A 57671-nucleotide genomic window follows, 5' to 3' on the forward strand; every position below is an offset into this window, starting at 1 on the left:
TTCACCGAGAAAAAGCCCAGCTTGAAGCAAACTTATGTCGATACCGGACAATTGTTGCTATTTTAGCAACCCTTATGTCGAACTCACGTTATTTAGATTCTACATTCATAATTCCCAACCCGGTGATTTTTCGATGCTCTTTCATATGGTTATCCTGACCTCACATTACATTAGAACCGGAATCGAGATGTCAGGGTTTGCGTGCCAGCGCATAGATACCGGTGCCCCACTCGTTTTCCCGAGCCAGATCCAGCCGCATAAGGATGAGCGCGATCGGCAGAACCGGCAGGTAATAGAGCGCAAGCAGCGGCAAGGCCAGCAGGCTTATCTTGTTAAGCAGAATCATCGGATATTTGATAATCAGCATCCATGCAAAGTGGCCGGGAGGCCCATAGGTGTAGCTGACATCCACCGGCTCCAGTCCTGCTCGTTTAATTTTGGCGACGATATCCTCTTTTGAATAGCCTGCACGGGCGTGTTCTCCCACAAAGGTATCTTCTTCACCGGCGTCACTCTCCGAGTAGTGGGAAGGGGAATGCATCAGAAAATAGCCGCCGGACTGAAGGGCTTTTGCCAGGTTTCGAATTGCTTTTTCATCCTCCTCGATATGCTCGAGTACATCAATACAGATCGTAAAATCAAATTCATCCCGGTAGCTGATCTCCAGCAGATCCTGCTTTTTAAATTGAATTTTTTGCCGGGCGATATCCTCCCCGAAGTAGTTACGGCAATCCGCCAGGTAGTCTTCCTTAACATCAATGCCCTCTACCCGGATATTACTGAACTCCTTTAACAGGAACCGATCGTACTGGCCAAACCCGGTGCCGGCATCCAGCATGTGCCATTCCGACTGCTCGTCCAGCGGCCGGGCACGCCTTCTGATGACGCGACGAATATACCAGCTTCGCAGAAAGAAAAGGTCCAGCAACTTGTAGAAAAGGGTCCGAAGAATCGGGAAACGGCGGATAACAGCCGCAAAGCGATCTTTAACCGGGTCATAGGCGATCTTGCTCATAGATATAAAATGAGGTGCTGTTAAATCTTGTCTTTGATATTGGGTTTTTTGGGCTCACCCTTGTTTCGGTTTATCAGTTCGCCCAGGAAGCCAATGGAAAAGAACTGCGCTCCCAACACCATCAGCATCACTCCCAAAAGCAACATCGGTCGACCCGACAGGTGCGTCCCGAAGAACAGCTTCATCACTGCCAGGTACGCATTGATAAGCCCGCCTACCACCAGGAAGAAAAAGCCGAGCGTACCAAAAAAATGCATCGGCCGCTGCAGGTAGCTGTTGATGAACACCAGCGTCAACAGGTCCAGGAACCCGTGCATGAAGCGGGAGATCCCGAATTTGGTCTCGCCGTACTTGCGCGGATGATGCTGCACGACCTTCTCCCCAATGCGGTTATACCCTTCCCACCTGGCAAGTAGCGGGATGTACCGGTGTAGTTCGCCATAGAGGTAGATATTTTCGATCACTTCGCGCTTGTAGGCTTTCAGTCCACAGTTAAAATCGTGCAGATCGATGCCCGTTACCCACGAGGTGACTTTATTAAAAAATTTGGACGGGATGGTCTTGGAAAGGGGATCGTGGCGCTCCTTCTTCCATCCACTGACCAGGTCATATCCCCCGGCAAGCATCTCGATCATGGCGGGGATCTCTGCGGGATCGTCCTGCAGGTCAGCGTCCATCGTTACGATATAGCGCCCCTCCGCACGCTCAAATCCACTTTGCAGGGCTGAACTTTTGCCGTAGTTCCGCTGAAACCGGATGCCGTGGGTTTGTTCGTGTTGAGCACTCAACCGTTGAATCTCCTGCCAGGAACCGTCGGAGGAGCCATCATCCACAAAAATAATTTCGTGTCGGTAGGTACCGCTAAGTTCTGTTGTAATCCGCTCGTGCAGCTCGGCCAGCGATTCGTCCTCGTTGTAGACCGGAACAACTACGCTAATTTCGAGCTTTGTGTTGTTGGAATCTTGTTCAGCCAAAATGCTTGAATATTAGCCTGTAAAAAGTTAGATATAACCTAGTTATTAATTTACAAGCGGTAAAGATACATTTTTGGGTCCTATGAAAAAACTATATTACTCCATCGGGGAAGTCAGTGAAATAACATCGGTGGATCAGCATGTACTGCGCTATTGGGAGACGGTATTCAACGACCTGAGTCCCCAGAAGAACAAAGCGGGCAACAGGATCTACAAAGAGGATGATATCGACCTGGTAATCAAGATCAAGGAGCTGGTCCAGGAAAAAAAATACAGCACGGAAGGGGCGCAGCAAGTGCTGGAGCAGGAAAAAAACGGGAACCAGGAGGAGGTGGAACTGCCCGTTGAAGTGAAGCGGGACCTCAAGGAGATACGCCTGTTTCTGAAGAAAATTCTCAAGGACCTGTAGCGGGCGATTGATGAAATGCTGTTTTCGATCGTTAGCACACGCCTGTTTCGTGCAAGCTCTCACCCGTTCACCAATTCCTAATTCCAAATTCTTACGCCACTATCATGGAGATCGATTTATCACAGGTTACGACAGGACCGTTCACCCTGTACACCATAGAAACCGGCCGCTTTCGGCTTGACGGGGGGGCCATGTTCGGCGTGGTTCCCAAAACTCTTTGGGCCCGACAGGTCGAGGCAGATGACAAAAACCGCATCCCCATGGCGATGCGAAGTCTCCTGGTTCACTCCGAACAGACCGGAAAGCTCTATTTGATCGACAACGGCATCGGCACCAAGTTTGATGAAAAATATGAAGCGATCTACCAGGTAGACCACCAGCACAGCAATCTGTTGGGCTCCCTCTCCCACCACGGGTTTGCCCCCCGTGACATTACCGATATTATCTTCACGCACCTCCACTTCGACCATTGCGGGGGAACAACCTTCTATGATGAGCAGGGAGTCCTGCAGCACACCTTCCCCCGTGCGCGGTATCACGTTACAACGTCACACTGGGAGACCGCCAGGCATCCCAATGCCCGGGAAAAGGCCTCTTTTTTTGACGACAATATCAAGCCGATTCAGGAGTCGGGGCGACTGACACTGGTTGAGGACGGGCACATCTACGAGGAAGGACTTTCCTCGCTGGTCGTAAACGGCCACACGCTGGGCCAACAGCTGCCGGTCATTAAGGCGAACCAGCAGACCGTTGTCTTTGCAGCGGACCTCCTGCCGACGGCCTCGCACGTTCCGCTCCCGTGGATTATGGGATACGACATGCGCCCGCTTCGCACCCTCGAAGAGAAGGAGGATATCCTGAACAGGGCCGCAGCAGAAGGGTGGTTCTTCTTTATGGAGCATGACAGCCGCAATGAAGTGATTCAGGTTGATAAAAAGAATGAAAAGTTTACTGCCCGCACCGGGCTCACTCTGGATGACCTGGCAGACTGAATAACGTTGTGGCTTTGAAGTGCTCAACAGTATGAAAAAGACCAGAGTCATGTCAACCATAACCATTCGGGGTTACGGGATACTGTAACACAGATGACACTGATACTGCAGATTAACCACAGGATAGTTGATTCAACAGCACCATAAAATAATCTAGCCGTGTAGATCAGCCTGCTCGGTGGTATCCGCGTTCTGCCGGTAGCGGCCGAACTCCAGGGCATGACACGACACCGGAGCCACGTGCACCAAACAAAATATCGGTACCAGAAGATGCCCCAGTTTCCGGAAGTTGTCCATCCCCAGACTTTTCCTTTTTTCCAATGCCGTCGCAAATAGAAAGAAATGAATAGCAGGGATCTCTCGTTGTTACATTCATGGAGGAGTTTTACCGGACGATTGTTTGCCCGATACGGGGTATGTACGTTTATTCAACATCCCAGCTACGGGGTGTCGGTCGGCGACTTCAACCAAAAACGGGCACTGAGCATCGTCAAAATCGTGGTTTTGCAAAGCTCTCTCCCTATACGCAGATAAATAGTTGTTTTTTATGCAAACAGATGATAACCTTTTGGACTGTGACAAAATGAAGGGGCATAATACAGGCTGATATGAAGGAACCAATTGACCAGAAAGCAGACCGGCTTGTTCGGCGCATTGAGCGACGATATCACCGCTTGCGCCGGCAGGGAATCGCAGGACGGCTTCTGCTGCCGTTGTCCATCTTTTTCGCGGGCATCGCACTCTTTACCTGGGTGGAGCAGCAGCTCTATTTTTCGTCCACCATCAAGATGGCCGTCGGCGGTGGATTGCTTGCAACCGGCGGCGCGATCCTCTGGTGGCAACTAAAAAAAGCCTCATCCCCTTCCCTATATGAGTTTTATGCCAGGTTGTCCGACGACATTGATACCCCTGCGCTCAAACATGCGCTCGACCTTTCACTGAAGAGCCGCGACCGCCACCTGAAGCTGTACCGTTCCGCTCTCAAAAAGAACCTGGAATCGATCTCCTGGAATGAAATTCACGACAGGGTTGACCGGAAGTTGAAACAGCTGCCGACAACCCGCTTTTTTCACCGGGCGGTCGGGGCAGTGACATTTTCGCTGCTGCTGCTGATTCTTTCTGCATTTGTCAATACCGAGGCCTTTCTCCGCACGGCACGGTTCTGGAATGATTTTCAGAAACCCAATCCCTATACTTTTACCGTAACGCCCGGAGATACAACCATAGAGCAGGGAGGCACCTTTCAGCCCGCCGTCACCTTTGAGGGCCCCGTCCCCGAGGAGCTGCTGCTCGGTATCAAAACCGATGTCGAGAACAAGTTTCGGTACCGTCCCCTGCAGGAAACAGCGGAAGGCACTTACACCGCTGAATCGATCCGGTTGAATGCCGACGCCTCCTATTTTGTAAAAATGGCCGAGTTCAGCAGCGGCCAGTATGAGGTGGATGTACAGCTCCGCCCCCGATTTGAGTCGCTCTCCGTCGAGATTTTTCCACCCGGTTACACGAAACTGGATTCAACGACCTATACCTATCCCTTCTCGCAGGTTAAAGCCTACCAGGGTTCCGAAATTAGGATACGGGGCATAGCCAACAAGCCGCTCCGGAAGCTCCAAATGATCGCCTCGGTTAGTGAGGATACGCTGCAGCCCGACCAGTCCGTTGCTGAATCATACCTGTTCCGGCGGTCGGTCAGCTCCACTGATACGCTTCAGTTTACCATGAGCGACTCTTCCGGGCTGAGCAACAACAACGACTTTGCATTTGCTGTTGAGGCGGCCCGGGATGAGCCTCCATTCGTTGAGCTGGCTGAACCGGCTGAAAATGTGCAGATGAGTGCTCCCGCCCCGCTGGGTATCATATACCGCATCAGCGATGATTTCGGGATATCTTCCACCACCCTGCACTACGAGATTCAGCGTGCGTTTACCCAGCAGCCGGAAACCGGTTCCACGGGGCTGGATACCGCACCTATGAACAGCGATCTTGCCTATGAGTGGGATGTCCCGGAGCTGAACCCCAAACCGCGCGATGTCATTACGTTCTGGATAGAGGTGACCGACAACGACAACTATAACGGGTCTAAAAGCTCGCGATCCCGCAAGCTTACCATCACTCTTCCCTCCCTCGTTGAAAATATCGAGGATATCGACCGGCAGGAGTCCGATGTACAGCAGAACCTGGAGGATGTATCCCGGTCGTTCGAGGAAATGCAGGAAGAATACCAGCGCTTCAAACAGAACCTGAAACAAAATCCCGAAACCAACTATGAGCAAAAACAGATGCTCCAGGAGGTTCAGGACAAGCAGGAAGAGATCGACAAAAAGGTTGAAGAGCTGAACAGGAAGTTCGAGGAGATTCGCAACGAGATCAACAAAAATGATCTTGTATCTGAGGAGACCCGCCGGGCATACCAGGAGCTGCAGAACCTGATGGAGGAGATTGACGATCCCGAACTCCGGAAGGCGCTGGAGGAGCTGCAGCAGTCGCTGGGCCAGATGGACCAGCAGGAGTTGCGGAAGGCGCTGGAAAATTACGAATTCAACGAGGAGGTATACAAGGAGCGTATCAACCGGACGATTGAGCTTTTCAAGACCCTGAAGATGAACAGCGACCTTGAAAAGATGGCAAAAGCACTCGAAAACCTGGCACAAAAGGAGGAGGAAGTTGCCAACAGCGAATCCTCCCCTTCCGAAAAAGCGGACCAGCAGGAAGCGATTCAGGATGACACGGAGAACATTTCGGAACAGATAGAGAATCTGGATCAAAATGCGCCCGAAAAATCGCAACAACGGATCAACGAGTTGCAGCAGCAGAGCCGGCAGGAGCTTGACGACCTTAAAAAGCAGCTGCAGGAAAATATTGACCAGCTCAGGGAGCAAAGCCGGCAAAATGACCAGCAAAATCAACAAAAACAGCAGCAGGAACAGCGCCGGCAACAGCAGCAGATCCAACAGCAGTTTCAGCAGCTCTCTCAAAAAATGAGAGAGGCCAAGCAGCAACTCAACCAGCAGCGGATGCAGGTCAATATGGAAGCGCTCCAAAATATATTGTACAATCTCGTGAACCTTTCCGAGGAACAGGAAACCCTTACCCAGAACACCGAACGCCTTGCCAACCGCAGCCAGGCGTTTGTCGAAAAGGCCCGCACCCAGCAGAATATAAGCCAGCAATTTACTCAAGTATCTGATTCATTGTTTGCCGTTTCTGCACAGATTCCGGGATTCTCGAACCAGATCATCACCAAAAAGAAAGAGGTGCAACAGAGCTTGCAGCGATCGGTGGAACAGCTTTCGGAACGAAACAAGTCGCAGTCTACCTACGCCGAGCGACAGGCATTTGGCGGTATTAATGAGCTCTCCTCAATGGTCGCCTCCCTGATGGACCAGCTGCAAAACCAGCAGCAGAACGGTATGGGCGGGGGAATGAGTATGCAACAGTTCATGCAGCAGCTGCAGAATATGTCCGGCAGCCAGCAACAGCTGAACCAGCAGATCCAGAACCTGATTAACGACATCCAGGGCGACCGCCTCACGCGCGACCAGATCGACCGGCTTAACCAGCTTGCGAAGCAGCAGAATCGCATCCGCAAGCAACTGCAGGAACTGCAGCAAAGTGGGGAACTGGAGGCCGGTGACAAAATGCTCAGCGAACTGCAGCGGATGGCCGATGAAATGGAAAACACGATCAATGACCTCCGCGGTGGACAGGCAGACAGTGAACTGGTCAAACGGCAGGAGAATATCCTGTCCCGCATGCTCAACGCCGAAAAGGCGATGCAGGAGCGAGGCAAAAAGGATGAACGCGAAGGGACAGAGGCTGAAGACCCGCCGCGATCGGTGCCACCGGACATGACCCTGGAGGAGCTTCAAAAGAAAATGCGCAACCTGCTGAACGATCCCAGCCAGACCCGATTTTCAGAAGATTACCAACGTCTGATAGAGCAGTATTTCGAGCTCCTGAAACAGCTCGAGGATGAGGGTGTTTCGAGTTGATATTATCTCCCGCTGTTCTTCCTTTTCCGGATATCCCTCAGCCCAGGTTTCTCACGAGCATTCTGGGGATCCTTTAATAATGGCATGATTGCTCTTTTTCCCGGAAAAGCGATGTTCTTTTTTACATAAACAAAAACGAACCCAAAGATTACCGGTCATTGCATTGGTTAAAGGTTGCAGGTTAAAAGTTGAAGGTTGTAGGTTTTAGGTCTGTCAGCCTGTAACCTGCAACTTTTAACCTGCAACCTTTCAACCTGTAACTTTTAACTAACCCCGCCTCTGCTTCGCTTTACAACACATGCTTAATCCACCAGCACAATCTGTATATCCATCAGGTTGTTGCCGGTGGGACCAGTTTTGAGGAGTGTTCCCATCGCTTCATGAAAATGGTAGGCGTCATTATTTTTCAGGTGCTCATATGGGTCTATCCCTTTCTCCTGAGCCTCTGCAACCGTTGATCCCGTCACGACAGCACCAGCCGCATCCGTGGGACCGTCAATACCGTCGGTTCCGGCACTCAGCCATGTAATATTTTCATAACCCGCAATCTCCAGGGCGCCTCTCAGGGCCAGTTCCTGGTTGCGTCCTCCTTTCCCATCACCTGTTACCTCGACGGTGCTCTCCCCATAAAAGATAAAGGCGACCGGCAGCGGGGCTGGCACCTGCTGCTCCTTTACCGAAATAACCTTGTCAGCGATATCGCGGGCCACTTTAGCCACATCTTTGTTATAGGCCTGTGGTGCCACCCAGCAGTCATATCCCGCCTCCTCCATCAGTTCACACGCCTTTTGTGCCAGTTTCTGTGCCGAACCCACGATAATGGAGATATGGTTGTCCACCGGATCTTCTCCCGGCTTTACTGTTTCAGGAACAATGCCCTCTATCCCCTCCTCAATATGTTTTCGGGCCGCCCCGGGCAGCTTCTCCCAGAGCTTGTACTCCAGCAGAATATGGTACGCATCCTGGAAAGTAGAGGTATCCGGTGTTGTAGGGCCGCTCCCGATCACCTGCATATCATCATTGGGGACATCAGAAATTACGAGATCCAGCAGTGTAACAGCGGGATCTACATGGCGCAGAAGTTGTCCCCCTTTTACCCGGGAGATATGCTTTCGGACCGTATTTATTTCGTGGATGTTGGCTCCACAGTTGTTCAGCTGTTCATATATCTGGTTCAGTTCGTCGACCGTAATATCGCCCGCGGGCTGACAAACCAGCGACGAGGTTCCCCCGGAAATAGCGTACAGCAACAAGCTGTTTTCCGGTACACGCTCCATGAATGAAGTAATCTTCTCTGCGGCACTGATACTGGTGGAGTCCGGCACCGGGTGAGCAGCCTGGTGAAATTGAATGCTCTCCTTTTCTTCAGCCGGATCGTAGGGGCTTACGGCCAGCGCCCCGGCCACCCGGTCGCCAATTTCCTCGCAGAGGGTGCGAACCATCTCCCATGCCGCCTTTCCGCTGCCCACCACGTAAATTCCGTCGAATCCGTCCAGCTCTATTTCAACTTCTCCGGATCGGATCTTGTTTTCCCCGACAATCTGTCTCAAAACAGTTGATGGTTTTTGCGCGTCAAGCGATCGGCGAAAAATTTGTTCGGCCAGTGTATTCATTTCCTGTCATTCCAGTTTTACAGTTCAGTTAAGAGAATAATTATAGCTGTTCTGGGAATTGATTTCTAACCTGAATTACTGTCAATAGCGCTTTGCAAAACCGTTGTTCACCCAACTTCTTCATCTTCGCGCATTCGAAATTCTTAATTCTTGTAGATGGAGAAAAACTCGTATCCCATTTTCCCGACCTCCACCAAACTCCCCCATGCCAGCCCCATAATCCTCCTACATCCACTCGTGTGCTTATCGATCACTTTCCATTTATAGTAGATAGTTCGCAGCCGATTTCTCAACCTGTTTGTGTATCCCCGCTCGTACCGGCGGTACAAATAAACCGGCTTGTCAATAATTTCAACCGTATTCGCCTCCCGCAGCAGACGGATGGCGTAGTCTTTATCCTGCGCGCGTAAAAGGTTTTCATCATAGAATCCCACCCTCTCCATCAATGCCTTTGACACCAGCATGCTGTTTTGATGAAACGGCGATTTGATGTTAAAAAGCAGTTCCTTAATCAGCCTTTCCCTGTTCTTATTGGGTGTAAGAGATCGATAACCGAGTATCCTGTGGCCGTCAAAGGTTGAGAAACCTCCAAGAACCAGTTCGGCCCCGGTTTCTGTGGCCCGCTCGTAACGCGTCCGCAAGCTGTGAACCGGCAGCTTGTCGTCGGCGTCCAGTATGGTGATAAAATCTCCGCGCGCCCTGGAAAGGGCCCGGTTAATTGCCACACTTTTGCCCTGATGCCTGATTTTGAGATAGTGAAACTTTGACCTGCGGTCATTGTCCAGGCGCGCCCTGATCTGTCTAATCGTGGAAAAGATGTTATCGGTAGAGCCGTCATCTGCGATCATCAGCTCAACGTCGCTGAAACTGTTGGCAAGGACACTTTCTACCGCTTCAGCCAGCAGCGCGGCCATATTGTAGGTGGGAATAATGACAGTTATCCGTGCGATATCGGGCCGTTTTCTTATGCATGGTTACCTATCAGATAAGAAACGACCGGGTTTATTGCAAGAGGGCTTTGGAAACCTATTATCCTCGTTCTGTGGGAGTTGTAAGCCTATTTAAAGGTCAATAAAGTCGGTGGTACAACCACCTCCAACAAAATAGCAGGTTCTGGAAAGGTCTCTTTAAATGAATCCCAAGTCATTCGCCGGGCGACAACACCATTCATTCGACGAGTAATTCAAAGATATCTGCCACAATATTGTGACAGAGGGCCGGTACTTACACATTTGCAACCTTGTCGTAATCGTATTCCCGCTCCTGCTTCCTGCGATTCTTGTCGCGGCCGATATCAATTTCTTTGGGATCCACCTCAAAGAGTTCATCACCCTGCACATTGACTTTTTTCCCTATCGTCTTCTCCGTAATACCGTATTTCCGTTCAATGACATTGATATACCGGGCCGACGGCATCTGGATACCGACAAGCTTGAGCAGTTTTCGTTTGAATCCCTTGGTTGGGAACAGCATGACAGCCATCAGCAGTATACCCGCAAATATTATATTCACATCGTTACCTGCCATGAGCATCGCCACCCCGATAATCGCAATATTCAGTCCATAGATAATAAGCGAAGAGGTCATGTGAGAAAATCCCGCGTCGATCAGCTGGTGATGCACGTGCAGCCGGTCGGCGGAAAAGGGAGAACGACCTTTGATGAGACGAATCATGAATACACGGAGCGTATCATAGAGCGGAACGATCAATACCGCCAGTATTAGTACGGGAACTTCATTTTTAAACGGTACTGCAACCTCCGCCGTAATGCCAAAATCGACAAAACGCACCGCCAGGAATGCCAGCAGGTAACCTACGATCTGGGATCCTGTATCGCCCATAAAAATTGATGCCGGCTCCATATTGTACCACAAAAACCCGAGTAGTGAACCCATCAGCGTAAATGCCAGAACAGCTTCCGGATAGAGACCGACCGACCAGAACCAGGCCCCGAAAAACAGCGACACAATCGTCCCCACGCCGCCCGCCAGTCCATCAATACCGTCGATGAGATTATAAGCATTGACCACCACCACCATTGTAAAAAATGTCAGCAGCACACCGGCCCATAACGGGATCGCCTCCTGACCGAATACCCCACCCAAATTGGTGATCGCGAGACCTCCTCCCAGGATCGGGGCAGTAATAGCCAGAACCTGGAGCCCCAATTTCTTTAAAGGTGCAATGACCATGATGTCATCCTTTATCCCGGAAAAAAACAGGAGAATAAGGCCGGCCAGGACAAAAGGAACCCATTGAGCCGTTGCGTATCCACTTAGCAGAAAGGCAACAGACACCCCGCTGAAAATGGCAATTCCGCCAAGATTGGGGGTTTTGTCGGTATGGAGTTTACGTGCTTCTTCGGGATCGTCAAAAAGATGCTTGGTATGCGATACATCAATAATAACCGGAATGACCAGGTAAGTTATGACAAACGCACCTATACACGTCCCCAGCGGTAATGCACTCTGAATTAATATTTCAAACATAACTGTATTTATTTACGCCTGTATAGCCAACTAGTGCACTCCTGCACGCTCAATTTCTGAGTCGAAGAATACAATTTTACCCCCAGAAGGTAAATCATATAAATAAATATTAAAATTTTTTAATTGCTAATATATGTACTCTTGTTATTGCCATATGTTCCGGAAAAACTGGCGATGGGTCATTTTTTTTATCTGCAAGTGGCCTATGCAGATCCTGATGCTTATTTGGAGAGTGATTGTACCACCGGCCTTATATAGCACATAAAGCGAGAAGGCAACTCCTCCAAGCGGAAATTCGAATGTTTTCAGAGGGCTTTGAAAACCAGGAGTGTTGGTCAAGATCAATCCCTGGGCGGATTCGAAACCGCAGTTTATATCTCATAAATGAATATTTCGAATCCGCGAAAATGACGATATTGGCCAAAACAACAGTTTTGCAAAGACCTCTTGCAGATATTTTTAACACTAATCAGAAAGGCTTTTGAAGAGACGTAAAACCCCCGCCGTTTTGACCATTTTTGGTGTTTTTGCGCAGCTAAAATCCTTGTTTACGAGGTATAAAACCGGGGGTTTACATGCGCTCGGGAGTTGGGCCAGGACCAGTCTACCTGTTTTCAAGCTTCCTCTAAACTGAATATCCCTGCACCGGAAATGCAGGGTTTTAAACCCCGTTCCGGGACCAATAAAATCCCGTTACGCCTGCCAGACATGAATATCTGACTTGGCCAATCCACTCATCGCATTCCTGGAATCTACGATGCAGTCATTCCAGTCGCTTAGTTCCTTGTAGTCTATTGAAGAGTGATTTGTGGAGATTACAACGGCATCAAATGAGCCGACGGTTTCCCTGTTCCAGTTGATACTTTGCGTTCCGGTCCATTCCTCATGTTCACGGGTGGGTTTGATCTCCGGGATGTGAGGATCGTAGTAGGATACATCGGCCCCGTACCCGGCCAGCAGATCCATGATTTTAAAGGTGGGCGACTCCCGCATGTCATCCACATCCGGTTTGTACGCGAGTCCCACGACCAGCACCCGACTGCCGTTCAGGGCTTTTTTATGGGCATTCAGCGCCTTTAGTGTTTGGTCCACCACGTAGCGCGGCATCGAGGTATTGATCTCTCCGGCCAGTTCAATAAACCGCGTATTCTGTTCCTGCTCCCGTGCTTTCCAGGTCAGGTAAAACGGGTCGATAGGGATACAGTGGCCGCCGAGCCCCGGACCCGGCACAAACTTCATAAAACCGAACGGCTTGGTTGCCGCGGCATCCAGCACTTCATGCACATCAATGCCCATCTTGTGGTACACAACCTTCAATTCATTAACCAAGGCAATATTGACCGCCCGAAACACATTTTCCGTGATTTTGACAGCTTCAGCGGTTTTGGTGTCGGAAACAGGAACGGTCTCTACAATAGCCGTATCGTACAGGGCCATGGCCAGCTTCAGGGCCTCCTCTCCATGTCCGCCCACCACCTTGGGTATTTTGGAGGTATTAAAGTCGGGATTGCCGGGATCCTCCCGCTCGGGACTGTAAGCCACGTAAAAATCTTCTCCGGCGGTCAATCCTGATTTCGACTCCAGCAGCGGAATAATCAGGTCCTCGGTAGTTCCCGGATAGGTCGTAGATTCAAGGACTACCAGCTGTCCCTCCCGCAGGTGTTCCCCCACGGTCATGCACGTCCGCTCCACATATTCCATATCGGGCTCACGGTGTTCATCCAGCGGGGTGGGAACGCAAAGAAGAACCGCATCAGCTTCTGTGAGCCGCTCAAAATCAGCCGTGGCATCGCAACGCTCACTCTCGGCCAGTACCTGCATCATCTCCTGCCCCAGGTGCTTGATATAGGGGGTGCCCTCTTTTATGCAATCGATTTTCTCCTGGTCGATGTCAAAACCGAGTACCGGCATCTCATTTTTGTGGAATGTCCACATCAGGGGCAGCCCTACATAACCGAGTCCCACGATTCCGACCGTATAATTCCGTTGGCTAATTTTGTTAAGCAGCTCTTGAAGCATCTGATCTGTTATTAAGTTATCAATAATTATCGATGGCGAATATAGGGATTAAGAATCACATTTTGCACTCCTGTTTCTTTTGCGACATTTTGCAAAAAAGCTTTGAACATCTGCTCCTCATTATTATCCGGAATTTTGAGATGTCGTGTTATTAGTGACGTACCAGGTATTTTTGGCAATTCATTCCCTGTGAGCCTACTTTGGCCATAGATAAGATGTGCTTTCCCCTTTGCAAATTAACTGGTACCGACTTTTGCAGAACCTGCGATTTTGTCGGAAGGTGGTTGTACCACCGACCTTATATTACACATAAATCGGGAGTACGACTTCTACCGAATGAGGAAGTGAGGGTTTTCTGGCATCGACACTGCACCGACGGTCTCAGACTTCGTACTCCTGAATCGCCTTCACAATTCGTCCTGCGGTTTTTCCATCCCAGTAGAGCGGTTTGGGACGTTCCCGGCTCCCGGAGGTTCCGTTTTGCAGGTGTTGCCGTATATGTTTGAGAATCTCATCCTTCTCGGTACCCACAAGCGTATTGGTGCCTTCAGTGATCGTAATAGGGCGCTCGGTGTTCGGGCGGGCCGTAAGACAGGGAACACCCAGTGCCGTAGTCTCCTCCTGTATGCCCCCGGAGTCGGTCAACACCAGCCGGGCGTTGTTCATCAGCGCTACATTGTCAAGGTACCCTACCGGCTCCAGCAGGTGCAGCTGACCGATATCGTTCAGGCGCTCCCACAGGTCAAATTCTTCCGCCCGGTTTTTCGAACGGGGATGCACCGGCCACACCATCGGGATGTCGGCGGCAGTCTGTTCCAGGATCTCCACGAAGTTGGACAGCGTCTCCTGCTGGTCCACGTTTGAGGGGCGATGAAGCGTCACCAGTACATATTCCCCTGCTTCGATCCCCAGGTCTCCCAGAATAGTGGATCGCCCCGACTGCTCCCGCATGTTATACAGGGTGTCGATCATAATATTGCCGACAAAGCGGATCTTTTCTTCGGGAATTCCCTCCTTGACCAGGTGCATGTTGCCGTCGATGGAGGGAGTGAGCAACAGATCAGCTATGCTGTCGGTAAGTACGCGGTTGATCTCTTCCGGCATCGAACGGTCGTAGCTGCGCAACCCCGCCTCCACATGGGCCACCCTGATCCCCATCTTGTTGGCCACAATCGTGCAGGCCATCGTCGGGTTTACATCACCGACCACCACGACCCAGTCGGGCTGCTCCTCCTCGAGCACCTTTTCGAACGCCGTCATTACCCGGGCGGTCTGCTCGGCGTGCGTGCCGCTGCCCACCCCCAGGTGATGGTCCGGGGCCGGTATTCCCAATTCGTCAAAAAATATTTTGGACATCTCGTAGTCGTAATGCTGGCCGGTGTGCAGCAGCTGGGCGTCAATCTCTTCATGCTTTTTGAACTCTTCAAGCAAGGGTGCCACTTTCATAAAATTGGGCCGGGCACTGGCCACATTAATAATTCTCATGGGGTAAACTATTGATTTATTTAAACTTGTTAGTGCAGGTTCTTGCAAAACCCTCGCCTCGTCGTTCTCAGGGGTTTTATTCCCGCTAAAGAAAAACTGAAGGTCCTGCCCCCTGTCAAACTGTTGAGGGCATCCACTCTGCATGCGCATAGTGTAACAATTCCTATACAAGGAAACCAATATAGCACCATTTTGCTAACACAGAATTATTCTGTCTTGGAATTTAATCACCAGGAGGAAAGATGGCCAAACGGCCGCACGCAGAACATACAGTATCAGCTGTCGGCATTGTGATGAGACGCTACATGAAACTTGATCGTTCGGGTTTTGACAGTCTCAAGAGGAGAACACTATTTTTACTTAAAAATATTTAACGTTTGCAAAACAGCCACTTAAACCGCATATTTGCCACCTTGAAGGACTTGAGTGCCCCGCCAGCTTCTTATATGCCGGCTTCGCTTTTGTTTTCATATTCATTAAGCGAGGGCTTTGAAAAACTTGGGGTTTTTAGTCGAGGTCAACGCTTGAGCGAATTTGAACCCGGAGCTTATTAGCTGTAAGTGAGGATTTCAACTTCGCGAAAATACCGAGACTGGCCAAAAGAACGGTTTTGCAAAGGTCTCTAAGCAAGAACAGACATCGTTTACAATTTCATCCGCATTAACCGGTCTACTGAAATCGATCAACAGCACGCCCTTCTGGAGGCAGGATAATTCATGGTTTCTACTCCCTATACATCTTATGGAGAACCGCTTCAAATAAAGGCATTCGATCAACCCGAGATTGTGCTCGCGGTGCAGGACCATGAGAACCGCCGGCTCATCCAGCAATTTTTGCCCGATCATTTTTCGGTGGATGTACCGCCCCCCCCCGCATCGGCGAAGGTGATTTTGACCTCTGTATTCTTGATGAACATTCTCTGGAACTCAACCGGGAGGCCCTGGAGGAGCAAAAGCGGGAAGCCGCACCGACCTTTTTACCTATTATGCTGCTGACAAGCCACCATTCCGAGCTCCGAAACGCTTCCTACATATGGGATTTTGTAGATGATGTCCTCTCGATACCGGTACCGGAGGGCGTATTCAATTCGCGCATCAACCTGCTGCTGCAATCAAGAACGTATTCGCTGGCCCTCAAGCGGAAGAACAAGCACCTTCGGGAGCAGAAAGAGCGGTTCCGGCTGATCGCAGAAAATTCTACCGACATGATTAGTCGTCACGCCCCGGACGGTACCTACTTGTACGCCTCCCCCTCCTCCGAGCAGCTCATGGGATATACTCCTGGCGAGCTGGTGGGCAATAACGCCTACGAATACTTCCACCCCGATGATATTCCGGCGGTCGAACAACAACACAAATTTATCTCCCCGCGCGATGAGATCAAGTCGGTGGCCTACCGCATTAAAACCAAAAATGACGGCTACAAGTGGGTGGAAACCACCAGCCGTACCGTCAAAGATCCACAATCAGATCAGCTGGTCGAAATACAGGCAAGCACGCGCGATATTTCCGATCGAAAAGCGTACGAACAACAGCTGGAAGAAGAAAAAGAGTTTGTCAATACGGCCGTAGAGAGTTTACCGGGTATTTTCTATATGCTTGACTCCGACATGAATTTTATAATGTGGAACAAGAACTTTGGTGCCGAACTCGGTTACAGTGATGAGGAGATCAGGCGCAAACACTACCTGGAATATTTCCCGGAAAAAGACCAGGAGCGACTTCAATCTGCGGTAAAAAAGATTTGGACCGAAGGATACGCTGAAATTGAAATTGACGTACTGAGCCGCCAGGACGAGCGGTTCCACTACTTCCTTTCGGCACGTAAGCTGATAAAAAACGGGCAGGAATTTCTTATCGGGTCCGGGGTCGACATCTCGGCGAGAGTGGAAGCGGAAACGAAGCACAGGTTAAGCGAAAAACGGTGGGAGCAGCTGGTCCAGAAAAACCCCGGGCTTGTCATGATATCCAACCGGGATAAAATTATCAGGTTTATCAATCCCGCCGGTACCGAGCTGATGGGGAAAGAAGATCCCCGCAACCTGAAGGGAAACCAATGGACCGACTACCTGAACCTTGAGGACGGGGAGCGGCTGGAAATGCGTATTCAACGGGTTATGGAGGGCCAAGTGCTGGAACCGGCCACCTTTCGAGCCTCTACCTGGAATGGACGCGAACTGTATGTTGAACTGCAGGGAGTATCGATTCAGTACAAGGGGGAAGAGGCGATTCTCACCATTGGCAAAGATGTGACACAGCGCATGAAGTATGAACAGGAACTGGAAAAATCGATCCGTGAAAAGGAAATTTTGCTGCAGGAGATCCACCACCGGGTCAAAAACAACCTCGCAATTATATCCGGGCTGCTTGAGCTGCAGAGCGGAGAGATCGATGACCAGGAAGTGCAGCAAATCCTGGAAAAGAGCAAGCGGCGCATCCACTCCATAGCCAAAGTCCATGAGCTGCTGTACCGGAATGAGGAACTGAACCGTATAGATTTCAAGGCGTATATTTTTGAACTTATCGACACGATGGACCAGCTCACCCACAATCCCAGGCTCGATATCTCGCTGAATTACGAGCTGGAGCCGGTTTTTATGAATATTGACCAGGCGATTCCCTGCGGAATGGTGATCAACGAACTGATTACAAACTCGATCAAGCACGCCTTCCCGGATCGGGAAGAAGGTACGATCACCATCGGACTTTCAGAAAATGACCGCCGGGTGTCCATTACGGTGGCTGACAACGGGACGGGCCTGCCAGATTTTTTCGCTTCCACCCGGCATAAAACGCTAGGCAAAACCATTGTCGAACTGCTGGTCAAGCAGCTGGATGCCGATTTCAACTTCGGAACCGACAACGGTTCCTTTTTTGAGCTCTCGTTTGAAAAAAGGAGATATTCGGGTCCGGCCGGCAAGGTGTAAAACAGTATTGTTAATATTCACACTTTTATACATTTTAACATCTGTTATAAATACAACGAATCCTCGTGCCTCCGTACAGCACTCTTAATACCTGTAATGGCTTTTCAACAACTTCTGATCAGGCTGTGCCAAAAATCCCGGATTTCGGTCTTTCCCGGCCAGAACCCGGATTACAGCGATCACGCCGATCTGTGCAGACAGATCATGGAAAGATATTCCCTGAACTGCCGTGCCGTGCTGTTATGCGGGAGCATCTTCTCTTGCCCGACAACCGGAACGCCCTGCACTCCGTGCAACATGAACACCCCGTTTTGAAGAACCCCTTCCCGGGCTGAACATCACCAACTGGTTAACTGGTCACATTATACAACTCAACTGCATCCCAATGAACAGAAACACCCACGATACCGAACAGGCTCCGACACCGGAAGATGAATTAGCACGCATTCTCGAGCTTACCGACCTCGACCTTGACTATACCGATCTTGAAGACAGCCTGAAAGATCTCAGCAAACTTGCCGCTCATGTAGCCGGAACGGAGATCTCCCTGGTCAACCTTATCGACTCATATACCCAGTGGTCGGTCTCCCATTTCGGCCACCACATTGACCAGACTCCGCGGGAGGAGACAATCTGCCAGTACACCATTTTAGATGACCAGGAACTGGAGGTCCCACACCTGCAGCAGGACAGCCGCTTCAAAGACAAAGAGTTCGTCACCTCCAACCCGGAACTGGATTACTACCTGGGCATCCCGCTCTCCACTCCCGATGGAAACCGGATCGGGGCCCTCTGCGTGCTCGACACGGAGAGCAGGGAGCTGACCCCGGAAAAGATTGAGCTGCTTAAAATTATCTCCAACGAGATCGTTAACCGCCTGCAGTCGATCCATGAAATCAACCAGCTAAAGCAGACGCTGGACAATATTTCAGACCTTCCCAAAAAAGTGCTTCATGATATCAAAGGTCCCGTGGGCGGAATTATCGGGCTGACCGACATCATGAAAGATGAGGTGGAAAAAGAGAACCTGGAAGATATTATTGAGCTGATCGAACTGATCAACAAAGGGGGCAAATCGGTCCTTGAACTTGCCGATGAGCTGCTGAGCGTCGATCCCGGCAACAGTCAAAACGGGGTGCCTGATCCAAAAGATCATGAATTTAACCTGGTTTTGCTCAGGGACAAGCTTAAAAAGCTTTTCACCCCCCAGGCCAAGAGCAAGGGCGTGAACCTGCAGATCACCGTCTCCGGGAAAAACCAGCAGCTCCCTTTTCCCAAACAGAAACTGCTGCAAATTATCGGAAACCTGACTTCCAACGCCATAAAGTTTACGCCTGAAGAGGGCAACGTCGCCGTCAATCTTGATCTTGAAAAACCGGGACAGCCGAAAGCCGATTCTTCGCATCATCTGCTTATCTCGGTTAAAGACACGGGCGTAGGCATGGATCAGGAACAGGTAAAAAAAATCCAGGACCAGGATACAAATATGAAAAGCAGGTCTACCGACGGGACCCGCGGTGAAAAGGGTTATGGATTCGGAATTCAGCTTGTAAAACACCTGGTGCAAACACTTGACGGGCAACTCGAAGTCACCTCGGAGAAAGGAAAAGGATCTGAGATTAAAGTGCTGATCCCAATGAGTTTGTAGGAAAAAGGCGCAATCATTGACCGAAAAGTGGCCGGCAAGTCACCCAGAGCCACCTGCTGTATAACCCGGATTAATTGCCGAGTTCATATTCAATCAGCAGGTGGTCCGCCTCCCCTTTTTCAATAGAGAGCTCACCAGTTTCGATCATATCCACTTCAATGGAAGCGTCTTCGCTCCGCAGCGTCACCGATCCGTTCAGCACCGTCTCATTCAACGTCCAGGAAAAGTGCAGTGAGTCGGTCTGTCCCGGCTGTAGCTGCAGGTTCCAGGTAACAGTCGGGGTCTCTGCGTTGCGGTAGTCCCAAAAAAGGTCCTCATCATGCTGAAAGTAGGCGTGCAGATTTTCCGGCGGCGGTGGTGGGGGTGCGGGGTAATCCTCCTGATCTATTCCGTCGGTGGCGGTGGCGAGCTGACCGAAACGGAGTACATTCAGCGTGTCGGAGGTATCAGCAACGGAAAGATGTACCCGGTACTCCGAGCTGGTGGCCTCGAAATTGGCCACCAGGTCAGTGTCTTCCTCGATAATAAAACTATATGGATTTTCCGATGATGTCCTGTCGCCGCTCCACTCTACAAAACCGTACCCGTTGTATGGAAAAGCCTCTACCCTTGCCGTGTCTCCACTTTGAAATTCAGCAGAGGTAAGCGAAAGAGAGCCCGCCTCCTCCATATTTCTGGTCACATTCAGAACGACGGTTTCGGGTTCTCCTCCGCCGGATCCCCCCACCCCGCACCCCGAGATATTGAGAAGACTGGCGAAAAGGAGAATATGCAACATATATTTTTCCATACCGAAATTACTTGATTAAGGTCATCTTCTGAACTTTCTGGAAATCGCCGGCCCGGATACGTAAAAAATAGGTGCCGCTGGACAGGTTGGAACCGTCGAACGTGACGCGGTATTTTCCGGGATTCTGGACCTGGTTTACCAATGTTTGCACCTTGCGCCCCACCAGGTTATACACCTCCATATTTACCATACCCTTTGCTGCTACCTGGTATTCAATGGTGGTACTGGGATTAAACGGGTTCGGGTAGTTCGGGGAGAGCTCGTTGCTCAACGGCATTTCACCGCCGCCGAGGCCGGTCAGCAGCAGGCGGTCATAGGCGTTCCCGATCGTTACCGATTTACCGGGCACCAGGTCAAAATGCACTTCCTCCCCGTCATTGATTCCCACCAGCCGATACGCTTCACCTTCGGCTGAACCGGCACTAAGCTGAACCTGCACGGGATACGATGAAGCGGAAATTTCAATCTCGGTCTCATTTTGATCGACTATACGGTACCCCTGGCTGGTGCGCACATCCACTACCGGTCGGGGAGATTTCGGGGGCATCAGGTAGTACTGCTTCTCCTCCGGGGAGAGCGAGCTGCGGCTTAGCATCAGCGAACTGGTAACACCGTTTCGTGAAAACAGCAGGGCATCCAGCTTCTCGCGAGGTACAGGGGCGGCTTCAGCTGCCAGCCTTTTACCGGCACTGGCAGCAGTGCTGGTGTCTACCTCCATCAAGATGATTCCCTCCTCCCGGGCGTGGATAAAGTAGCCGCCCGCCGGTGCGATAAATTGCGCATCCTGGTACCCTGTGCCACTATACGCTTTGACCGGGGTTGTACTCAACACTCCGTTGGGGTCCTGTATATCATTGACCGAAATCGTATCACCGATACCGGAAACCAGGTTCCATCCCTGCTGGAGCTGAAACTCCTGCGAGGTAGAAGCGCTTCCAAGATATTCGATAACCGCCGGTTCGGAATGCTTGACCCAGTACCCCCGGCCCTGCTCTACTTCATCGGCGATCTCGTAGACCCCGTCAAAACCGATCAGGTTTACCCCGTTCGGAATAGTCACTCCTTCAGCCGAGTTTAACGGGAACCCCGCCAGCCTCCAGTTTTCATCGATGGGCAGATCTTCCCGGTATGCCGCAACGGGGCGCGACTGCAGGCTTTCATTATTTGACGTATCAACAGCTGTGACAGAATAATAAACTGTGCTCTCTGGTATCCCCTCAATTGTTGTTGAATTGACATCTGCATTTACGCTCTTTAGCAATGTCAAATCCTCAAAGTCACTTCCTTGATATATGTTGTAGCCTGAAATATCCCTTTCAATATTGGCCTGCCATGAAATCTCTACAGCATCGGCAGAGACAGAAGCCTGCAATCCAATAGGCGAGGTGGGAGCTCCGGGGGAAGAAAGATCTCCTTGAAATTCTCCAACATAAATACCCCGTCCATGACTACCAACCGCAACTGTAGCATCAAGATATCGGGAGTTTACATATTCAGTTACAGCATTCCCCAAGTTATCGGGGGATTCTTGCACCCAAGTAGTATTGGTTCCATCAAGTGCTTCTGTTGAAAAAAGGCCAATACTTGTTCCCAAGAAATATTTAATATTTGTTTTCAATGGCATAATCGTTGCACTTCGGATGGACGGTCCCACCTCCGACTGGTTGTCCGAGAGGTTCCCCTCAACGGCGCTCCACGAACTCCCGCCGTCGGTTGTGTGATAAACGCCTGTTATTCCGTAGTTGGACATGACGACGATCGCCTCGTCCGCATCGACGGGGTTGAGTGCAATATCGTGGACATAGGCGCCGCTGGCCGCATTGTCGATTGAAATTTCGGTTATATCAAACGTTCCGCTGGCGTTGGCCGCCCTGAAAACACGCGGCGGACCGGATGAGGAGGAAGCCCCAAAATAGAGGATGTTCATCGGCCGCTGGCTGACCTCCAGGCTCGTAACCTGGTATCCGCCGCCACTCAGCATGTCCAGGTCAATATTTTCCCATCCAAGGCTGGTTCCATCCCCGGTGAAGTCGCCCGATCCAATTTCATCAATGGTGGTATTTATCCATATCCGGGGTGTCCCGCTGTTCACATCCGGGTAGTACATCACAGTCTCATTATTGGGATCAACCGCATACGGGTGGACAAACAGCTGGTTTTGTGCGCCTTCGGGGTTAACAACAGCCGTAGCGGTATAGGTTTCGCCCTGCAGGTCGTAGCGAACAATACGACCCAGCTGAGAGGAGGTGAACATGTGGTTTTCCGTAAAATAGGCGTATGATCCGTCTCCAGTACTGGCATCCTGGGACTCCGAATCCTGGTTCCAGCTCTCATCCACGGTAAAATAGGGCGATCCGTTGTCCTGCGTACCGCCGACGATGGAGGGATTTTCCGGGTCATCGGGCAGGGCCACCGTATAAAACTGCGAGGTTATGTATCCCTCGTTCCGGTCTGACCAGGTGACAGCGCTGTCGGTTACATTTTCCGTCAGGCTGACGCCCCCGTCGTGCCCCGACCACATCCGGTTGTCATCGGCGGGATCAAACGCTATGATATGCTGGTCGGGATGCTGATTTTCATACAGTGAGACGTCGTTTGAGCGGGCGTAGCCCCCGATCCAGTATCTCGTTTTTGTGAGATCGCCCGACCCGTCGGGGCCCGTTGCGAAGCCGTCGGCTGAACGAAACAGGTTAATGCCCCCGACCAACACATAGTCCGGGTCATCGGGCTTTACATGTACCACCATGTTGTATCCCAACTGCGGATCGACGCCCCCCACCGGCTCCCCGAAATCGGGGATATTTGCGGAGCGGTCGTCTGTTGAGAGCGTATCGGTGGCCGCTTCATTCAGGGTAAACCTGTGGAAACTGATGCCCTGGTTATTGCCGCCTCCCTTGTATGAGAACACGTAAAATATGGAGGGATCGGACGGGGCGAACGCGCTTACGCTCCGCAGGTGGATGTTCGGAAATGTATCGGGGGTGATCTCGGTCCAGCTGTCGCCGTCATCCGTTGAAATATGCACGCCGGGTTCCGTTGGTGTTAAGCCCGCTCCATCCGTAGAGAGTACCGCCACAATGGTGCCATCCGGGGCGATATCAAAATCTGAGTACCGGTATTCGCGGCTCTCTCCTTTCACGAGCGTATAATTGGTGCCGTCGGAAGAGCGGAAAATCCCGAACCCGTTGGAAGCAAAGAAGACGGAACCCGTGGCAGGGTTCACCTCAATTTTGCTGATATAGTCAAATGGAGAGTTCCACTGGTTGTTGTCCCCGGTTTCAGCAGCCACCTGGGCCCATGTTTCTCCATTGTCGGTGGAGCGGTAGATGCCGGTCCCGAAATAGGCAGCATCCTGGCTCCGGTCGGAAGCCGAGTTCCCGATAAACTCACCAGAAGCGTAGTACCAGGTGTCGGGGTTATTGGGATCCTGGGTAAGATAGGAAACACTCATATTCTGGCTGGGATCGGTTTTCATCTCCCACGTATCGCCCCCGTCGGTCGACTTCCAGATGCCCCCGGAGACGCCTCCCGCAATAATGATATCGGAGTTTCGCTGGTCGATGCCGAGAGCACGGGTCCGCCCGCCCACATCGCGTGGACCCGCTGAGTTCCAGGCGTACTTCGACCCGTGAGACGACTGGGTCGACATCTTGCTGCGTCCCGAACCACTGTTTTCCCGTTGCGGCAGCAGTCTGGCGAAGCTCAGCTCCCGGGCCCTGATGTTTACAGGAATGCTGTTGGTGGCGGGATCTCTCAGCATCCTGAAAAAATATTCCGCCCGCGCGGCCTTTTTCTCCTGCTTGTTCATGGAATCTTCAATCACGAGGCCGGGACTACTCAGTCCTTTTGCACGTTCGGACTCGCGCTCCTGTCCGGCAGCGGAATTTGTAAGAGATTCGGCACTGTAGATCCATGCAACAACAATCGCCAGGCATGCGACCGCCATCCACGGAAGAATTTGTTTAACTAACTTCATGACGTCTGTTTATTTCAGTTGCTCGAGAACAGTAACAAGGCTCCAGCTGGGGCTGTTGGAATTACCGGTTCCTTCAAATGCCTTCTGGTGGCGAATGATACAGATTAGCTCATCCCGGTCAGCAAAGTCCCCTGGTGCAGCATCGACATTGCTGAAATAGGTGGCGGTATGTATGTTTAACTCGGTTCCTGCTGCCAGCGGGGGTGTGGCCGAACCATAGCCCAGTATCTCCCTTATTTCCGACACCCAGATATCCTGATCCTCATCTCCCGAAATCACCTCTTCTACCTTCAGGCGAACCTGGGCCGTACCGGGAGCTAAATTTTCGGGTGCTTTCAAGTCTGCTTCTCCACTGGAAATTGAGGTTCCCCCACCGGGAGAACTGTCGTTATTTTCAGAACTCTTTTCGGTAGAGCTACAGGCAGCCACCAGTAATATGGCAGCTAACGCGCCGGCAGCGCATCTCAATATTGATGGAAAAAATATTCTTGTCATGTTAAAAAAATGATCCCTGTCAGCTGAATTGGAACTTGTGAAAGGCCTTGCCACCCCGGGCATCCATCATTGAGTACGGGCTGCAATTATCGTATATCGGTAATAATCAAAACACTAAAAATGTGCACGCCCGCACAGCAGAAGATTTGCAGGTCACAAAGCCCACCGAGAACGTAAAACTCTTTTCACTAGGAATTAATAGATTATGTGTAACTTTTGAAAATTTTATTTTGATCTGACTTTCAAGTAACCCGTTTTTTACGGCTAAAGAGGCTTCGCCTTTCGTTGCCCTTCCGATATTCCAGCCAGGAAAATAGTCCCTGCAAGTTCTTTATTATCAGATATTTGTATAAACTGTGTGAGATAATGATAAAAGATGTGACACTTTACACCCGTAACGCCCGTATGAACAGTCAATTCGAAATGTAAAGGAACGGTCCTGATACGAGATTCTGGAGCAAGCAGACCAGGTAACACTGCAGACTTCGGTTGAATAGCGACCGAATCCAACCAGTTAAACAAAATGAATTTCATTGCCATCATACTCTGTGTATCGCTTTTCGGCTTCAGTTCGGCAGTAGCCCAGCCAGGAACGGTAGACAGCCTGGAATCTATTCTTGATGAGGTGAGCGGCAGCGATCGTATCCCCGTGCTGGCCCGGCTGGCCGAGGAGCTTCAGAGAGAGCAGCCCGCCGCTGCGATACGTTACAGCTCGCAAGCCCTGGCCCTGCTGGAACGTTATCCCGACAGAGCGCTGCAGGTGGATGTGCTGTTTAACAAGACGTGGGCCCATTATTCACTAAACGAATATGATTCACTGCTGACGCACGCCCATAAGATCCGGCAGATCGCCCGCGCTACCGGTCGACCGGAATACCGGGTCCGGGCCTTGCTGCTTGCAGCCCGCTTTTACAGGCAGCGTGGAGAGTATGAGCAGGGTATCGCCCGTCTTGACAGCGCCCTCACGCTAAATATTGAGCAGACAAATTTTTTACAGCCCCTCATCCTGAATGAACTGGGATCCATCTGCCGGCGGCAGGGTCGCAGCAAAGAGGCGCTCGAATACCACCAGCAGGCGCTCGAGGTTATGAACCAGCTAAATGATCGTGCGGGCATAGCAACGACGCTTGGGTATATCGGAATCATGCACGATATCATGGCTCATTATGATGAAGCACTTCGAGCTCATCAACAGGCGCTTGAACTACGGGAGGAGCTAAATGATCAGCGTGGAGTGGCGGCTTCGCTGACGAATATCGGCATCATATACCAAAAACTGGCCAACTATGATGATGCCCTGGATTTTTACGAACGGGCCAAGCAGGTGTGGGATCGCATGGGGCTCAAGGCACAACAGGCCGCAACCCTGAACAATATGGGCGCAGTCTATGAACTGCAACGCCTCTATAAAAAAGCACTGGAACATTACCGGGAGGCTTTTACCATCTGGGACGAACTGGATGACCGGTACAGCGTTTCGATTGCGCTCAGTAATATGGGGGCTATCCACATGCACCTGGGGGAATACCGGCCTGCGCTCGAATTTCAACAACGGGCGCTTCAAAACCGGCAGATGATCGGGGATCAGTATGGCAGTGCGAGTACGCTGCTGGATATTGCGGAGGTGTACCACAAACGAGGGATGCCGGACTCCGCCCTGGTCGCCGCCCGGCAAAGCCTGGCACTGGCGGAAGAGACGGGAAGCTGGTCGCTGCTCCGCGACATACACGAAATGCTTTTCACCATTTTTGAAGCGCAGCAGGAATATGAACAGGCCCTCTCCCACTTCCGGAGCTTCAAAACAGCGGAGGATTCGATCTTTAACTCGGAACGCCAGTCGGTGATCGCCGAGTTGCAGGAACAGTACCGCACCCGCGAACAGCAGCAGCGTATTGAGCTACTTCAACAGACGCAGGAGGTGCAGTCCCTCTGGCTGGGTATCCTGGTCGGCGGGGTCATCCTGGTAACTTCCATACTGGGCCTACTCTACAACCGCTACAAGCTCAGGCAGCGCGCCCACGAAGCGCTGGAACAACTTCACAAAACTGAAATCGAGAAAGCAGAACTGCGGACCAAAGCCGCCGAGGCGATCTCAAACTATTTCCAGGCCGAAAACGAGCGAAAGACCCAGGAGCTGGAAGCGGCCCGCGAACTGCAACTTTCGCTCCTTCCCTCCGAGGTTCCGCAGCCAGCCACAGCCGAGATATCAGCGTTTATGCAGACCGCCGCCGAGGTGGGCGGCGACTACTACGACTTTTTTCCTTCTGGTGATGAAAGCCTCACGATTGTCCTGGGCGATGCAACCGGTCACGGCACCAAGGCGGGGACGCTGGTAACGGCTACCAAAAGCCTGCTGAACCTGCTGGCCCGGGAGGAGAACCTGGTTACCATCCTGCAACGCACTTCCCACGGACTCAAAAAAATGAACTTCCGCAAGCTGTATATGGCAATGGCCCTGGTTCGCCTGAAAGACCACACCATTGAACTGGCAGGGGCGGGCATTCCACCGGCTCTTCTATATCGTGCAAATACCCGAAAAGTGGAACAGATACCGCTGAAGGGAATGCCGCTGGCCGGCGTCCCGGAATATCCCTATCGACAGACAACCATTACTGTTGAGGAAGGGGATGCGCTGCTTCTGGCCACCGACGGACTCCCCGAGCTCACCAATGAAGAAGGGCTCATGTTTGGCTACGAACGCATGCCCCGGATACTGATGAAGTGTGCTGAAGAAAGTCCCGAACAGATCATTCACCGCTACAGGGAGGAAGCGAAACGGTGGCTGAATGGGACTCCCCAGCAGGATGACTTCACGTTTATCGCACTCAAGATCAAAGGGTGATTTTTTTTCGGAATCAGCGGTGGATGGCGAATGTTTTTTACAAGTTGTAAATTCGCTTTGGGCATTTATTTTTCGGCGATGGTTGTATCTTTCATGGACAACATTGAAGTTGAAACAGTCCTTCATCCTGTTCAAACTGTATTTTATTTCACTTTCGGCTATATGTTGTACCTGGTATATTTTTTCTCAGGCAGCAACCCACCTATTTTTTTATTAATAAATATTAGAGTTTTTTAATAAAAAATAGTATTCTTTAAACGGGACAACAAAACCAACAATCATATCCAATTCCACAACCTTGAGTGCAAGAGAACATCAGGCAGGTTCTGACCATTACACCTGGCAGCCGGTACCACTCGATTTTTTATTATCGAGCTACTCAGCCTTTAATTTTCGTGTGCTTGCCATTTTAAGTACATGGACTTTGTGCATCGCTTTTACGCTCGCAGCCACCATCTACCTGCTGCCGGAGAACCGGATGGTGATCGGCACAGAAAGTACGGAGGTGATAAAATTTTTCCTCTTCAATCCCGCCCTCATACTCGGGCTTCTACTCTTTTTCTGGTTTGGCTTTGAATGGGGATTCATCCCGGTGTTTCTCAGCTCATTTATCATTGCATTCCACTCGAGCATGGCGTGGGGGTGGGCCCTGCTGTTCGGCATCTCTTTTGTGCTGGGCATGTCGATCATGGCGATGGCATATCAAAGTTTCAAGATCTCCTACAGCCTGCGGAGTTTGAAGAGCATCGCTTTTTTTATCTCCATCTCATTTATCGCATCGATCGGCAGCTCGCTGGGAGCGTTCATCTGGAGCCTTTCGCATCATTTAAGCGCCCTGGACACGCTCATCGTCTGGAAAGGATGGTGGAGCGGCAGCTTCCTGCAATCCGCTCTTTTTATCGGTCCCCTGCTCTTCTTTTTTACTCCTGTTGCAGAGCACCTCAAGCATCGGTGGCTCAAGATCCCGGAGCAACAGCCGATCTCGCTACGATGGGTGTATGGTGCGGTCATCTCGGTCACAATTGTGCTGGTCATTTTCATTTTGTCCGGTAAAATTCTCGGGGAACTGCGGGTCCAGGAGGTCATGACCGGGGCACAGCGTATCACCCTGACTTCGGTCATGGGAGCGCTGGAGTCTTTTGAAATAATCTCCTGGATATCGATGGGACTCATCATCGTCACCGGCTACGGGGCAATTTATCTTATCAGCGGGTGGAATCGAAAACTGAACAGGGAGGTCAACAAGCGAACAGCCGAACTGAGTGAAAGCCAGGAAAAGCTCAGGAAATCGCTCAATGAAAAGGAATTCCTCCTCAAGGAGATCCATCACCGCGTCAAAAACAACCTGGCGCTGGTAAGCGCGCTGCTTGAACTGCAGGAAATGACCAGCGGTGCCGGTCAAAATCCCGAACTGCTGCAAACCTCACGCTCGCGCATCAAGTCGATGGCCCTGGCCCACGAAGCGCTCTACCAGAATGAGAACTTTTCAGATATCAACATCAGGGATTTTATCGAACGCATCGCAGATCTGACCCATAAATCATTTGCCCCCAAAGATGGCTCCATCCGGCTGCATCTTCATCTTGAGGATGCCCGCCTGAATATGAAGCGCTCAATATCGCTTGGCCTGTTGCTGAATGAAATTATGATCAACGCCTACAAGCACGCGTTCAAAGGGCAGCAGCAGGGAACTATTCTGCTCCAAAGCAAAACAGTAGGTGGAAAAGTACTCCTCGAGATCAGCGACGACGGGGTGGGACTCCCTGAAGATACCGGGATGGACAGTCAAAAATCCCTGGGAATGAGCCTGATAAAAAAACTGGCCAAACAACTCTCCGGCAAGCTGGATATAAGCAGCAGCCAAGAGGGCACCACCTTTCGGCTCAGCTTTGACGAGGAGGACTAGCCTGGATTACCTCACCAAAAAATTTGTTCTTCAGCAAGGCAAAGGGAAAATGCCGCGCAGACGTACCGTTGTACGTTGTGCAGGTGATGTTCCCTTTAACGCAGCTGAAGGGCAATCTCGCAGCGCTTTCCCCCCTGTCAAATAAAAAGGTCGGTAATATAAGGTAAGATACTGCCTGCCATCTGGGTACATGATTTGTGCATACATTATCGTGAAAAATACAGGCCAGCCACTTTTTCCGGTACACGCTTTGTTTGTAAATATTCCAGGGTAGATCTGCTTAACCAGCACGAATACTTTTCTCTGCCTGATCCGTTATTCCAGCTCCCTCCGATAGGTACGGCGCCTTTTGTGGAGCTCGTTCTCGTAGCTGTTCCACAGCGCCTGGATCGCCTTGTTGTCCTCCAGCTCGGGATTGGTCTCCACTTCGGTAATACCGCGCCGGTTAAACATCTCGTTCATCTCTTTAAAAATGATCGAAGTCAGCCCCTTGTTTTGGTATTCCGGCTTGATCCCGATAAGGTAAAAAGCGGCTTTCTGGTGAAAAAAGCGAGCCCGCAACAGGTGAAACCAGCCAAAAGGAAACAGCCTGCCTCCAGCACGCTGCAGTGCCTTTGCAAATGAAGGCATGGTGATGGCAAACGCAACAATCTCTCCGTCGCTGTCGGCCACGCAGTTGATAAAGTCGGGATGCAGATAGCGAAAATATTTCTGTTTGTAGTACGCAACCTGCTCCGGCTGTACAGGCACGAATGTACTCAGGTTGCGGTAGGTATCATTGACGAGCTCAAATATTTTGTCGACATGCTTTAGAATCTCTTTTTTACTTGAGAATCGCACTACCTTCAAATTATATTTTTCCAAAATCAGGCTTGAGAACCGCTTCACTTTGTCGGTGGGACCCTCACCCGGAATTTTTATCTTGAACTCCACCCACTCCTTTTCCCTTTCAAACCCCAGCTGTTCAAAATGCTGCTTGTAGTATGGCAGCCCGTACCAGGTAATCATGGTATTCGGGTGCTCAAAACCCTCGACCAGCATGCCGGCTTTATCCATATTCGAAAATCCCACCGGTCCCTCCATAAATTGGAGCTGGTGGCGGCGGCCCACTTTCTCCACCTCCTGCACCAGGGCCCGCGTCACCTCAATGTCATCAATCGCGTCAAACCAGCCGAATCGAACCTTGGGTTTGTGCTGTTCATTCACTTCCAGCCAGTTTATAATGGCTACTATCCTGCCGGCGGGTCTGCCATCTTTAAAGGCCAAAAAAAAGTGCGCATCTGCATTTTTGAATACCGGGTTTTTACTCTGGTCAAACGTCTCCAGCTCTTCCTTGATGATTGGCGGGACCCAGTACGGATTATCTTCAAAAAGCGAAAAGGGAAATTCAACAAATGCTTTCAGCCCGGAGGTGGTCTTCATCTCTTTGATTTCGATCATGAGTACAGATTCTCCATCCAAAAATTGACTGCTAGCTCTCGTAACCCCGTCATAAACATTCTACAGACCGTTTGTCATTTAATTTTTACGTGTGGTTTGTCATTATGCACCCCGGTTGCAGGTGACCTTGCTGTGCTGTTGCTGCTTGCCCAATGATAACCATTTCTCTCCGCCGTCTGTGAGATTTTGGATAAACGTGCAGCGGCAATGCCAGGTCCGACAGGTTATCAGTTCCGGGTTATCTGGAAGATGGTATTGCTCACGATGGCCGCCATGGAAACGATCGCAGAGAAAATACTGATCCGCTCCTGTGCAGTTAACTGGCGCTGCTGCTCCTTGGGCGGAACGTAGATCGTGGCGCCCGGCCGCACTTTGGGATAATCCCGAAAGAACAAGATGTTGCGGGCGCGATCCACTTCCCCGTTGGCGTAGACGATGTAGGCATCTTTGGGTTTCCCCAGCTCAGAAGCCCCGCCGGCAGCCCGCAGATACTGTTTAAACGACAAATTCTTTTCGTACCGAACACTGATCGGGTACAATACCTCTCCGGCTACCTGCACGGTTTGCAGCTCCTTGGGAATTTCCAGCACATCTCCCGCCTGCAAAATAAGATCGCCCTGTACACCCGGATTTTTCATAATCTCTCCCAGCTGGATTCCCACCCGCGTAGTATTTTGCTGCAGACTGCTGGCATCCTGCAGGCTGTCGGGGATATTCAAAAATGTGGTATCCACCTTCTGCTCCACCTGCCGGGTCAAGTTGGCTCCCTGCGGATAGGCGTACTGGGTGAGTCCGCCGGCCCGTTGAATGAGGTCTGATATACGCATATATTTTTGATCAAGCGTATACTTGCCGGGGAACAGCACCTCCCCTTCAATCGTTACCTCTTCCTGCTCAAAATAGGACGGCGAATTCCTGACAAACACCTTGTCAAACGGTTGAAGCGTAAAGTCCGCTGTCTCCGCATCCAGTTTCAGATCCTCGTCGACACGAAATTGGTGGATTTCGGCAATCTCCCGGGGTACAAACGTGGAGTCTCCCCCGTCTATCCGCCTGGATACCTCAATCCGGTAGGGAGCGGCAGACTCCTTGAAACCGTCGGCCTGAAGAATGACATCCTCGAGCGTCATATTCTCAACATATGGAAATGAACCCGGCTCCTGCACCGCTCCCACCACATTGATGGTATAGTCTTCACGCAGGTCAAAAATGGAGGATATCTGCACGATATCATTTCGCTGCAACCGAATATCGTTCTGCTCCGGATTGTTAAGGACCTCGCGAACACTGAACGGGATCGCCTCGATCGTCAGGTCGGTCTGCTCACGGTATATCAGTCCCCGGTTCATAAACGCATCTTCCCTGATCCCCTCGGCCCGCCGGATCAGGGAATAAACGGTACTGGTGTCCTGCAATTCGTAGTCGCCCGGCCGAAACACGGCACCCTGGATCTCTACCCGGTTCTCGAACCGCTCCAGAACTTTGCCAACCGTAACCTCTGCCCCGTCTCCGGGTCTGAAGTTGCGCTGCCCCGGGTATTCAATATCATCGATCCTTTTCTGGGATTCGGTGTTGCTTACAACCTTGATACGCTTCGTATACGCATTTTCGGAAAATCCCCCGGCAAACGTAATCAAGTCCTGAACGGTCTCCTCCTCTTTCAGCTCAAAAAAACCGGTTCGTTTCGTTTTGCCCTTCAGCTCTACTCGTGAGAGATAGGGATCGATTTTAATTATATCTTGGTCCCTCAGCCGTATGTTATCGCTCTGATCTCCATAAACCAGGAAATCATAGATATCAAGCGTTGCAGCCACGCTGTCGCCCCGAATGACTTCGATCTCCCGGAACGTACCGGTTGAATCGGGTCCCCCTGCCGAATAGAGGGCGTTAAATACCGTGGCCAGCGATGGCAGTGTATACGTGCCCGGAAATCGCGCTTCCCCCAGCACCGTGACATTAATACTGCGAATATTACCCAGCGAAATACGAGCCTGCGTATCAGTAGGTTCTCCTTCAGAGGCTTCCAGGCCGGAATATATTTTGGTAAGTGCGCTCCTGATCCGCTCGCGGGCGTCCTGGATACTCAAACCATTGAGATAAATGGGCCCCAGGTTGGCTACGGTAATGGTACCCTCGGGAGAAACCGTCAGCTGATACGTCTGTTCGGCCGCTCCCCAGATGTCGATCACAATTTCATCTCCCGGTCCCAGCTGGTAATCTTCGGGAGTGGGAATATTCAGTGAGGGTGTGAATGTAATTTTATCACTCCTGAAGAGATTGGCTCCGAATATGCGGGTTTCTATGGTATCCCGCCGCGTGCGCTGTTGTTCTTCTACCTGGGAGGTGTCTGTGGTCACCGTACGGAGTTGCGGGCTGCTCACCTGCCGGGCATCTTCCTGGGAACGCTGCATCCGGATATCGCGCAAGCGACTCACCAGCCTGCTCACCTCGGCGGGTTGCATGCCCCGGGCCAGGGCCATCTGTTCCAGCTGCGAAATCGAGTAGCCCTGGTTCTGGGCACGTTCCCACAGCTGCTGGATCTGCTGGTCGGAAAGATCAGAAGATCGTAAATTCTGAAAATCAACGGACCCGATATCCTGGGCAACGACTCCGCAAACAGCAATAAAAAGAAATGATACTAAAAACAGGCCTACACTGAATAGCTTGTAATTGGCAACCATTAATTATGTATTAGTATTAAGAAATTGAAAGAATTTGTTCAGCAAATACTGTTTACCCCGGTTTCTGACCCAGAAATTTGGCCCCTGGCCGGGCAAAGTTACAATCATAACAACGCGTGCCGGCATACGCTGAATGCTTTTTTACCTTCAACGCCGCCCGCCGGCAACATTCGCCGCCGTTGCCCCTTCAAATTTGAGAGCCCGAACACTTCATCCAAATCGAGTAAAAAAATGCGCCACAGGCATTTTTCCTACTCCGAAAACATCCAGGGTTAACGGGTTCAAAGGTAATAATAATTACTTACAAGTAATACCCGTGATCGGACAATTCATCCCTGAAACTTAATAATCAAGCAGCGATTTTCCCGCTTTTTCAGGAAACGGTCGCACAGGTAAGATCCAGGTAACCCGGCTCCTCACGTGATCAAAACCCGTTTTTTCTTTTGATCTGTGTCCACAACATTGGGTTCATTCACGACGCATCACTCAAGATCGGATGGCCGTTCCCTGTGATACGATTTGTAATCTTCGTAGAGATCCCGATAGTAGTAGGAACCGTAGTAATACTGAGAACCGTAATAGTAGTCGTTGCTCTTCTCATGATCGAACGATGAGAGCACCGAACCGATAATGTGGGCGTTAATCTGGTTGAGGTTGTCGATCGTATGTTTTACTTCCGCCTCATTGGTCTCTCCGAACTTCGTTACCAACAGCACCCCGTCCACCTCTTTTATCAGTGCCGAGGGATCGGTAATAATTCCATAGGGCGCGGAATCCACCAGGACGTAATCGTACTGCTCCTCCAGCCTCTGCACCAGGTTGATGAGCTTTCGACTCTGGTTAATGGCCGACGGGTTGGGCGGTCGTTTGCCGGAGGTCAGAATCGAAAGGTTGGGTACAATCGACTCTTTTATCGCCTCCTCTGAGGTCAAATCATCAAACAGCATCTCTATGATACCGGGCGAACGACTCAGCCCAAACATGTTGTGCAGGTTCGGTCGCCGCAGGTCGGTATCAATCAGCAAAACGTTATATCCCGCCTCGGCCAGCACCACGCCCAGGTTTGAGGCAACCGTGGTTTTTCCCTCTCCCTTGGTGGAACTGGTGATCAGGATAGAACGCATTTTCCGGTCGGGATTTGAGTAGATAATATTGCTTTCCAGGCGCCGAAAAGACTCCGATATGGGGGAAACGGTATCGAGCAGCGTTACCAGGCCAGTATCGATTTTATTGTCGCCGACCTCCACCTTCCGCCTGCCATCATAATGCTCCTTGATGTGGCGATCCATTTTCGGAATAACAGCCAGCAGCGGCGGGCCGAAGCGCCGTAGTTTTTCGAGGCTGTCGATAGTGGTATTAAACGCTTCCCTGACAAAGATATACCCCACGCTCAGGATTCCCCCGAGAATAAACCCGACCAGGATATACAAATTACTGTTGGGTTTAACCGGCAATTCGGAGACATAGCCGGTGTCTATCGGCCGCCCGAGTCCAAACTGGGTTTGTTTCCACAAGGTCATCTCGGAGTACTGCTGCGAGACCGTCACAAAAAGCTCCTCGTTGATCTCGACCTCCCGTTTTAGCCGGGCCAGCCGTATCATATTGTCAGGCAGCCGATCAAAAAACTGTTCATGCTCCTGCAGCTGTTCGTTGATCACTTCCAATTGAGAGTTGTATTGCTCGCGCTGCACCTGCAACTCAATCAGCTTGCTGTTAATGTCGGTCACCGCCTGGGAGATATTGCCGCCGGAATTACCCAGGAAACCCAGATACTCATCGCCCTCATCAATAAGATTTTGGGTTAATTCCCGCACTTTTTTCCTATAAACTTCAATTTTTTCATTAATCTTTTTCAGCTCATCCGGCGGTGTTGCCGCATCGTCTATTCCCGGATTATTGGCAACCAGTTGCATTTTCTCAATTTCCAGTTCTGCAAGCTGGTACTGCAACCGCGTCATGTTGGGCCCTATGGCATCGGCATACTGCTCGGCCAGCCCGGGCTTGATATTGTTGAGCCGCTCCCTGTACTGCTCGATTGCTGAATTTGCCGCCACCAGCTGCACGCGGGTTTCCTGCTTGCGCGATTCCAGGTTGGCGATTGTTGAGATTACCTGCTGGGTCTGTGCATCTACCTGCACAAGTTTATTTTCATTCATAAACTCCTGCAGTCGATTTTCAACGGTTTGGAGAGTATCCTCGATCCGCTCACGTTCGTTTTCCAGGAAATCCACCGCCGAGTTAGCTGCTCTTCGATTTTGGCGGGTGGATACATCCATGTAAATTTGCATGGAAAAGTTAACAATATCGGCCGCTTCCAGCGGAGAAGGACTCTCGTACCCTATTGAAATAACATCGGCCTGTTGATCTGCTTTGGAAAAGGTCAGATTCCTGCTTAAACGCCCGGCTATTACATCCTTGTCGGCCAACGTCGAATCCTCCGGGTAACTGGTAAAAAGGATGGGATACTGGTTCCCGTTTTCCATGAGGCGACGGTTGATCAGGGTGTCGGCCAGTTCAGTAGAGAGCCTGCGCGACTGCAACACCTGCATTTCGTTGGCGATGGTACTCCCCGCTCCTATTCCGTAGGTGCTGGTCAACAAGTTCCCCAGGTCGCTGCCCGCGTACGAATACCGATTTTGCTGCTGCGTAATCAGCATAGAGGCCTCGCTGCGATAGATCGGCGTCTGGTAGTTCGCCACCACACCGGCAAGTATGCTAAACAGGATAACGCAGCCGATGATCAGCCATTTGTTATTCCACAGTATATAAAAAAGCCGTTTGAGATCTATCTCATCCTCATCGTTGCGCTCAGGGGGCTTCCCCCCCTGATACCCGCTCTGGCGGGAGCCGTTGGAAGAAAATTCATTACCATTATTAGGATAATGACTATTTGCCATGAAATTCTTTTTTATTGAATCGGGTGAAGCCTCGAAAATACATATAAAATTACTTTATAACATCCGCTTTTGCCAATTACCCTGACCCCGGGTCGCCGGATTCCCGAACAGACTCTGGAAACCGACGTTTTGCACAGGGCTCCTCTGCTGAAAATTCAGTATACCTTCTTCCATTATACAGCAATTCGCGACCGGTCTATCCCATATTTGCTACTGCCCGTACCGCTTCCGGTATCGGCTGCTCACCCGAAACCAGATCGAGCTGAAGCCCGGCTGTCTCCGGCATTTCCAGCACTTCGGCCAGTACTGCGGCCACATCCGCGCGCGGGATCTCTCCCCGCTCGAGCTGCCGGCCCAGCGACACCCTGCCGCTTCCCGGGTCATCGGTCAGCCGCCCCGGCTTGATGATCGTGTAGTCGAGTCCGCTGTTCCGAAGGGCCTCGTCGGCTTCTTCCTTCGCTTTTAGATAGGTCCGAAAGACCTCATTTCCGCGGGGTCTGTGGGTTCCCATTGCGCTGATCATCACGTACCGGCCAATTCCGTTTTTCTTCGCAGCTTCGATCAATTTTATGGCCCCGTCGCGGTCCACGGTCCACTTGCGCTCAGCGCCACTGCCGGGACCCGCCCCCGCCGCAAACAGGACCGCATCTGCCTGCCCAATCGCATCGGAGATATCTGCCGTCTGCTCTATGTCACAGACCACCGGTTCGGCCCCGGCCACGCGAAGATCATCCGCCTGTTCCTCTTTCCGGATAATGCCGCGCACCTCATGCCCCCTCTCCCGTAAAGCAGGGTGAAGGAGCATCGCAATACTTCCATGTCCGCCAACGATCGTTATCTTCATAAGTATAAATATTTGTCGATTGTCATTGCTATGTTAGCCTGTGGGATGATCCCCAACCGAATTGAGAACACCGTTGTTCCTGCACCGGGTTCATCCCCCGCATCAATTGAAAATCCTCTAATATTTTTTAACAACTTCAATAGTCGATGGTTCCGCTTCCAACAACAGAATATTCCACCGAGCTTTAACCTGCATAAAAAAACACAATTAAACTCTTACATCCTGTTTTTGGCCTCAATCCATTTCGACATATACCGGGTGCTGGCCATTGTGTGATGCATCAGCATGCTCCCCGTAAAATTATGCCGCCGATGTTTTTCCAGGTTCTCCCTTACGTGCTGGATCCGGTCTGTAAAGGCCGGTTCAAACCTGCTCTTTCCAAAACGGGTGTTAACGATTTCCAGGCCGGTTAACTGGGCCTTTTCCCAGGCAGACCGGTTGGTATACAGCCGAACAGCAGCGGCGGCTATCTCCTCCGAACTTTGTGCTACCGCTCCCGGCCACTCCTTTTCTCCGTTGAGGCCTTCGGCCCCTACCGGGGTCGTAACGCTTGGGGTGCCGCACTGCATCGCCTCCACCAGCTTTCCTTTTAGTCCCGCGCCAAATCGCAGCGGGGCGAGGCAAACTTTGGCGCTACGGACCACCGCCCGGGCGTCCGGGGTCCGTCCCTTTATGTGGAATCCCTCTCGGGGTTCATGCAAATCCGTTACCTGCCGGGACGGGTAGGCCCCGTACACATGCAGTACCGCCTTTTTCTGCCTGCTCCTGATGCGAGGCCAGACTTCTGTTTTAAGGAATTGGACAGCGTCCCGGTTCGGCGGGTGACGAAAATTCCCCATCGTAATGTAATGGGCGCGGTCGTCAAAGGTGGGCCATTCCTCGACCTGGGCCTGGTCAATGGGATTCAGCAAAAACGGCAGGTAATGGAGCAGCGATTCATCCACCTGGAAATGGTCTGTCAACAGCTTCATTTCGTATTCAGAGATAATCAGCGAGAGATCACATCTCAGGATACTGGCAATTTCCCGCTTCGCCACCTCATCCTCCAACAAGTCGACTTCGGAAAAAGGCCGGTTTTCAAGTATCGCTCTTCTTCGGGCGCGGCGCAGGCAGTGCAGGTCTTCCGTATCCAGGATTCGGAGGGCACCGGGACAGTGCTCGGCCACCCGCCACCCAAACTGCTCTTCAACCACAAACCGGTCAAACATCACGACGTCCGGTTGCAGATTCTCAAGAAAGGTATCAAAACCGGAACTGTTAATCTCCACCGGCTGAGTGTCAATGCCCCGTTCTTGCAAGTCTGCAGCGTGCTCGCTCTCGGTGGCGGAACTGGCAAAGGTGATTTTCCATCCGTGCTCTTTGAATATGGAGATCAGCTGCATCATCCGGTGGCCAGCAGCCGAAGAGTTGGGCTCGGGCCATACATACCCGACAATGAGCAACCGTGGAATATTTTGTTTCATTATTTGGCAATTTCTGCTTTAGTAAAAATTATTCCAACTATATTATATTCGTCTATAATGATAGAGACCTGTGCATAATCTGCTATTTTGTTGGGAGGTAGTTCTACTACCGACTTTATTGACCTTTAACGGGAGTCCAACTCCCTAAGACCAAGGAATTGAGGGTTTTGCAAAACCCTCTGATAAAAATTAAGTAACCGATCCTAATTTTTTACACATACGTATCGCATATTGTAGGATTTTCACCGTCATGCGGGGCTCGGTTTCAACCGCAGCAGCTTATTCCAAATCATCATACTTTACCACGAAAGAAATATCAATTTTTATTTAACATCGACATTATGGAAACGGATAAAAAAACAACCTCATTCACCGATTTAATCAACAGCGACACCCCGGTCCTGGTTGATTTCCATGCCGACTGGTGCGGTCCCTGCAAGATGATGAAGCCGATCCTCAAGGATCTCAAAAAACGGGTTGGCGATGATGCCATGATCATCAAGGTTGATGTTGATGCGAACCAGCAGGCAGCCATGAAATACCAGGTCCGCAGCGTACCCACCCTGATCCTTTTTAAAAACGGGGAGATAAAATGGAGACAGGCCGGCGTTGTACAGGCCGGTCCTCTGGAAAAAATTATCAACGACCACAAATAAGCTGAGGCAGTTAGTTACCGGGCAACGGCCCTTTTAAAATTACCTATTTTGAGGAGCTTTTCTATTCCATCCAGAGGGCTTTGCAAGTTATTCGCCTACAAATCTTCCATAAAATCTACCATTCTCTCCCGCCCTTCCTCATCCGGCAGTCGCCCGTACCCTGCCCCCATGTTGTCCACCAGGTGTTCCGGATTGGAAGTGCCCGGGATGACACAGGTTACCGCCGGATGGGAAAGAATATATTTGAGAAAGAACTGGCCCCAGCTGTTGATATCATATTCCCTTTCAGCCCAGGTGGGAACCTTCCTGCCGCCTACAGCCCCAAACAGTGACCCGCCCTCGTACGGCTCGTTGACAAGGACCGCCACTCCATGTTCTCGTGCCGTGTTGAGTAGGTTGCGCTCCGCACTGCGGGTTCGAATCGAATAGTTAAACTGCACGAAATCTATATCTTCTGTTTTAACGATCTCTTCCAGGCGGCTGTGTGACGATACGGTATGATGCGTCACCCCGATATACCGAATCCGCCCCTGTTCTCTCCAGTCCTTAAGGGTCAGCAGGTGGGTTTGCCAGTCCAGCAGGTTATGTACCTGCATCAGGTCGATCGTATCCCGGCGCATACGCCGCATCGAGGTCTCCATCTGGCTGATACCCGCCTGCCGGCCGGTAGTCCACACCTTCGTGGCATAGAAGAATTCATCAGCGATTCCAAGATCGGCTGTCAAGTCGCCAATAACCGTTTCCGCACGGCCGTACATCGGAGATGAGTCGATCACCTTGCCTCCCTCTTTGGCCATCAGCCTGAGGACTTCGCGAAGGGGTCTCCGCTCCGATTCTGACTTGCCCACGTCAAACTGGATCCATGTACCCAGACCTACGACCGGTATCTCTTCTCCGGAAGAGGGGATTTTTCTTCTGCGCATGGTGGTTTCCCGGCTAAACAATGGTTGAAAAGGCTGAACCATTAGCCCGATGCCGGTCACTCCCAGGCGCTTTAACAGCTCGCGGCGTGTAATCCTTGATTCCATAATACATATTCTAAATTATGTGTCTGATTAAACGTTTGTGAAATCTCATTTCAGAGAGCTTTGAAAAATCCTCAGTTCCTCGTTCTGAGTTGTACTCCCATTTAAAAGACCTGCAAAGTGGTGCAACCACCTCCCAGCAAAATAGCAGGTTCTGCAAAGGTCCCTGTTAACAAAACCGTGCCCTCACGGCGTTTGCCCGGATCGACTCATAGATCCATCGGCCACCAGGTACAGCATAATCAGATCATATACGGCATGAGCTGTCATCGCCGCAGCCAGACCCGCATATTCAAATAGATATCCCAGTCCCATGCTGAGACCAAACATCATGGCACCGAAGACCCAATGTCCTGGTTTCTGAAATTTGAAGTAGCCGTGGATACCGACAAAGATCACAGACGTGACCCAAATGCCAACCAGGGGCTGAATGGCTCCGCGGAACAGGAGCTCCTCCCCTGTCCCGGCAAACAGGGAGAGCTGAACACAGTCAAACTTTGTCAACGGCGTATTTTTAAGGGCCCGAACAATGTAGAAGTCGTCAAGGACGCCGGCGACCGGCGGCCTTTTCATCAGGAACGTGACGACTGCAGCCCCCGCACCTCCCGCAACCCCACCGGTCCACAACTGGTTACTTAAAGAGAAGCCGTGTTCAAATGCAGAAACAAGTTCAGTTTTGTGAAAAAAATAGAATATGAGCCAGGCCAGCAACAAGTACACAACCGCAGACCCGACCGAAAGGAGCAGTAAATTGCGTTTCGGAATCTGCAGGTGTCTCCCGGGCTCATCATTTATATCTGGTTTGTCAGTCATCAATGGTGTCGATTTTCTGGTATTTTTCCCCGATTCAGGCAGCTTTAATTTAATGTATTCTGCGGTTAACTTTTTGCCCGCTCTCTGCTGGAAAGGAACCGATCACCACAGTAGGGGAAACGCCCACAATGAGGTCGGGAATAGCATGCTTAACCTTTGTCTGTCTATCACCTATTGTTAGTGTCAATAAAACAGATCAGCCCGGGGCAACCCTTGAGCGCTGATACCGGAAAAACAGATGTCGCATAATACAACCTCGCTCTGTTTAATTTCGTACTTCGAAGTGTCGGTTCAATCATAATCCTTCATGATTTTCCTGGTTCTTTTTCCTCATGAATTGTTTAACTGTACATTGGGGAACAGCCAGGGGAAATGGGGAGGGGACTGGAATTGCAAAAAAACGGCAGTACAACAAAATCATAAAGATTCAGAATTCTGAATGGAAGCTTATTTATACCTGGAAGCTCACATAAAGGCGATTGAGCCGGTGACCGACTTTACCTACAAATGGTGCACCAGCATGGGGATGCAGCCGGATGAAGCCGCACGATTCAGCCTTGCGGTGGATGAACTGCTGACCGACATGATTCTTTTCGCCTATCCCGATACCGACGGTTACATGGAGCTCTGGTTTCGCTACTCTCTTCCTCAGCTCGAGATTATCATACAGGAGTCCGGGGAGCCGTTCGCCCCCGACAACTACCAATACTCGCGGAAGAAAGCCCTGGACAGCGGTGATTTTGAAGGGGCCGGGCTGGAACTGGTTCGCAATTTGACCGATCATTTCCTCTTCCTGAACCGTGGCCGTGACGGCAAGGAGTTTCGGCTGGCCAAGCAGCTGACAGAACAGAGCTACTCGAACTTACAAAAGGAGGAGACTGCCGGGCCCGACGCCCCAAAGCAGAAAGAAACAGAATACACCTTAGACTCGGTAACCAAAGAAGATGCCGAAGATATTGCCAAACTCATCTACCGGTCATACGACTACTCCTACAGCAAGGAAGACCTCTATTTCCCGAAACAGAATGAGCTGGCGATTGAGCACGGGAAGAAGTTCGGTACCATCGTGCGAACGGGCAGCGGCCGACCGGCAGGCTATTTTGCCGTTATCAAAGCCCCCGACTCCCTGGTCGGCGAAGTGGGAGAAGCGGTCGTTTCTCCGCCACACCGTAAACAGGGGCTGATGAAACGGATGATGGGCAGACTGATCGAAATGAGCAGAGAGAGGGGCCTCCAGGGCCTGTATGGGCTCGCACTGACCGTCCACACGATCAGCCAGAAAGTGAACCACTCCTTCGGGTTTGGCAGCACGGCACTGCTGGTGGCGGTCACCCGCGGCTCCGGGCACCAGGATAGTACTGCGGGCAACACCCAGCCCAAATCGATCCTGGTCGATTTCCTGCCACTGGTCGACCAGTGGAACCGGACCATTGTTCTGCCGGACCGTTACCGCGGAATCCTCCGCCAGATCTACCGGCAGTTTGAAGAAACCTGCACTCTGGAAGAACCCGCAACTCCCGGCCCGCAAGGCCAAAGCGAGACCGAGATGAATCTGGAATTCACCTATAAAAACAAGACGGCCACCGTGGTGGTCTCCAGTATCGGCAACCAGTTTATTACTGCCGCCGAAAGCATGATGCGCAGCCTGGCAGAGGTGGACCTCCACGCCATCTATTTCGATATTCCATTGCAGGATTCCCCCAACAGCGAGGCCGTGGAGTGGCTTCGCAGGAACCGGTTCATTTTTGCGGGCCTGATGCCGATGAACCACCGGGAGCAGGACTACCTCCGCATGCAGAAACTCCTGGTTCCGATCAATTTTGACCTGATTGAGGTCTATTCGGATACGGCCCGGAACATAAAAACCTTTATCAAGGATGAATATAATGCAGTATACCAGGAGCAATAGTCGACTGACCGTACAACTTGAAAGCGATTTCAACCTGAATGCAGTGCGAGAAATCAAGACATTGTGGGACGGGCGGGAAGAGCTGCATATTGACCTTCAGCAAGCACGATTTGTTAATACCGAGGCTGTCATATTCATCCACAAGCTGCTCCAAGGTCGCACCAGAGTGCGACTGAAAAATCCCCCGAAAATCTTTTTCGAAGTACTGCACATTTTGGGCCTGCACGAAATCTGGGATCTTGAAAACATCATACAGCGGTAACTCAAACACCCATCACTATGGAAAACAATGATCAGTCAACCGTCTCCCTTGACCTGGAAACGCTCTGGGATCACGTCTTTACCGTGCATCCCCTTGTAATCATCGGGTCAATGGACGACGAGGAAACCCCAAACTTTGCTCCAAAACATATGGCGTTCCCGGTAGGGTGGGATCGTTATTTCGGATTTGTCTGCACCCCGGCCCACAGTACCTACCAGAATATCAGGAATTTTGACGAGTTTACGGTTACCTATCCCAAACCCGATCAAGTCATTTTTACCAGCCTGACCGCCACCCGGCGCCGGGAGGATGATACCAAGCCCGAGCTTGAAACCATCCCGCGTTTTGCGGCATCAACCGTGGCGCCCTTCTTCCTAAAAGAGGGATACTTCTATCTTGAATGCCGACTGCACAACATTATTGACGGTTTTGGGGAGAACAGCCTTATCCTGGGTGAAGTGGTGAAGGCGCATGCTGATGAGGACTATATCCGGAAAAATGCACGTGACGACAATGAATTGATCTATAATCATCCTCTCATGGCCTACCTGAACCCGGGGCGTTTTGCGGTCGTGGATGAATCGCAGGCATTCCCATTCCCGAAAAAATTCAGGAAATAATCGATGGTTGATCAAGATACGGCAACACGTATTTTAAAAACCTGCCAGGAGGAGGAATCCTGGTTCCTGGACCTGCTGGAGCAGCTGGTAAAGATAGAAACACCACCCCACGAGCCGCATTCACACCGCACCCTGTTCGAGCAGATCCAGAGTGTATTGACCGACCTGAACTTTACGAGCTCGGTTTACCCGGGGGATACCAGCGGAGGACAGCTTTATGCGCGGCCATCGCCCCCCCAGGCAGGCGGGTACCAGCTGATGCTTGGCCATATCGATACCGTCTGGCCGGCGGGAACCCTAGAGAGCATGCCGTTCGCCCGGAATGGAAATGTCATCACCGGTCCCGGCATCTACGACATGAAAGCCGGCGTCACCATGATGCTGACAGCCCTGAAAGTGCTAAAAGAACTCGGTATCGATCCGCCTCTTCAACCGATCCTTTTCATAAATTCAGACGAGGAAACCGGCAGTACCGATTCCAAAAAACGGATCACCTGGCTGGCCCGGGTCGTACATCGGGTGTTTGTACTTGAACCGTCGATGGGCAGGGACGGGAGGATTAAAACACGCCGCAAGGGAGTGGGACACTTTGTACTGCGGGTTACCGGGAAATCCTCCCACGCCGGACTGGAACCGGAAAAGGGACGGAGCGCGATCCTCGAACTTTCGTACCTGATCCAGCAGCTTTTTCAGCTAAATGACCCGGAACACGGCATTACCGTCAACGTGGGCAAAGTTGACGGGGGTATCCGAACGAACGTAGTGGCCCCGGAAAGCTCGGCTGATGTCGACGTCCGCGTCCTGAACAAGAAAGATGCCCGGAAAATTGAAGAAGCAATCAAAAACTTGTCCCCCTCCACCCCGGAGGTATCGGTAGATATTTCGGGAGGATTCGGCCGCGAGCCGATGACCCAAAACGAGCGTAATCGCCGGTTATGGCACACCGCCAAAGCCCACGGCCGCTTGCTGGGGATGGAGCTCAAACAAGCCACTTCCGGCGGTGCTTCGGACGGCAACCTGACCAGCCAGCATGCCGCCACCCTGGACGGCCTCGGAGCCGTTGGCGAAGGAGCACACAGTCCGGATGAAAAAATATTCCTGGAAGAGACGGTCCGGCGCACGGCTCTGCTTGCCCTGCTCCTTTTGACGCCCGACCCGGAAAAATTCACAGGTTGACCGCAGAAGCTTTATTTTACTTAGGGTTTCGCAAAACCCTAAAATCTTCGTTCTGAGGAAGTTGTACTCCCGTTTAAAGGTCACCAAGGTCGGTGGTACAACCCCTCCCAACAAAATAGCAGGTTCTGCAAAGATTCCTTACTATTCTTAACCTCGGCATTCGGTATAATAATCCGACCTTCATCATTTTATTGCACAATAACCGGAGACAGAACGAACGCGCATATATTCCGGATTTAAATCAGCGATGGGGAAAACCAAAACTCCCGATCATCAAATGTAAATCGGTATTATAGATGGAAACAGAAGCGGCGGTACTGTGGAACTTGCTTTCGGCCCTCGGTGTGGGACTGCTCATCGGTATTGAGCGCGGGTGGACCGGGCGCAAGGAGGATGAAGGAGACCGCGTGGCCGGAATCCGGACCTTCAGCCTTGTGGGACTTCTCGGGGGACTTTCCGCCGAGATGACCCACTATATCGCGGATTGGTTCCTGGGGGTGATCCTGCTGGCCCTTGCGGCCCTCATTGTCACCTCCTATATGGTTGAAGCCACCGTCCGCGAAGACAAGGATGTCGGTATTACCACCGAAATAGCACTCTTGCTGACGTTTGCTCTGGGTGCCTGGGCAACCAGTGACTATCGTATTTATGCCCTTGGAGCGGCCGTACTGGTGATGGTTCTTCTCAGCCTAAAACCGGTACTGCACCGATGGCTTCGCATGATTGAGGTCAAAGAAATCTATGCCGGTATCAAACTGTTGGTCATCTCCGTTCTGTTCCTGCCTCTCCTTCCCAACAGGGGCTACGGTCCCTGGGAAACCCTTAATCCCTATTGGATATGGTGGATGGTGGTGCTTATTTCGGGCCTTTCGTTTGCCGGATATGTTCTTATCAAGTACAAGGGAGAACGGCTGGGCACCCTGTTGACCTCGATCACCGGGGGACTGGCCTCCTCCACAGCGGTTACGCTCAGCCTGGCCCAGTTTGCACGCCAGCAAAAACAGGCGCTCAGCACTATCTTTATCGCCGGGGTGCTGGTCGCTTCTTCCATCATGTTCGTCAGGGTGGCTGTTGAGGTCGCCATCGTAAATGCAGAGCTGTTGCATCCCCTCTGGATCCCGCTCGCAGTAATGCTGGTACTGACCGCGGGTGGTGGGATTTGGCTATGGAGTCGCCACAAGGAGTTATCCCGGGACCAACCGACCCTTGAACTGAAAAACCCACTCCAGCTTTTCACAGCTATCCAATTTGGACTGCTGCTGGGACTTATCCTGCTGCTGGCAACGGCGATGGAAAAGTGGTACGGCAATCAGGGGATATACCTGCTGGCTCTCTTTTCCGGGCTGATGGATGTCGATGCGATTACGCTCTCCCTCTCCCGCATGGCACAAAATGAAACCGATCCCCAGGTTGCGGTATCAGGCATCATAATTGCAGTAATTGCCAATACTTTTGTCAAAGCGGGCCTCTTTGTCTTTTGGGCGGGATTCAGGAAAAGCAAGTCCCTGATATGGCTCGTACTCATGATTTCAGCAGCTGGAGTCCTCTCACTGATTCCCTTTGTGTGACGCCAGTTCTCCCCTGATTATGAGACCAGTTCAGCCATCGCCTCCGCCATTCGCCGGCCCAGCTCAATATATGTTTGGCTGTCGTAATGCCAGGGATCGATCCATCCGTGCCCTTCCGGGGGGCGAACAAAGGCCGCACAGGCATCATTACCTGCCACCTTTTCCTGGGCTTGCCGGACAATACCCGCCCACGGCAGGGCCGGACGCCCCTCTTCCCGGCCGGTTTCTGAAACACCGGCGATGACAACCGGAAGCTGGGGATGGCCCGTCAGCTTTCGCATGCGACCAATGATCTTTTCCAGGTTTTCCTCATATGCCTCCGCGATCTCCTTTGTATAAGCAGCGTCACTCTCTCCCTGCACCCAAAGTATACCGGCCGGGCTCAACTTCAGGACCTCTCCATCCCGGTCACGACCGGCGCGGGAAACTGCCCGCCGATAGTGATATTTGAAATGTGTCCACTGGTTGACATCCTCAACATCCGGATCCCAGCAACCCCAGTCATCAGGCGTCTCCGGGTGAATGGAGGAGCCACTCCTGGCGTATTTTAAAAGAGCCACTCCCCGGCCTGCATGGAGGGTACGAATACGAGCTGCAAATGCCAGCTCCGGACCAAAGCGGCCGGAGGGGAGGCTCATCTCCCCCTCCTCATTCCTGGTAAAACGGTGCCCGTACCCGTGACCGGGACCAAGCTCCACCCATCGTCCGATATCCTCTGGCGGCTCCCCGTCATCTTTGCGGTTGGGATTGTAGATAAGGACATTCTCCTGCGTGCGGTTAAGATCGGGGGGCAGTTCCGAGACAAATCCCATGCCGTCCATATTCGACTGACCCGCAAGGATATACAGCGGATAGCTTCCGGAGCTGGATTCTTTTTCGAGGGATGAACGGGAAATATCATCAGTCATCGGCTTACAGGCTCATTGTAAAGAGGATAACTCGGCACTCCGTGAAAAGTACGCCGAGTTCGGTATAACAGCAATTCCACCAGCGAAAGGAGTTTTACCAACCCGCTGCTGGTGTCACGCCAGATCCCGGATCTCGACCTTTCACTGACGTGTGAACACGGATACTACCGCACTGCACAGACAGATCAGGTAAAGGGTGGTATAGAACCTCCTGCTTTGTTGGGAGTTGATTTTACTGGGGGGGGGGGGCAAGCAGACGTACAACGTCTTAAAAACGACAAATCGAGTATTCCCTCCTCCCTAAAACCCTCTAAAAGCGAGTCTCCACGTTTTTAAAAAATGCGTTGAATATAGAGTAGGGAGTTTATATATTTGACCAGTTTTGGACTTAATTACGTGAACACTCAAAACGACCTGCATTTGTTTTATAAAATGAAGCCGGATGCGATACCCAAATCATGCTTTTTAAAGCATTGGGCTTCTCTTTTCAAAAAATTTTTGATCAACACACTTCACCCTTCTTTCTCTCAATCCGACACATTTTTTGTTGTCGGATTTTTTTTAGATATAAACCGCAACCCGTTAACAACACTCCATCAAAGATAATGTCCCTTTACCCTCGCGATAAAGCCATAATTGCACTTTCCGACGGTACCGTCGAACATGGATACGCCATCGGCAAGAAAGGTACCACCGGTGGTGAACTCTGTTTCAACACCAGCATGACCGGGTACCAGGAAATATTTACCGACCCCAGCTACTACGGGCAGCTTATGATGATGACCTATCCCCATATCGGAAACTACGGCACCATGAGCCGCGACGATGAAGCCCGAAAAGTGATGATCGCCGGACTCATTGTACGCTCGTTTTCATGGGAGTTCAGCAATCCCCAGGCCGACGGCAGCCTTCAGGAATACCTGAAACGAAATGAACTCGTTGGCATCACCGGTGTCGACACCCGCAAACTGGTACGCCACATACGGGCCAAGGGCGTCATGAATGCGGTCATTTCGTCGGAAGAACTGGATGAAGAAAAACTTGTTAAAAAAGCCCGGGAATGGCCACAGATGAAAGGGCTGGAACTGGCCACCAAGGTAACCCGGCAGGAACCGCAGACCATCCACAGCGACGGTCCCTACAAAGTGGCCGCTTTTGATTACGGAATCAAACAGAATATTATCAACAACCTGAACAAGCGCGGGTGCACACTGCGTATTTTTCCCGCCAAAGGGGATTACATCGATGAGATCGAGGAATGGAATCCCGATGGCTTTTTCTTCAGTAACGGACCCGGCGATCCCGATGCCACCAGCCAGTACGCCCTCGAAACCGTCAAATATGCCAAGGAGACCGGCAAGCCGATGTTCGGCATCTGCCTGGGGCACCAGCTGATGGCCCTCTCTGAAGGGATCCCGACCATGAAAATGTATGTCGGCCACCGGGGAGCCAACCAGCCGGTGAAAAACCAGGAAACCGGGAACGTGGAGATTACCACGCAGAACCACGGATTTGCCGTAGACGAAGATGCACTCGACGAATCAAAAGTGGAAATCACCCATGTGAACCTGAATGACGATACCATTGAGGGCCTCCGTTTTAAAAACTTTCCGGGATTCTCCGTGCAATATCACCCGGAGGCGTCTCCCGGCCCGCACGACTCTTCCTATCTCTTTGACCAATTCCTGGATATGATCCGGGAGCATAAGGAAGAGCTGGTTTAGACCAGTCCGCAACCACACGGGCGCGGGCCTGTAGCGCTCCAACCGACCTGTGCCTCACATAAATCCAAATTTGATCAAAAGAACAGAACCCTAAAAAATAAAATGCCAAGACGCGACGACATCCACAAAATTCTCATTATCGGTTCAGGACCCATCGTAATTGGACAAGCTTGCGAATTCGACTATTCCGGATCACAGGCATGTCGCTCACTGATGGAAGACGGCTACGAGGTCGTGCTTATCAACTCGAACCCGGCCACCATCATGACCGACCCCCTTATGGCCGACGAGGTCTACCTGAAACCGCTGACTACCGATTCTATCAAGGAAATTGTAGAAAAGGAATCTCCTGATGCCGTTCTCCCCACCATGGGCGGGCAAACCGGACTAAACCTGACGCGGGACCTGCAGCAGGAAAACTTCTGGGAAGAAAACGGCATCGAGATCATCGGTGTCAACATCGACGCTGTCGAGATCACCGAAGACCGGCAGGCGTTCCGCGACCTGATGGACGAGATCGACATTCCGCAGTGCCACAGCCGCATCGCCGATTCCCTGCTGGAGGCCAAGGAGATTACCGAAGAGCTGGGCGGCCTCCCGATTGTCATCCGCCCCTCTTTTACGATGGGCGGCGACGGGGGCGGTATCGTCTGGAGCGAGGATGAGTTTGAACGCAAGGTCCTGCGGGGGCTGGAGTTGAGTCCCGTTCACCAGGTGCTGATCGAGGAAAGCATCTTCGGGTGGAAAGAGTACGAGCTGGAGCTGCTGCGCGATCCCAACGACACGGTCGTCATTGTCTGTACCGTGGAGAATATCGACCCGATGGGCGTGCACACCGGTGACTCGGTGACCGTGGCCCCCTCCCAGACGCTGACCGACAAGCAATTCCAGATGCTGCGCGATGCCGCCATAAAGATGATGAACTCCATCGGCGAGTTTGCCGGGGGGTGTAACGTGCAGTTTGCCGTGGAACCGGGCTCCGACCGTTTTGTGGCGATTGAGATCAACCCGCGCGTCAGCCGCTCCTCTGCCCTGGCCTCCAAGGCCACCGGCTACCCGATCGCCAAAATTGCAACCAAGCTCGCGGTCGGTTACGACCTGCACGAACTTCCAAACCCGATCACCGGCGTATCCTCCGCCTGCTTTGAACCCTCCATCGACTATGTCATTGTAAAGGCGCCCCGCTTCAACTTCGATAAATTTCCCGGCGTGGATGAAGAACTGACCACCCAGATGAAGGCGGTGGGCGAAGTGATGTCGATCGGGCGAAACTTCCCGGAAGCCCTTAACAAAGCCTGGCAGTCGCTCGAAATCGGTCGTGCCGGTCTCGGGGCTGACGGATACGAGGAGATCGACCGTAAAACCGTGCGGGAACGCCTCATGAAACCGTACTGGGACCGGCTCCTGAATATACGTCACGCCTTCAAGCTGGGAGCCTCGGTTGAAGAAATTGCCGATATTACCAAGGTCGACCCCTGGTTCCTCCAGCAGATCCGGTACATGGTTTCACTCGAAAACCGAACAGAGGGCCAGTCGCTGGACAGCATCAGCAAAGACGACCTCTACGAGCTTAAACAAGCCGGTTTCAGCGATACCCAGATCGCCTGGATGCTGAGCCAGAGTAACGGCCCGGTAAGTGAATATGATGTACGGGAAAGACGAAAAGAGCTCGGACTCAAGCCGGTCTTTAAGGTTGTGGATACCTGTGCGGCCGAGTTTCCCGCCGAGACTCCCTACTTCTACTCTTCATACGAGGGCGAAAACGAAAGCGAAGTCTCCGACAGGAAAAAGGTGCTGATCCTCGGCAGCGGACCAAACCGCATCGGGCAGGGTATTGAATTTGACTATACCTGTGTGCATGCTGTAGCAGCCGTCCAGGAGATGGGCTACGAGGCGATTATGGTCAACTGTAATCCCGAGACCGTCTCCACCGACTTCGATATTGCGGACAAGCTATACTTCGAACCGGTGTACTGGGAGCGCGTGCTCGATATTATCGAGTATGAACAGCCGGAGGGCGTGATCCTGCAAGTGGGCGGGCAGACCGCACTCAAGCTCGGCAAGCGCTTTGTAGAGGAGGGCATCAAGATTTTCGGAACGCCGTTCGAAAAGATCAATTTTGCCGAAGATCGCGGTGCATTCTCCGACTTTCTTGAACGACTCGATATCCCGTTCCCGGACTACGGCACCGCCCGAACAGTCGAAGGCGCCCTGGATGTGGCCCGGGAGATCGGCTACCCGGTCCTTATTCGTCCCAGCTATGTACTCGGGGGGCAGGGTATGCGCATCGCTATCAAAGAGGAAGAACTCAGGGGATATACCGAATCGATCCTGAAAACCCACCCGGAAAACGACTTCCTGATCGACCGCTTCCTTGAAGATGCGGTTGAGGTGGATGTAGATGCGGTTTATGACGGCGACCAGCTGCATATCGCCGGCATCATGCAGCATATTGAACCGGCGGGCGTCCACTCGGGCGACTCTACCGCGGTAATCCCGACCTACTCCCTGAGCGATACTGCCCTCGATAAAATCAAGGAGTACCACGAAAAGATCGCCAGCAACATGGGCATTATCGGGTTCCTGAATGTGCAGTATGCCGTAAAAGGGGACCAGGTATATGTACTTGAGGCCAACCCGCGCTCTACCCGTACCATCCCGTTCCTGGCCAAAGCCACACAGCGGCCAGAGGCGCGTATTGCGGTGAAGGTGATGCTGGGGGCCAAGCTCAAAGACTTCCCGGAAGAAGATCTCAAATCCAAGCTGACCAAGTGGGCGATCAAGGAGCCGGTATTCCCCTTCAACAAATTCCCGGAAGTCAAGAAAGAACTGGGACCCGAGATGAAGTCGACCGGTGAAACAATCTACTTTGCCGAAGATTTCAACGACGAGCACTTCAAAAAGCCGTACGAGTTCAAGAACCTGTACCTGAGCAAGTAGGATTGCCTTTTATACTTCAAATCGCAAGATCCATCCTGACAACTTCGGGGTGGATCTTTTTTTGTTGAGGAGGGGGCAAAAAGTCAAGGTTGCTCTTTTCCGGATACAGGGATCACTTTGGGATCAAGCCAAAGGGAACATCTCGATTGGGAGAACAGCCCTATTTCTTGTCGGGGCCTTTTCATCCACTTTCCTTGTTCATTTTCTACCGGAAAAAACGCAATAATCATCAGGTGATTTTTTTGCGTTCCCTCCGCCTTGCCGCAACCTGGACTTCTCTCTTGATCAATACAAAAAGGTGTACTCTATCTTCAGCAGCAGAGCATTTTCGGGAAAGATCTCAAAGGTATCGTTGATACGTTGACTGATAGAACGCCCATACGGGGAGCGGCCGTACGGAGCCAGGGGATTCAGGCTTTCCCGCAACTGACGACCGTGGGTCCAAACCAGATAGATATTGGAACCCGGCTGATATTCCCAGCGCAGTACGACGTTTGACTGAAGACTACTCAACGAGAACTCTGATCGCTTCGGGTAGGACGAATATCCTGCCAGTTGGTCCCAGTCCTGCATAATCTTGAAATCCTGGTAACGCCCCCGGGCTAAAAACAGCTGACTGTAGAGTTGCAGCGAAAGTTTTGGGGTAAAGGTTACGTCGCTGCGCAGGGTGAGATCGAGCGAGCGGGTGTCGCGCCGGCCAAATACCGGGGTGTACCAGGCGTTGCCGTTATAAGGTGAAATATTTGCAAAAATGGTATTCAGGCGGCCCTGGTTCTCCAGTGTTCTGTACTCACCGTCGGCAAGCTGATCCGGCGAGGCCGAGCGCTCTCCAATCTCCCACTCGGAGCCGGTATATCGGAACGACTCGTTGGAAGCCCAGGCCGTGACATCTTCTTCCCATTCCCCCTCCAGGTTCGCATACAGGTTCAACCGGGTCCCGATATTCCAGTCGCCCCAGAACCCAAAAGCATATCCCTGTCCTCCATCTTCATGCCAGGTGTAGGATGCCTCTGGCTGTACCTGCCACTGACGGCGTTCGTCGGTGTTAAATTCCCCCACAAGCTGGTAGGAGGCAGGCCGTGCCCAGGGACCCAGTCCACGCGTTTCAAACAGGTCATATCCTCCAAACGGGCGTTCGATATTCATGCCAAACTCGATTTCCTGGAACTCCATGGTCATCCAGGAAGACGTAAGTTCAAGTGAGAATCCCAAATTGAGCCTCTCGTCATAGGAAAATTGCTGAATGCCAAATGCTTCGACGTCAGCACGTCGCAGGGGTCCGAATGGCTCCCCCCTGTTGATTTGGTATTCTAACCGGTATAGATTGGCGATAAAATTATTCTCCCTTAGCTGGCCGATATCGTTGGGATCAAATTCATCCCCAAACAGATCCAGCCCAACAAAACCGTTTAGGATACCCTGGCGCTTTCGGAGCCAGACTTTCCCGGCCATCCCGGTGCTGGAGCTTCGGCCCGGGGCTGTCCAGTTTCGGTGGGTAAAGGCCGAAAACCCTTCCACCCCGTAGCGGTTGTCAAGGAAACGAATATCCCAGTCAACTCCCCCGCTGGCAGTTTGAATCCGCCCGGTACCGTCGGGCGAAGGAGCATCATAGCCGGTTACTATCGCTCCGGCCTCTGAAACGGAGCCGATCTGCTGGCGTACCCGTGCCGCCCCGTAATTGCGGCTCGGGTCAAAATCACTGCCCGAAGTGGCCCCGAGAATACCAAAAGAAGTTCCACTTTCGGTTCGGCCAGACAGCTTTGTCGCCCCGATAATGGGTGCCTCTGCACCGATCCGACGGGTATACAGCAGTTCACCGGGTCCCACGGAAAATTCGTAAATCTGTATCCCTTCAATAAAAAAGGGTCGCTTCTCGTCAAAAAAAGTTTCAAACGCTGTAAGATTGAGCACCGCCGGATCGGATTCCACCTGTCCGAAATCCGGGTTGATCGTGGCGTCGAGGGTAATGTTCGGTCCAAGACCGATCTTGAGATCTCCACCCAGGTCCATATTTGTACTGACATCGGCCCGGCCGGGATCCTGCAGGCTCTCCTGCGAGGTGAGTCCGGCAACGGTATAGGGCCTCACCTGGATATTGGGTTTCGGCTCAATATTCTCGATTTGAGTCAACCGGCCGAACCGGGCCACCAGGTTAGATCGGTCCGCCCGGGAAACCAGTGGCCACTCTACTACTTCCCCCAGCCTCGGAATGCGGCGGGTAAAATGGATACCCCATGTCTGGAGATCGGTATCAGGAAAACGCAACATGCTGTTGGGAATTCTCATCTCCACAACCCAGCCTTCATCGTTAACCGAAACGGCGGATTCCCACACCGCATCCCAGGAAGGATCCATGCCGGGCGGGGCATCCCCTCCCCCGCCACCGCCTCCCGAACGAAGAGCATCAAACTGGACCCCGGCAGCATTCAGTCCAAATGTGTAAGCAGTTCGTTTGTTAAAGTATGAATCAATAGATACCAGAAACCAGTCGGCCTGATTATACTCATCCCGTCGGCCCAGCGTCTGTTGTATTTCGGATGGCCTTTGATCATGGAGTATCGCCCCTATATAAACATTCCCCTCTCCGTACAACACCCGGACTTCAGTACGTTGGGAGGCGGGGGAACCCTCATTCGGTTCAAACTGCTGAAACCCGGTAACCGGTTGTGCCTCTTTCCAAATAGCCTCGTCCAGCATGCCATTAATTGAAACCGGTTCATCGATTTTTGTTGCAGGAATCTCACTATTACCCTGGGCAAAATTGACATCCACCTGAATAAAGAGCAGTAAAATGAACGCTATAACCAGAAATCTGTATATAAACATGGCATGACTGTTAAAGGCATGTAAAATATTGACTTGTCCGATAAATTAAGTTTTTCGTTGTATTTGATCCAAAATTGAAGTTTAACAGCCTCTTTATATAACGAACTTGGAAAACCTGTATAAACTTTAAGAGACCTTTGCAGAACCTGCTATTTTGTTGGGAGGTAGTTGTACTACCGACCTTGGTGACTTTAACGGGAGTACAACTCCCTCGGAACGAAGAAGTGAGGGTTTTGCAAAACCCTCTTTAAAACAATGGCTTTTTAGCCTGGATTATTCACCAATATTTTTTCATCTGCATGACGAAGTTGAAATAGTGAGTGAAACGTATTCCTATACGTTGAATGAGCTATCTCAACTTCAACCAAGCACAAAGAAAAAATCCGCCGTGCCGGGAAAAGGATAAAATCAAATATCTTTCTTTACTACAAGCTAACCTAATTTTTAAACACTGATGTATGGTATCAATGAATATTATTCGTGAATAATCCGGGTTCGTAGCTCAATCCATAGCCAAAAGGATACAAGGTATGCTCCCCGGGGTCTCCCGGAGCGTCGGAATCCTGCTCAATGACCGAAACGACAGCTTTCCCTGTGGAGGGTAGCTGGCCTGTCAATACATCCATAATAGCCGCGTCGCGCACACCAAAGGCAGCCAATAGGGCGCCTTGGCCTACTCACTTATATCCTCCCGTGTAGGTCCTCCAAAACCGAAATTGAGTGAGAGCAGGGAAACCAGGGTATTTTCCGAATTAACGGTCGACTCGAAGCTGTCTCCAAGGCTGTAGGTCAGTGCCAACCGATCGTTCAGGCGATACACGAAGGTCCCGATTGCCTGAAAATCGGAGCGGCCAGCTTTGCGAAACAGCTGGTTGCCTTGCTGATCCCTGCCAGCCGGGATGAGCGCGTTTCCACTTCGTCCCACGGCCTCTATTTGCAAAGAGAAGCGGTCGAAATCTCCCGCAACGGCGATCCCGTAATCAAAATTATGCTCAAATACCTCGGAGGTGGGAAAGTACTCTTTGTAATAACCGGTATTGTAGGTCTCAAAACGGAATACCCCCATGAGCTTCAATCTGCTCATATCATCTTTAAACCGGTAGGAAGGGGTGACCCAAAGTGCATGACGCGGGGCCACCGCCGAGCTGAAGTTATTGGCGGGAAAATTCAGAAAAAATCCATAAGCCACATCCAACGAAAATCCCTGCCGGTTTTTAATATAGGCTTTAAAATTATCAAACACCTGCTGTGCATTCAGCTTCCTGTCCGCTTCCGTCAGGTTCTGGTCCACCATATTCATAAAGGCATCCAAAAACCCATCCACGTCGCTGTTATAGGTCGGAAGTGTGCTACTGTCGGCCAATATGGTGTTAACCTGAGCCTCAATCAGCTGTGTGGAATCCACCATATACAGATCCTCAAGTGCATCCGCTATCACCGGGCGGATGGCCCCGATAAAATCTGACCTGCTCTGGATCTCCGGTTGAAAAACCAGCTGATTGGCCCCGGCCCCGATCCTGGCCTGCACCTTTTGATTTTTCGCTATCTGCCGGCGAAATCGGTCTATTACCTCGCGATCTTTTTTATTCCCAATATAAAGGGTGGTGCGGTATCCAGCGCTTAACCCGCTGGTGGCAGTACTGTCTGCAAGACGAAAATTCTGGGTCGTGGCCATCGAAAAAGAGGAATTTCGCACTATTTGACCGCTCCAGACATTTTGCGGGTAGAGATATTCTTCGATGCTCAGGCTGTGGTCACTGGCCCAGTACGGGGTGAACTCGATACCAAAATCGTTAGGCAGGACTGTTTCGCCCCTGCTGTTGAGAAAATTGGAAAAAAGAGCTGCTTCCAGGGCGCTATAGGATTTGGGAGAGAGCACGGACTGGGGCTGCACACCAATTAATGCCGAGGCTGGAGAGCTCGGGGCGGTTATATCCTCAAGACGATCTTGTGCAAATGCAACCGATGCCAAACAACTAATGACCAGAACAAAGACAAGACGTCTCATTTGTTGGGAAATTTAATTGCCAGTACAATGTAGGGACGCTCCTCTTCCGACTTTTCATTCGAGTGCTCAACAATCAGCTTGTCATTGATTTTATAGTTGATTCGAACATGATCCTCTTCGGGTACAGGATTTGCCACATCTGAAAAACAGATCGTCTGGGTATCGCGCAGGTCCATCCCCTTGCCAAGGAGCCTTGTACCTTCTCCCTCAATTTCGGGATCATTGTCCCCGGGCGTATTTATCACGGTTTGCACCATGTTTCCGTCGGAAACGAACTCCACTGTAAGCTGCACATCCTCATCATCTGCAACCGGAAATTCCAGGTCTTTATAGCGATAG

At 51.4% G+C, this 57671-nt stretch carries 37 protein-coding genes (1 of these 37 running past the window's edge); 15 read left to right on the forward strand and 22 right to left on the reverse strand.

Features of this window, described 5'->3' with window-relative positions; translation table 11 throughout:
* Positions 1–190 precede the first annotated feature (190 nt).
* A complete protein-coding gene (locus ACG2E4_RS04440; RefSeq protein WP_395275811.1) occupies positions 191–1015 on the reverse strand; it encodes a class I SAM-dependent methyltransferase in 825 nt (274 codons plus the stop codon).
* Between the two features lie 20 nt (positions 1016–1035).
* Positions 1036–1989, reverse strand: a complete 954-nt coding sequence (locus tag ACG2E4_RS04445; protein WP_395275812.1) for a glycosyltransferase family 2 protein — start codon at positions 1987–1989, stop codon at positions 1036–1038.
* Positions 1990–2071: 82 nt separating this feature from the next.
* Between ACG2E4_RS04445 and ACG2E4_RS04450 the strand changes: the two genes are divergently transcribed.
* The 3 genes from ACG2E4_RS04450 to ACG2E4_RS04460 all read left to right on the forward strand — a co-directional run bounded on the left by ACG2E4_RS04450 (position 2072) and on the right by ACG2E4_RS04460 (position 7382).
* Positions 2072–2398, forward strand: a complete 327-nt coding sequence (locus ACG2E4_RS04450; protein WP_395258270.1) for a MerR family transcriptional regulator — start codon at positions 2072–2074, stop codon at positions 2396–2398.
* Between the two features lie 104 nt (positions 2399–2502).
* Positions 2503–3390: an MBL fold metallo-hydrolase gene (locus ACG2E4_RS04455; protein WP_395275813.1), complete on the forward strand. Its 888-nt coding sequence runs from the start codon at positions 2503–2505 to the stop codon at positions 3388–3390.
* A gap of 608 nt (positions 3391–3998) precedes the next feature.
* Positions 3999–7382 (forward strand): DUF4175 family protein, encoded by a 3384-nt coding sequence (locus ACG2E4_RS04460; protein ID WP_395275814.1) that lies wholly within the window; start codon positions 3999–4001, stop codon positions 7380–7382.
* A gap of 302 nt (positions 7383–7684) precedes the next feature.
* Here ACG2E4_RS04460 and ACG2E4_RS04465 read toward each other — a convergent pair whose 3' ends face one another.
* From ACG2E4_RS04465 to wecB, 5 genes are all read right to left on the reverse strand, one after another.
* On the reverse strand, positions 7685–8995 hold the full coding sequence (locus ACG2E4_RS04465; RefSeq protein WP_395258275.1) for a glycerate kinase: 1311 nt from the start codon (positions 8993–8995) through the stop codon (positions 7685–7687).
* Between the two features lie 143 nt (positions 8996–9138).
* A complete protein-coding gene (locus tag ACG2E4_RS04470; RefSeq protein WP_395275909.1) occupies positions 9139–9963 on the reverse strand; it encodes a glycosyltransferase family 2 protein in 825 nt (274 codons plus the stop codon).
* Positions 9964–10219: 256 nt separating this feature from the next.
* Entirely contained in the window at positions 10220–11485 is a 1266-nt protein-coding gene (locus ACG2E4_RS04475; RefSeq protein ID WP_395275815.1) for a glycosyltransferase family 4 protein, read from the reverse strand.
* A 693-nt stretch (positions 11486–12178) separates the two neighbouring features.
* On the reverse strand, positions 12179–13504 hold the full coding sequence (locus ACG2E4_RS04480; protein WP_395258279.1) for a nucleotide sugar dehydrogenase: 1326 nt from the start codon (positions 13502–13504) through the stop codon (positions 12179–12181).
* Positions 13505–13885: 381 nt separating this feature from the next.
* Positions 13886–14989 (reverse strand): non-hydrolyzing UDP-N-acetylglucosamine 2-epimerase, encoded by a 1104-nt coding sequence (gene wecB / locus ACG2E4_RS04485; RefSeq protein ID WP_395275816.1) that lies wholly within the window; start codon positions 14987–14989, stop codon positions 13886–13888.
* Between the two features lie 985 nt (positions 14990–15974).
* Between wecB and ACG2E4_RS04490 the strand changes: the two genes are divergently transcribed.
* Positions 15975–17915: a PAS domain S-box protein gene (locus tag ACG2E4_RS04490; protein ID WP_395275817.1), complete on the forward strand. Its 1941-nt coding sequence runs from the start codon at positions 15975–15977 to the stop codon at positions 17913–17915.
* A gap of 385 nt (positions 17916–18300) precedes the next feature.
* Complete coding sequence (locus ACG2E4_RS04495; protein ID WP_395275818.1) at positions 18301–19563, forward strand: GAF domain-containing sensor histidine kinase; 1263 nt, start codon at positions 18301–18303, stop codon at positions 19561–19563.
* Positions 19564–19633: 70 nt separating this feature from the next.
* Here the strand turns inward: ACG2E4_RS04495 and ACG2E4_RS04500 are convergent, their stop codons facing one another.
* From ACG2E4_RS04500 to ACG2E4_RS04510, 3 genes are read right to left on the reverse strand one after another with little or no spacing between them, the layout of a single operon-like run.
* The gene (locus ACG2E4_RS04500; protein WP_395275819.1) at positions 19634–20353 is read right to left on the reverse strand and encodes a hypothetical protein; all 720 of its coding nucleotides are present in this window, start codon (positions 20351–20353) and stop codon (positions 19634–19636) included.
* Positions 20354–20360: 7 nt separating this feature from the next.
* Positions 20361–24329, reverse strand: a complete 3969-nt coding sequence (locus ACG2E4_RS04505) for a T9SS type A sorting domain-containing protein (RefSeq protein ID WP_395275820.1) — start codon at positions 24327–24329, stop codon at positions 20361–20363.
* A 9-nt stretch (positions 24330–24338) separates the two neighbouring features.
* Positions 24339–24824, reverse strand: coding sequence for a hypothetical protein (locus ACG2E4_RS04510; protein ID WP_395275821.1), 486 nt, complete (start codon positions 24822–24824; stop codon positions 24339–24341).
* A 523-nt stretch (positions 24825–25347) separates the two neighbouring features.
* On the opposite strand from ACG2E4_RS04510, the gene ACG2E4_RS04515 reads away from it, so the two are divergent.
* Both ACG2E4_RS04515 and ACG2E4_RS04520 read left to right on the forward strand, forming a co-directional pair.
* Positions 25348–27666, forward strand: a complete 2319-nt coding sequence (locus ACG2E4_RS04515) for a tetratricopeptide repeat protein (protein ID WP_395275822.1) — start codon at positions 25348–25350, stop codon at positions 27664–27666.
* Positions 27667–27964: 298 nt separating this feature from the next.
* Complete coding sequence (locus ACG2E4_RS04520; protein WP_395275823.1) at positions 27965–29572, forward strand: sensor histidine kinase; 1608 nt, start codon at positions 27965–27967, stop codon at positions 29570–29572.
* A 315-nt stretch (positions 29573–29887) separates the two neighbouring features.
* Here ACG2E4_RS04520 and ACG2E4_RS04525 read toward each other — a convergent pair whose 3' ends face one another.
* The 5 genes from ACG2E4_RS04525 to ACG2E4_RS04545 form a co-directional block, all read right to left on the reverse strand.
* Positions 29888–31012: a GNAT family N-acetyltransferase gene (locus ACG2E4_RS04525; protein ID WP_395275824.1), complete on the reverse strand. Its 1125-nt coding sequence runs from the start codon at positions 31010–31012 to the stop codon at positions 29888–29890.
* A gap of 227 nt (positions 31013–31239) precedes the next feature.
* Positions 31240–33693, reverse strand: a complete 2454-nt coding sequence (locus ACG2E4_RS04530; RefSeq protein WP_395275825.1) for an SLBB domain-containing protein — start codon at positions 33691–33693, stop codon at positions 31240–31242.
* A 482-nt stretch (positions 33694–34175) separates the two neighbouring features.
* Positions 34176–36590, reverse strand: coding sequence for a GumC family protein (locus ACG2E4_RS04535; protein ID WP_395275826.1), 2415 nt, complete (start codon positions 36588–36590; stop codon positions 34176–34178).
* A 196-nt stretch (positions 36591–36786) separates the two neighbouring features.
* Complete coding sequence (locus tag ACG2E4_RS04540; protein ID WP_395275827.1) at positions 36787–37434, reverse strand: SDR family oxidoreductase; 648 nt, start codon at positions 37432–37434, stop codon at positions 36787–36789.
* Between the two features lie 215 nt (positions 37435–37649).
* Complete coding sequence (locus ACG2E4_RS04545; RefSeq protein ID WP_395275828.1) at positions 37650–38897, reverse strand: glycosyltransferase; 1248 nt, start codon at positions 38895–38897, stop codon at positions 37650–37652.
* Between the two features lie 341 nt (positions 38898–39238).
* Between ACG2E4_RS04545 and trxA the strand changes: the two genes are divergently transcribed.
* Complete coding sequence (gene trxA / locus ACG2E4_RS04550) at positions 39239–39553, forward strand: thioredoxin (RefSeq protein WP_395258311.1); 315 nt, start codon at positions 39239–39241, stop codon at positions 39551–39553.
* A 95-nt stretch (positions 39554–39648) separates the two neighbouring features.
* Here trxA and ACG2E4_RS04555 read toward each other — a convergent pair whose 3' ends face one another.
* Together ACG2E4_RS04555 and ACG2E4_RS04560 are read right to left on the reverse strand one after the other, a co-directional pair.
* Positions 39649–40581 carry an aldo/keto reductase gene (locus ACG2E4_RS04555; protein WP_395275829.1) on the reverse strand — a complete coding sequence of 311 codons (933 nt, stop codon included), beginning with the start codon at positions 40579–40581 and terminating at the stop codon, positions 39649–39651.
* Between the two features lie 183 nt (positions 40582–40764).
* Positions 40765–41391, reverse strand: a complete 627-nt coding sequence (locus tag ACG2E4_RS04560; protein ID WP_395275830.1) for a CPBP family intramembrane glutamic endopeptidase — start codon at positions 41389–41391, stop codon at positions 40765–40767.
* 439 nt (positions 41392–41830) lie between these two features.
* Between ACG2E4_RS04560 and ACG2E4_RS04565 the strand changes: the two genes are divergently transcribed.
* The 5 genes from ACG2E4_RS04565 to ACG2E4_RS04585 all read left to right on the forward strand — a co-directional run bounded on the left by ACG2E4_RS04565 (position 41831) and on the right by ACG2E4_RS04585 (position 46926).
* Complete coding sequence (locus ACG2E4_RS04565; RefSeq protein WP_395275831.1) at positions 41831–43300, forward strand: GNAT family N-acetyltransferase; 1470 nt, start codon at positions 41831–41833, stop codon at positions 43298–43300.
* Entirely contained in the window at positions 43278–43562 is a 285-nt protein-coding gene (locus ACG2E4_RS04570; protein WP_395275832.1) for a hypothetical protein, read from the forward strand. The genes ACG2E4_RS04565 and ACG2E4_RS04570 overlap by 23 nt, the downstream gene beginning before the upstream one ends.
* A gap of 17 nt (positions 43563–43579) precedes the next feature.
* The gene (locus tag ACG2E4_RS04575) at positions 43580–44182 is read left to right on the forward strand and encodes a flavin reductase family protein (RefSeq protein ID WP_395275833.1); all 603 of its coding nucleotides are present in this window, start codon (positions 43580–43582) and stop codon (positions 44180–44182) included.
* Positions 44183–44185: 3 nt separating this feature from the next.
* Complete coding sequence (locus tag ACG2E4_RS04580) at positions 44186–45358, forward strand: M20 family metallopeptidase (protein WP_395258322.1); 1173 nt, start codon at positions 44186–44188, stop codon at positions 45356–45358.
* 296 nt (positions 45359–45654) lie between these two features.
* Positions 45655–46926 carry an MgtC/SapB family protein gene (locus tag ACG2E4_RS04585; protein WP_395275834.1) on the forward strand — a complete coding sequence of 424 codons (1272 nt, stop codon included), beginning with the start codon at positions 45655–45657 and terminating at the stop codon, positions 46924–46926.
* A 17-nt stretch (positions 46927–46943) separates the two neighbouring features.
* Here the strand turns inward: ACG2E4_RS04585 and ACG2E4_RS04590 are convergent, their stop codons facing one another.
* A complete protein-coding gene (locus ACG2E4_RS04590; protein WP_395275835.1) occupies positions 46944–47834 on the reverse strand; it encodes a sialate O-acetylesterase in 891 nt (296 codons plus the stop codon).
* 605 nt (positions 47835–48439) lie between these two features.
* Between ACG2E4_RS04590 and carA the strand changes: the two genes are divergently transcribed.
* The gene (gene carA, locus ACG2E4_RS04595) at positions 48440–49558 is read left to right on the forward strand and encodes a glutamine-hydrolyzing carbamoyl-phosphate synthase small subunit (RefSeq protein WP_395275836.1); all 1119 of its coding nucleotides are present in this window, start codon (positions 48440–48442) and stop codon (positions 49556–49558) included.
* A 102-nt stretch (positions 49559–49660) separates the two neighbouring features.
* Positions 49661–52498: a carbamoyl-phosphate synthase large subunit gene (carB, locus tag ACG2E4_RS04600; RefSeq protein WP_395275837.1), complete on the forward strand. Its 2838-nt coding sequence runs from the start codon at positions 49661–49663 to the stop codon at positions 52496–52498.
* A 285-nt stretch (positions 52499–52783) separates the two neighbouring features.
* On the opposite strand, the gene ACG2E4_RS04605 is transcribed toward carB, so the two are convergent.
* The 4 genes from ACG2E4_RS04605 to ACG2E4_RS04620 form a co-directional block, all read right to left on the reverse strand.
* Complete coding sequence (locus tag ACG2E4_RS04605) at positions 52784–55324, reverse strand: DUF5916 domain-containing protein (RefSeq protein WP_395275838.1); 2541 nt, start codon at positions 55322–55324, stop codon at positions 52784–52786.
* A 464-nt stretch (positions 55325–55788) separates the two neighbouring features.
* Positions 55789–55950: a hypothetical protein gene (locus tag ACG2E4_RS04610; protein WP_395275839.1), complete on the reverse strand. Its 162-nt coding sequence runs from the start codon at positions 55948–55950 to the stop codon at positions 55789–55791.
* Between the two features lie 47 nt (positions 55951–55997).
* A complete protein-coding gene (locus ACG2E4_RS04615) occupies positions 55998–57332 on the reverse strand; it encodes a hypothetical protein (RefSeq protein ID WP_395275840.1) in 1335 nt (444 codons plus the stop codon).
* Positions 57329–57671, reverse strand: partial view of a hypothetical protein gene (locus ACG2E4_RS04620; RefSeq protein ID WP_395275841.1) — the 3' portion only. Its footprint extends 11 nt past the window's final position; 343 of the gene's 354 nt are visible here — the last part of the coding sequence; the start codon falls outside the window, past its right edge; the stop codon is at positions 57329–57331. The genes ACG2E4_RS04615 and ACG2E4_RS04620 overlap by 4 nt, the downstream gene beginning before the upstream one ends.

Source organism: Halalkalibaculum sp. DA384, from assembly GCF_043951955.1.
Classification (GTDB): domain Bacteria; phylum Bacteroidota; class Rhodothermia; order Balneolales; family Balneolaceae; genus JAMQKA01.

Excerpts from the sequence above, each read along its gene's own strand:
- ACG2E4_RS04440 (WP_395275811.1), bottom strand. The coding sequence starts at position 1,015 with ATGAGCAAGATCGCCTATGACCCGGTTAAAGATCGCTTTGCGGCTGTT.
- ACG2E4_RS04450 (WP_395258270.1), top strand. The coding sequence starts at position 2,072 with ATGAAAAAACTATATTACTCCATCGGGGAAGTCAGTGAAATAACATCG.
- ACG2E4_RS04455 (WP_395275813.1), top strand. The coding sequence starts at position 2,503 with ATGGAGATCGATTTATCACAGGTTACGACAGGACCGTTCACCCTGTAC.
- ACG2E4_RS04460 (WP_395275814.1), top strand. The coding sequence starts at position 3,999 with ATGAAGGAACCAATTGACCAGAAAGCAGACCGGCTTGTTCGGCGCATT.
- ACG2E4_RS04465 (WP_395258275.1), bottom strand. The coding sequence starts at position 8,995 with ATGAATACACTGGCCGAACAAATTTTTCGCCGATCGCTTGACGCGCAA.
- ACG2E4_RS04475 (WP_395275815.1), bottom strand. The coding sequence starts at position 11,485 with ATGTTTGAAATATTAATTCAGAGTGCATTACCGCTGGGGACGTGTATA.
- ACG2E4_RS04480 (WP_395258279.1), bottom strand. The coding sequence starts at position 13,504 with ATGCTTCAAGAGCTGCTTAACAAAATTAGCCAACGGAATTATACGGTC.
- wecB (WP_395275816.1), bottom strand. The coding sequence starts at position 14,989 with ATGAGAATTATTAATGTGGCCAGTGCCCGGCCCAATTTTATGAAAGTG.
- ACG2E4_RS04490 (WP_395275817.1), top strand. The coding sequence starts at position 15,975 with ATGCTGCTGACAAGCCACCATTCCGAGCTCCGAAACGCTTCCTACATA.
- ACG2E4_RS04495 (WP_395275818.1), top strand. The coding sequence starts at position 18,301 with ATGAACAGAAACACCCACGATACCGAACAGGCTCCGACACCGGAAGAT.
- ACG2E4_RS04500 (WP_395275819.1), bottom strand. The coding sequence starts at position 20,353 with ATGGAAAAATATATGTTGCATATTCTCCTTTTCGCCAGTCTTCTCAAT.
- ACG2E4_RS04505 (WP_395275820.1), bottom strand. The coding sequence starts at position 24,329 with ATGAAGTTAGTTAAACAAATTCTTCCGTGGATGGCGGTCGCATGCCTG.
- ACG2E4_RS04510 (WP_395275821.1), bottom strand. The coding sequence starts at position 24,824 with ATGACAAGAATATTTTTTCCATCAATATTGAGATGCGCTGCCGGCGCG.
- ACG2E4_RS04515 (WP_395275822.1), top strand. The coding sequence starts at position 25,348 with ATGAATTTCATTGCCATCATACTCTGTGTATCGCTTTTCGGCTTCAGT.
- ACG2E4_RS04525 (WP_395275824.1), bottom strand. The coding sequence starts at position 31,012 with ATGATCGAAATCAAAGAGATGAAGACCACCTCCGGGCTGAAAGCATTT.
- ACG2E4_RS04530 (WP_395275825.1), bottom strand. The coding sequence starts at position 33,693 with ATGGTTGCCAATTACAAGCTATTCAGTGTAGGCCTGTTTTTAGTATCA.
- ACG2E4_RS04535 (WP_395275826.1), bottom strand. The coding sequence starts at position 36,590 with ATGGCAAATAGTCATTATCCTAATAATGGTAATGAATTTTCTTCCAAC.
- ACG2E4_RS04540 (WP_395275827.1), bottom strand. The coding sequence starts at position 37,434 with ATGAAGATAACGATCGTTGGCGGACATGGAAGTATTGCGATGCTCCTT.
- ACG2E4_RS04545 (WP_395275828.1), bottom strand. The coding sequence starts at position 38,897 with ATGAAACAAAATATTCCACGGTTGCTCATTGTCGGGTATGTATGGCCC.
- trxA (WP_395258311.1), top strand. The coding sequence starts at position 39,239 with ATGGAAACGGATAAAAAAACAACCTCATTCACCGATTTAATCAACAGC.
- ACG2E4_RS04555 (WP_395275829.1), bottom strand. The coding sequence starts at position 40,581 with ATGGAATCAAGGATTACACGCCGCGAGCTGTTAAAGCGCCTGGGAGTG.
- ACG2E4_RS04560 (WP_395275830.1), bottom strand. The coding sequence starts at position 41,391 with ATGACTGACAAACCAGATATAAATGATGAGCCCGGGAGACACCTGCAG.
- ACG2E4_RS04565 (WP_395275831.1), top strand. The coding sequence starts at position 41,831 with ATGGAAGCTTATTTATACCTGGAAGCTCACATAAAGGCGATTGAGCCG.
- ACG2E4_RS04570 (WP_395275832.1), top strand. The coding sequence starts at position 43,278 with ATGCAGTATACCAGGAGCAATAGTCGACTGACCGTACAACTTGAAAGC.
- ACG2E4_RS04575 (WP_395275833.1), top strand. The coding sequence starts at position 43,580 with ATGGAAAACAATGATCAGTCAACCGTCTCCCTTGACCTGGAAACGCTC.
- ACG2E4_RS04580 (WP_395258322.1), top strand. The coding sequence starts at position 44,186 with ATGGTTGATCAAGATACGGCAACACGTATTTTAAAAACCTGCCAGGAG.
- ACG2E4_RS04585 (WP_395275834.1), top strand. The coding sequence starts at position 45,655 with ATGGAAACAGAAGCGGCGGTACTGTGGAACTTGCTTTCGGCCCTCGGT.
- ACG2E4_RS04590 (WP_395275835.1), bottom strand. The coding sequence starts at position 47,834 with ATGACTGATGATATTTCCCGTTCATCCCTCGAAAAAGAATCCAGCTCC.
- carA (WP_395275836.1), top strand. The coding sequence starts at position 48,440 with ATGTCCCTTTACCCTCGCGATAAAGCCATAATTGCACTTTCCGACGGT.
- carB (WP_395275837.1), top strand. The coding sequence starts at position 49,661 with ATGCCAAGACGCGACGACATCCACAAAATTCTCATTATCGGTTCAGGA.
- ACG2E4_RS04605 (WP_395275838.1), bottom strand. The coding sequence starts at position 55,324 with ATGTTTATATACAGATTTCTGGTTATAGCGTTCATTTTACTGCTCTTT.
- ACG2E4_RS04610 (WP_395275839.1), bottom strand. The coding sequence starts at position 55,950 with ATGGATGTATTGACAGGCCAGCTACCCTCCACAGGGAAAGCTGTCGTT.
- ACG2E4_RS04615 (WP_395275840.1), bottom strand. The coding sequence starts at position 57,332 with ATGAGACGTCTTGTCTTTGTTCTGGTCATTAGTTGTTTGGCATCGGTT.